The following is a 55,583-nucleotide window of genomic DNA, read 5'->3' as shown; positions in this document are numbered from 1 at the left end:
CGGGGTCTCGCTGCCGGTGTTCTTCACCGGCCTCGTGCTGGTCTATGTCTTCTATTTCCGGCTCGGCTGGTCGCCCGCACCGCTCGGACGCCTCGATGTGTTCTACAGCGCGCCGCCGACGGTGACGGGCTTCTATCTGATCGACACGCTGATCGCGCGCGACCTCGAGGCGTTCCGCTCGGCACTGAGTCAGCTCATTCTGCCGGCGACGACGCTTGCGATCTTCTCGCTGGCGCCGATCGCACGCATGACGCGCGCTTCGATGCTGGCGGTGCTGTCGTCGGAATTCGTCCGCACCGCCCGCGCCAGCGGCCTGTCGCCGGCGACCGTGATCGTCACCTACGCGTTCCGCAACGCGATGCTGCCCGTGATCACCACGCTCAGCATGGTGTTCTCGTTCCTGCTCGGAGCGAATGTGCTGGTCGAAAAAGTGTTCGCCTGGCCCGGCATCGGCTCCTATGCGGTGGAAGCGCTGATTTCGTCGGACTTCGCACCGGTGCAGGGCTTCGTGCTGACCATGGCGGTGATGTACGTGCTGCTCAATCTCGTGATTGACATTTTGTACGGCGTGATCGATCCGCGCGTCCGGTTGGAGGGCTGAACCATGATGATCGCGTCTGGTGCGAGCCGCGTGGACGGTGCGCTCCCTCCCCCGCCTGCGGGGGAGGGTTGGGGAGAGGGTGCTTCCGCAATCGAGAACCCCCAAGAGGAGAGAGCCCTCACCCGCATTGCATCTTTCGATGCAATGCGACCTCTCCCGCAAGCGGGAGAGGTGAAGCAAGCTCCCAGCTCGCCGATTTGCCCCAAGGTCATGAAGCTTCAGGAGTGATCCCATGAGCTCCGTTGCGCCTGCTGTTGAACCCGCCGGTCCCGCACGCACCTCGGGACTGACTGCGATCCTCGAACAGACCCGCTACGTGCTCGGCGAGAACAAGGTCACGGGCTTCGCCTTTGCCCTGCTGATCCTGATCCTCGTCGCCGCGATCTTCGGCCCCTACGTCGTGCCCTACGATCCACTCGCCTCGGATACAGCTGCTGCTCTGAAGCCGCCGTCGGCCGCGCACTGGTTCGGCACCGACCAGCTCGGCCGTGACATTTTCAGTCGCGTCATCGTGGCAACACGGCTCGACGCGTTCATCGCGGTCGCCTCCGTCGTGCTGGTGTTCCTGATGGGCGGCCTCGCCGGCATCGCGGCCGGCTATTTCGGCGGCTGGACCGATCGGATCGTCGGCCGCATCGCCGACACCATCATGGCCTTCCCGCTGTTCGTGCTGGCGATGGGCATCGTCGCCGCCCTCGGCAACACCGTGCAGAACATCATCCTCGCCACCGCCATCGTGAACTTCCCGCTCTATGCCCGCGTCGCGCGCGCCGAGGCCAATGTCCGCCGTAATGCCGGCTTCGTGCAGGCCGCGCGCCTCTCCGGCAACGGCGAATTCCGTATCCTCCTGGTGCACATCCTGCCGAACATCATGCCGATCATGATCGTGCAGATGTCTCTGACGATGGGATACGCCATCCTCAATGCCGCAGGCCTCTCCTTCATCGGCCTCGGCGTCCGCCCGCCGACCGCGGAGTGGGGCATCATGGTCGCCGAAGGCGCGGGCTTCATGGTCTCGGGCGAGTGGTGGATCGCGCTGTTCCCCGGGCTCGCGCTGATGATCGCGGTGTTCTGCTTCAACCTCCTCGGCGACGGCCTGCGCGACATCATCGACCCCCAGCGGAGGACGTGATGGCCAATTTCCGTCCAAAATTCCTCAACGAATTCAATCCCGTTCTACTGTGCATGGGGTTGTTTTCGCACTTTTTGGGTGACGGGAGCCGTTCATGACCGCCCAGCCCTTGCTCGACGTCCAGGACCTCACCGTCGAATTCTCCACCCGCCGCGGCATCGTCAAAGCCGTGCAGCATGTCAGCATCTCCGTCGCCAAGGGCGAGACGCTCGCCATCGTCGGCGAGTCCGGCTCCGGCAAGTCGGTGACGTCCTATGCGGTGATGCGCATCCTCGACCGTGCCGGGCGGATCGCCGAGGGCTCGGTGATGTTCTCCGGCATCGACGTGAAGGCCGCGAGCGAAGACCAGATGCGCGATTTGCGCGGCCGCGAAGTCTCGATGATCTTCCAGAATCCGCGCGCGGCGCTGAACCCGATCCGGAAAGTGGGCGACCAGATCGAGGACGTGCTGCGCACCCATGTGCAGCAGGCTCAGGTCGCCGATCACGGCGAGAAGGCGATCGAGGCGCTGGAACAGGTCAAGATCGCCCGCCCGCGCGAGCGCTATCACGCCTATCCGTTCGAGCTGTCCGGCGGCATGTGCCAGCGCGTCGTCATCGCGCTCGCGCTGGCCTGCAATCCGCAACTGCTGATCGCGGACGAGCCGACCACCGGCCTCGACGTCACCACCCAGAAGGCGGTGATGGATTTGATCGTCGAACTGACAAAACGCAAGGCGATGTCGACCATCCTGATCACACACGATCTCGGCCTCGCCGCCGCCTATTGCGATCGCGTGGTGGTGATGGAGAAGGGCCGCGTGGTCGAGACCGCCAAGGCCGCCGACATCTTTGCGAGCCCGCAGCACCCCTACACCAAGAAGCTGATGCGCGCGACGCCGCGGCTCGGCGTGAGCCTGCGGGATTTGCTGCCGGAAGAGGAGGGCGCAGCCGCTGCTGCCGCGAGCGCGGCGTCCGTGGCCCCGACCGCCGTATCAGGTGCGGAGAGCCAGAAGCCCCTTCTCCTCATTGAAAAGCTCGTGAAGGAATACCCCCGCCAAGGGGCCACCGCCACGCTCGGAAAGCTGTTCGGCCGCAAGCCACCGCTGGAGCCCGATGTGTTCCGCGCGGTGGACGGCATCAGCTTCTCGATCGGTCACGGCGAGAGCGTCGGCCTGGTCGGCGAATCCGGCTGCGGCAAATCGACCACGTCGATGATGGTGATGCGGCTGCTCGACCAGACCTCCGGCCTGATCCAGTTCGACGGCGAGGACATCGGCGCCATCCAGCCTGCGTCGTTCGCCCGGCTGCCGCAGCGCAGCCGCATCCAGATGGTGTTCCAGGACCCGACCGACAGCCTCAATCCGCGCTTCACCGCCGCGCGCGCCATTGCCGACCCCATCATGCAATTGAGCGACATCAGGGGCCGCGACGCGCTCCGCGCCCGCTGCGAGGAGCTGGCCACCATGGTCGGCCTCCCGCACAATCTGCTGGATCGCTTTCCGCACCAGCTCTCCGGCGGGCAGAAGGCCCGCGTCGGCATCGCCCGCGCGATCGCACTGCATCCGAAGCTGGTGATCCTGGACGAGCCGACTGCGGCGCTTGACGTCTCGGTGCAGGCCGTCGTGCTAAACCTGCTGCAGGACCTGAAAGCACGGCTAGGTATGAGCTATCTGTTCGTCTCGCATGATTTGAACGTAGTGCGCTTGTTGTGCGATCGTGTCATTGTGATGCGGACGGGTCGAATCGTCGAGGAAGGCTCTTCCGAGCAGGTCTTGAGCGATCCGCAGGACGACTACACCAAGGAGCTGCTGACGGCGATCCCGCATCCGCCGTTGCAGGTACACTGAGCGTGCACTGAGATCAGCTTGAGAGAGTGATGGCCGAACCGCTGGACGATTATATCGACGCCGTATCGAAAGCGCTGGCGCTGCCGGTCGAGGAGGCCTGGAGGCCCGCGGTGCGTGCCAATCTCGAAGTGTCGCTGCGGCTCGGCCGCCTGGTCGACGAATTTGCGCTGCCGGACGAGACCGAGCCGGCGCCGATCTTCACCGCTTGATGTTGCCATGACCAGCAAGCCAGAGATGACGGCCGCCGAAATCGCCAAGGCGGTTGCGGGTGGCAAGATGTCCGCGCTCGATGCGACCGAAGCCGCTCTCGCGCGCATCAAGCAGCATGACGGCATCCTCAATTCCTTCACCGATGTCACCGCAGATCGCGCCCGCGCCAACGCACGTGCGATCGATGCCGATATCGCCGCCGGCAAGGATGTCGGCCCGCTTGCCGGCGTTCCCTTCGCGGTGAAGAACCTGTTTGACGTCGCCGGGCTTCCCACGCGCGCAGGCTCGAAGATCAACCGTGATCGCGCGCCCGCGTCGCGCGATGCGACGCTGATCGAGCGCATGGAAGCCGCCGGTGCCGTGCTGGTCGGCGCGCTCAACATGGGCGAATACGCCTACGACTTCACCGGCGAGAACGTCCATGATGGCCCCTCGCGCAATCCGCACGACACCACGCGAATGACCGGCGGCTCGTCCGGCGGCTCGGGCAGTGCCGTCGGCGGCGCGCTGGTGCCGATCGCGCTTGGCTCGGACACCAATGGTTCGATCCGCGTGCCGTCCTCGTTCTGCGGCATCTTCGGTCTGAAGCCGACCTATGGCCGGCTGTCACGGGCGCGCTCGTTTCCTTTCGTGGCGAGCCTCGATCATCTCGGCCCGTTCGCGCGCTCCGTCGCCGATCTCGCACTCGCCTATGATGCGATGCAGGGCCCGGACGCGGAGGACAGCGCCTGCACCACGCGCGGGCTGGAGCCGACGCTGCCGCTGATCGCCAATCCGGTCTCGGATCTGCGCATCGCCATCGCCGGCGGATATTTCCAGAAGAACGTGTTTCCGGAAGCGGTCGAGGCCGTCAGCCGTGTCGCCAGGGCGCTCGGCGCGACGAAGGTAGTCGACATTCCCGAGGCTGCGCGCGCTCGCGCGGCGGCTTATGTCATCTCCACCACCGAAGGCGCCTCGCTGCATCTCGATCGCCTGCGCCAGCGCGCGAACGACTTCGATCCGGCCGTGCGCGACCGGCTGATCGCGGGCGCCATGGTGCCGGCAGCGCTGGTCGAACGCGCGCAGAAATTCCGCCGCTGGTATCGCGCCGAGCTCGCCGAGATCTTCAGGTCGGTCGACGTACTGCTCGCGCCGGCGACGCCCTGCACCGCGCCGAAACTCGGCCAGGTGAATTTCAACCTCGACGGCGTCGAGCTGCCGGTGCGTGCCAATATCGGCATCCACACCCAGCCGATCTCCTTCATCGGCCTGCCGGTGGTCGCAGTTCCGGTGCCGCTCGAGCCGCTGCCGATCGGCGTGCAGATCATCGCGGCGCCCTGGCGCGAAGACATCGCGCTCCGCGTCGCGCACGCCTTGGAAAAGATGGGCGTAGCCGCTGCGCCGTCGCCGAGAGGAATCTGACATGGAGATCGATCTCCCCGAGGTGATCGCGGAAGTCAAAGCCGCATTCGACCGCTATGAGCAGGCGCTCATCACCAATGACGTCGCCGTGCTCGGCGAGCTCTTCCGCAACGATCCCCGCACGCTGCGCTACGGCATCGGCGAGAACCTCTACGGCTATGAGGCGATCAACGGCTTCCGCGCCGCGCGCTCGCCGGTCGGCCTCAATCGCCGCACCGCAAAGACCGTCATCTCCAGCTATGGCCGCGACACGGCCGTTGCCTCCACTTTGTTCTATCGCGACACGGCGCCCGGCAAGGTCGGCCGGCAGATGCAGACCTGGATTCGCTTCCCGGAGGGCTGGCGCGTCGTCGCCGCCCATGTCAGCATCATCGACGAGCCGAAAGAGACCTGACCGTATGACGCTTGACGACTTTCCGCCCGGAACATTGCCGGCTGAGCCGGTGGTGCCGCGCGTCGACCGGGCCTCGCCATCGGTGCAGAAGGTCACGCGCGCCGAAGAGTTGCGCCTGCAGCTCGCCGACGAGATCGTGCGCGGCACCCTGGCTCCCGGCTCGCCGCTGGACGAGACCGACATCGCGCGCCGCTTCAGCGTGTCGCGGACGCCGGTGCGCGAGGCGTTGCGCCAGCTGGTGGCGAGCGGCCTCGTCGAGGCGCGTGCCCATCGCGGCGCGGTGGTGGCGCAGCCCTCGGTCGAGCGTCTGACGAGCATGTTCGAGGCGATGGCAGAGCTCGAGGCGATGTGCGCAGGTCTTGCCGCCGAACGCATGTCGGCGGCCGAGCGCCACGGTCTGGAGGCCGTGCACGAGGAGTTGAGGGTGCTGAGCTACGCGGGCAATCCCGAGCGTTTCCACGAAGTCAACGAGCGCTTCCACAACGCGATCTACGCGGGATCTCAGAATGGCTACATCGCCGAGATCACGCTGGCGACGCGGGTGCGCGTGCAGCCGTTCCGCCGCGCCCAGTTTCGTAACCTCGGCCGTCTCGCCAAATCGCAAGCCGAGCACGACCGCGTCGTCGTCGCCATCATGCGCGGCGACAAGCAGGGCGCCGCCGCTGCGATGCGTGCGCATATCGAGCTGGTACGCGGGGAGTACGAGATCTACGCGGTGTCGGTGTGAAGTCGTAGGGTGGGTTAGCCGAAGGCGTAACCCACCACTTCTGTCTCCGCGGAAACTAAAGAGGTGGGTTACGCTGCGCTAACCCACCCTACGAGACCTGCTTTGTTGCAGCTTCGGCCATGAATTTCCGCCAGCCGCCATACGCCGTGATATCCCGCGCCTCGCCCAGCACCTCGGGCTCGACGAGAAATCCCTTCACGCTGCGGCCATCGGCGAGGCGCACCGTGCCGATCGCCATCGGCGCGGGGATCGCGTTGACGAACTTGCCGAACGCGGAGGACGACAGCAACCAGACCTCCAGCTCGATCGACGCCCCGTGGCCGGCCGCAACCCGCAGCATGCCCGGCTTCGGCGGCGTGGTCTTGAGCGCGTAGAGCTTGTAGTCGGGCGCGGTCTTCGTCGCCTCGATCAACTTCGCGTTCAACGCCGTCAATTCACCGTTCAACGCCATGCCAGAGAGATGTGCACCGACGACCGCGATCGGGATCTCGTCGCCGCCACTTGCCGGCAAGGGCGGCAGCGGTGCTTGCGCCGTGCCCTTCGCGCCGAGGCTCAACTTTGTATCCGCATGAAAGACGCGGCCGATGCTCGCCAGCAGCGCGTCATGCCGCGCGGGCGCGAGCAGCGTGATGCCGAACGGGACGCCGTCGCCGCGCATCTCTGCCGGCAGAGCGAGGCCGCAGAGGTCGAGCAGGTTGACGAAATTGGTGTAGGTGCCGAGCCGGCTGTTGAGCTCGATCGGATTGGCGAGCACCTGCGCGGTGGTATAGGCGGTCGGCGCCGTCGGCAGCACCAGCGCGTCGATATTGGCAAAGGTGCGCTCGGCAATCTTGCGCAGGCCCTGCAGGCGGTAGAGCGCCGAGAACGTATCCGCTGCGGTGAGCCGCGCTCCCGCGGCGGTGATCTCGCGCGTCACGGGGTGAATCGAATCGGGCGCGGACGCCAGCAGGTCCTTTATCACGAGATAGCGCTCGGCGACCCACGGACCCTCATAGAGCAGCCGCGCCGTCTCATAGAACGGCTCGAGGTCGAATTCGACCAGCGTCGCGCCGAGCGCAGTCCAGCGCTTCAACGCATCGGCGTAGGCGGCCTCCGCCTTCTTGTCGCCGAAGAAGATCAGTTGACCCTTGCGCGGCACGCCGAGACGCAAGCCTGCCGGGAACGGCGTGATCGCGCCCAGCGGCCGGTCGCGTGAGAACGGATCGGCTGCGTCCGGCCCGGCCATCACGGACAGCGCCAGCGCCGCGTCGTCGACCGTCAGGGCGAAGACCGAGATGCAATCGAGCGTGCGGCAGGCCGGCACCAGCCCCGCGTTCGAGATCATGCCGAGGCTCGGCTTCAGCCCGACGATGTTGTTGAGCATCGCCGGCACGCGGCCGGAGCCGGCGGTGTCGGTGCCGAGCGATAGCGGCACGAGGCCGGCGCCGACGGCGACGGCGGAGCCCGAGCTGGAGCCGCCGGGAATGAGATCCTCGCGGATCGAATTTCTGGGGATACCATAGGGCGAGCGCACGCCGACGAGACCGGTCGCGAACTGGTCGAGATTGGTCTTGCCGATGATGATCGCGCCGGCCGCGCGCAACCGCGCCACCGCCGTCGAATCGTGTGTGGGCGTAAAGGAGAAGGCGGGGCAGGCCGCCGTGGTCGGAAAGCCCAGCGCGTCGATATTGTCCTTCACCGCGACAGGCACGCCGTAGAGCGGCAGGCCGGCGGGATCCTTCGCGGCCAGCTTTTCGGCCTCCGCGATCGCATCCTTTTCGTCGCGCAGGCTGATGAAGATGGCGGGATCATCATGGTCGCGGATGCGCTGATAGGTCCGCGCGATCGTCTCTGCCGGCGTCAACGTGCCCGCGCGATGCGCGGCCACGATCGCGGCGATCGTTTCAGGCTGCTCAGCCCCCATTTCAGCCCTCATGGCGACAAAACTCCGGCAATCTGTCTTCGCCCGGAGCGAAGCAAGCGATGTGCCATTGTGTACATTATCCGGGCAGGAATGAAGCTGCGGATATTATCCGTCTGATCAGTGGCTTGGGGGATAATTCGACAGGCGGGCGGGCCGTGATGTCAGCGCCCTGTGACGGGCATCTGCTCAAATCATAGGCAGTCGAGATCAGGTGAAGCCGGCAAGGATTCGCAGCAGCTGCGCCCGGTTTTCCTTGCCGATCTTCGCCTCGACATGCCGTTCGTGCTCGGCCGCGAGGCGCTTGAACTTTGCCAGCGCCGTCTCGCCCTGGATCGTGAGATGCAGCGCATGGGAGCGACGGTCCGCCTTCGACTTGACCCGCTTCACGAGCTTGCGCTGCTCCAGGCTGTCGAGCAGGTGCACCAGCCGGGCGCGCTCGATGCCGAGGCGTTTCGCCACCGCCATCTGCGACAGACCCGGATTGGCGCCGATCACCGTCAGTACCGAATATTGCGTCGGCCGGATGTCGACCGCGCCAAGCGTCCTGATGAAGTCCTGAAAGATCCAGATCTGGAAGCGCCGCACCGCATAGCCGGCGTGCCCCACCAGCGCGTCGAGGCCGATCTCGTCGGCGTCGATCCGCCGCGCGGTGCCGTTGCTCGCTCGTTTGCGTGGGGAGGTCTGGGGCGCGGTGGCTGTCACATCGTGTCTCCTGCCGCGCAAGCTTAGCGCCTCGGGCGCCGTCGCGAAAGATTGTTGTTGACGACAACAATTGTCCTGCCCAACATTATGGCCAAAGCAGCCCGGAACGAGGCTGCCGCCGATCCGGGGATCCGGGCGGAGGAGGAAACCATGACAACCGCCGCACGCGGCGATGCTGCAAGCCTGTTCGCAACACCCAGAACCGTCGCCGAGCATCGCGCCGACGGCAGCATCGTGCTGCGCTCGCCCGAACCGTTGCGCGATGGCGCGCGCTGCGTCGGCGACTGGCTGGAGCAATGGGCGCAGCAAACGCCGGATACGATCTTCCTGGCCGAGCGCGGCCATGTCGAGCTGCCCTGGACCACTGTCACCTATGCGCAGGCGCAGCACCGGGTGCGCGCGGCGGCGTCCTGGATCCTGGCGCAGGGCTTGAGCGCCGAGCGCCCGCTGGCGATCCTCTCCGACAACAGCATCGACCATGCGCTGCTCGCGCTTGCCGCCCAGCATGTCGGCGTGCCCTCGGCGGCGATCTCGCCGGCCTATTCGCTGATGTCGAAAGATTTCGACAAGCTCAAGAGCATGGTCGCGCTGCTCGATCCGGGCGCGATCTATGTCTCCGCGACCAAGTCATTCGCGGCGGCGCTGGCCGCGGTCAAGCCGCTGCACACGGCGCAGATCATCAGCGGCAACGCCGGCGATGGCGACGCGCTCGCCTTCCGCACGATCGCGGCGACGCCGGAGGGTCCCGACGTCGCAACGGCGTTCGCCGCGGTGACGCCGGATACGATCGCAAAACTCCTGTTCACGTCAGGCTCGACCGGCACGCCCAAGGCTGTCATCAACACCCAGCGCATGCTGACCTCGAGCCAGCAGGCGAAGGCGCAGACCTGGACCTTCCTGCAGCAGGGCCGCGGCGATCTCGTCATTCTCGACTGGCTGCCCTGGAGCCACACTTTCGGCGCCAACCACAATTTCAACCTCGTGCTGCGCAACGGCGGCTCGCTCTATATCGACGGCGGCAAGCCCGCGCCCGGGCTGTTCGCGACGTCACTGGCGAACCTCAGAAGCGTGATGCCCACGGTCTATTTCAACGTGCCGCGCGGCTTCGACATGCTGATCGCGGCGCTGCGCGGCGACGAGGAGCTGTGCCGCCGTTTCTTCGGCGAGGTAAAGTTTGCCTTCTATGCCGGCGCGGCGCTGCCGCAGAATCTCTGGGACGCGCTTGAAGAGCTCTCGCTCAAAACGGTCGGCCACGCGCTGCCGATGGTCTCGGCGTGGGGCTCGACCGAGACGTCGCCGCTCGCAACCGACTGCCATTTCCTCGCCGAACGTTCCGGCAATATCGGCGTGCCCATTCCCGGCACCGAACTGAAGCTCGTGACGTCCGGCGACAAGCTGGAGGTGCGGGTGCGCGGTCCCAACGTCACGCCGGGCTACTGGAAGGCGCCGGAGCTGACCAGGCAGGCTTTTGATGAAGAGGGCTTCTATCTGATCGGCGATGCCGTGAAGCTTGCCGACAGCGCGCGGCCGGAGCGTGGCCTGTTCTTCGACGGCCGCGTCGCCGAAGATTTCAAGCTCAATTCCGGCACCTGGGTCAATGTCGGCACGCTGCGCGTTGCCGGGATCGCCGCGCTGGCGCCGCTGGCGCAGGACATCGTCGTGTCAGGGCACGGCGGTGACGAGGTGCGTTTCCTCGTGATCCCGAACATCGCGGCCTGCCGCATCCACGCCGGTCTGCCCGAGACGGCCGATGTGAACGAGGTGCTCGCACATGACAAGGTCAGGAGCGCGATCGCGCAGGGCCTGGCGAAACTGAGGCAGCAGGGCCCCAACTCCTCCGGCCACGCCACGCGCGCGCTGCTGCTCGCCGAGCCGCCCTCAGTCGACGGCGGCGAGATCACCGACAAGGGCTACATCAACCAGCGTGCCGTGCTGACACGGCGCGCCGATGCGGTCGCGCGATTGAATGATGATGCGTCGGCGGAGTGGATTGGGTGCGTCGGATAGGCCGTTCCGTCCACGGCTAGCGGCTCTCATGCCCCGGCTCTGCGCAGCAGCGTTTCCACGCTGCAGCGCGTCCGGGACACGAGAGCTGGGCGTGCCCAATAGGCCAGCAAGCCTGCAGCAATATCCTGCCGATTATTTTGTTGCTTAAGCAACTAATTTATGCGAACCGTTCCAGGCAGAGATGACGGCGGGAAAAACCGCCGCGTCTGATCCTGGAGGAAACGATGCTCGGCCCGAATCGTGCCGTCGGCAAGCGCCGGCGTATGCCTGGACGTGACGGTAGCTGGTGCCCCGCCTGCGACCTGTCAGGTCTCGGTGCCGCCAGTGACCGCGCCGAGATTCTCGTGCAGCCGGCGCAGCAGATTGATCAGCACCTCGCGCTCGTCCTTGTTCAGGCACGACAACAGCCGCCGTTCGCGTTCGAGCGCGGCGACGATCACCTTGTCGTGGGTCGTGCGGCCCTTCGCCGTCAGCGCGATCGAATGGGTGCGGCCGTCATGGGGATCGGTGCGGATCGAGACCAGCCCGCGCTTCTCGAGGCCCGCAAGCGTCCGGCTCACCGGTCCCTTGTCGAAGCCGATGACGTGGCAGATGCGCGAAGCCGGAATGCCGGGCTCGATCGCCAGCAGCGACATGATCCGCCATTCCGTGACGTTGACGCCGAACTCCCGCTGATAGAACGCGGTCGCGCTGTTCGAGAGCTTGTTGGCGATGAAGGTGACGAACGCCGGGACGTAGCGGTCGAGATCGAGCGTCGGTCCCGCATCGCTAGGCGCGGGCTTCTGGCGGGATCTGGTCGAAGGCGAAGGCATGTCGGGGGTCTGACTCGCGGTGGGCCGACCGACCTAAGGGCAAGCGCCATCCTTTCACAAGATCAAAATGAGGGAGGTCTCCTATGAGCGTATCCGGCTCCCCAATATCGTCCGGCTCCGCGGCCGTTCCGCATCTCGACGTCGATCCCTTCGCGATGAATTTTTTCGCCGACCCCTATCCCGCGCACGAGCGGCTGCGGGAGGCGGGGCCGGTGGTCTATCTCGACAAGTGGAACGTCTACGGCGTGGCGCGCTATGCCGAGGTCCATGCGGTGCTGAACGATCCCGCGACCTTCTGCTCCAGCCGCGGTGTCGGCCTCAGCGATTTCAAGAAGGAGACGCCGTGGCGGCCGCCGAGCCTGATCCTCGAAGCCGACCCGCCCGCGCACACCCGCACCCGTGCCGTGCTGTCGAAGGTGCTGTCACCGACCGTGATGAAGGGGCTCCGCGACCGCTTTGCGGCGGCGGCTGAAGAACGAGTCGATATGCTGCTCGCCAAGCGCAGTTTTGACGCCATCACGGATCTCGCGGAAGCCTATCCGCTCTCGATCTTCCCGGACGCGCTGGGGCTGAAGCCCGAAGGCCGTGAGCATCTCATCCCTTATGCGAGCGTCGTGTTCAACGCGTTCGGCCCGCCCAATGAGTTGCGCCAGGAAGCCATCGCGCGCTCGGCGCCACATCAAGCCTATGTCACCGCGCAATGCCAGCGTGACAATCTCACGCCCGGCGGCATCGGGGCCTGCATCCACGCCCATGTCGATGAGGGCGCGATCACTGCGACTGAAGCGCCGCTACTGGTGCGCTCGCTGTTGTCGGCCGGCCTCGACACCACGGTCAATGGCATCGGTGCCGCCGTCTATTGTCTGGCGCGTTTCCCCGAGCAATGGCAACGCTTGCGCGATGACCTCACGCTGGCGCGCAACGCCTTCGAGGAGGCCGTGCGGTTCGAAAGCCCGGTGCAGACCTTCTTCCGCACCACGACGCGTGACGTCGAACTGTCCGGCGCGACCATCGGCGAAGGCGAGAAAGTGCTGATGTTCCTCGCCGCGGCCAATCGCGATCCCAGGCGCTGGGACAAGCCCGAAAGCTACGACATTACCCGCCGCACCTCCGGCCATGTTGGGTATGGCTCCGGCATCCACATGTGCGTCGGCCAACTCGTGGCGCGGCTGGAAGGCGAGACGATGCTTTCGGCGCTGGCGCGCCGCATCGCCAGCATCGAGATCGCAGGCGAGCCGAAGCGCCGCTTCAACAACACGCTGCGCGGGCTGGACAGCCTGCCGGTGACGATCATTCCGGCCTGACACGACCGGAACAATAAAGCAGGGGAGGACTCAATGAAAAATCTGAAGTGGACGCTTGCGCTGGCCGCGAGCCTGGTGACCGGCGCGGCGAACGCCGAGATCTCGGACAATGTCGTGCGTGTCGGCGTGCTCAACGACATCTCCGGCATTTTCCAGGACACCAACGGAATGGGCTCGGTGGAAGCCGCGCGCATGGCGGCGGAGGATTTCAACGGCGGCGGCAAGGGCATCAAGGTCGAGATCGTCTATGCCGACCATCAGAACAAGGCCGATGTCGGCAATGCCATCGCGCGCAAATGGCTCGACGTCGAGGGCGTCGATGCCATCGTCGACGTGCCGAACTCGGCGGTCGGCCTCTCCATCAACACGCTGCTGCGCGACAGCCGCATGACGTTCCTGGCGTCCTCGACCGCAAGCTCGGACCTCACCGGCAAGGCCTGCTCGCCCAACACCATCCAATGGGTCAATGACACCTGGGCGACCGGCAATACCACTGCAGCCGCGATGATGTCGCGCGGCGGCAAGGACTGGTATTTTCTCACGGTCGACTACGCGCTCGGCAAGGGCATCGAGGCCGAGGCGCAAAAGTATATCGAAGGCCACGGCGGCAAGGTGCTCGGCTCTTCCAAGCATCCGCTCGGCACCTCCGACTTCGCCTCCTTCCTGTTGCAAGCGCAGGGCTCGAAGGCCCAGGTGATCGGTCTTGCGAATGCCGGCGGCGACACCATCAACGCGGTGAAGCAGGCCGCCGAATTCGGCATCCAGCAGAACGGCCAGAAGCTCGTCGCCTTTCTGCTCTTCATCAACGACGTCCACGGCATGGGCATCAAGGTCGCGCAGGGCCTCCAGCTGATGGAAGCCTTCTACTGGGACATGAACGATGATACCCGCGCCTTCGCGAAGCGGTTCGCCGCGCGGCCCGGCATGAACGGCAAGATGCCGAGCGGCAACCAGGCCGGCGTTTATGCCTCGACGCTCGCTTACCTCAACGCCGTCGCGGCGACCGGCAGCGACAACGCCAAGGACGCGGTGCCCGAGATGAAGAAGTTCAAGGGCAAGGACAAACTGTTCGGCGACACCACGATCCGCCAGGACGGCCGCGTCGTGCATCCGATGTATCTGTTCGAGGTGAAGAAGCCGGAGGAGTCGAAATATCCCTACGACTATTACAAGCTGGTCTCGACCATCTCCGCGGAGCAGGCGTTTCGGCCGTTGGCGGAGGGCGGATGCGAGCTGGTGAAGTAGGTCTCATGCCCCGGACGCAGTGCGGCGCGTAGCGCTGCGCTGCAGAGCCGGGCCCACAATTCGGGGTCCCGGCTCTGCGTCGCGTCATTTTCATGCCGCGTCGCGTCCGGGACACGAGAGAAGCCTTCCTACACCACCTTGCTGCTCCCCTGCGTGATCAACCTCGCCGCGCGTTGATCGCGCGCGTAGATCCACAACCAGCTCAGCGCGACGCTGAGACGGTGGCGGAGGCCGATCAGGAAGTAGATGTGGGCGATGCCCCAGATCCACCACGCAATGGTGCCGCGCAGCTTGAAGCGACCGAAGTCGATCACAGCGAGCCGCTTGCCGATCTGGGCGAGGCTGCCGGCGTGCTTGTAGCGGAACGGGCCGGTGGCAGCGCCGCGCAGGCGTGCCTTGATGGTCTCGGCGACATGCTTCCCCTGCTGCTTGGCGGCCGGCGCGATGCCCGGCACCGGCTTGCCGTCCCAGGCGTTGATGCTGACGGTATCGCCGATCGCGAAGATCTCGGGATGGCCGGGGATGGTCAGGTCCGCCTCGACCTGCACGCGTCCGGCGCGGTCGGCTGGTGCGCCCAGCCATTCGGCGGCGGGCGAAGCGCGCACGCCGGCGGCCCAGATCCTGGTCTTGGCCTCGAGCAGCTTGCCGCCGAACACCACGCCCTCGCGATTGATTTCGGTGACGGCCTGTCCCAGCACGACCTCGACGCCGATCTTCTCCAGCGAGGCCTGCGCATAGGCCGAGAGGTCGTCGGCAAAGCCTGCGAGCACGCGTGGCCCCGCCTCGACCAGCACCACGCGTGCTTTCGTCGTGTCGATGTTGCGGAAGTCGGCTGGCAGCGTGTGATGCGCCATCTCGGCGATGGTGCCGGCGAGCTCGACGCCGGTGGGGCCGGCGCCGACGATGACGAAGGTCAGCCGCGCCGCGCGTTTGGCCGGATCGGTCTCGCGCTCGGCGCGCTCGAACGCCACCAGGATGTGACGGCGCAACGTGGTCGCGTCTTCCAGCGTCTTCAGGCCCGGCGCGAACTGCTCCCATTCGTCGTGGCCGAAATAGGCGTGACGCGCGCCGGTCGCGAGCACCAGCGTGTCGTAGGGCACCTCGCTGCCGTCGTCGATCAGCACGCTGCGCCTTGCCGCGTCGACGCCGCTGACGGTCGCGAACAGCGTCGTCACCTCGGGCCGGTCGCGCATCAGGTGCCGGATCGGCCACGCGATCTCGCTGGTGGCGAGCGAGGCGGTCGCGACCTGGTACAGCAGCGGCTGGAACAGATGATGGTTACGGCGGTCGATCAGCGTGATCTCGACCGGCGCGCCCGCAAGCCGGTAGGTCGCCTCCAGCCCGCCGAAGCCGGCCCCGACGATGACGACGCGATGCGGTGTCGTGGTCATGACGTACCCTCGAATCTCGCTGCTCCACACCCCCATTTAAGTGCGGTTCGGGCGCTGCAGTCCAATAGCCGTCATCAATCGCCGCATAGGCCGGATGTATCGATCAGGCGCGAGAAAGCGCCGCAGGGTTGGCCGAAGTATGTAGAATTATATTTCTTGCCTTCGCCGATTAGGGCGAAATATGGTGCAGGGCAGGCGCTGAGCCATTGGCGGCTCGATGAATTTTGCGTTCAATAGAGACGACCCGGGGCGGCGATCACCGCGTTTCCGGGCTCAATAATGTGGAGGGGATTGGTTATGAGGACGGCATTCTGGCTGGCGGGCGCAGCGGCGCTGGTGCTGGCGAGCCCGGCATTCGCCGGCGACACCATCAAGATCGGTTTCGTTTCGACCTTCAGCGGCCCGACCGCCGTGATCGGCAACGACATGCGCAACTCCTTCGAGCTGGCGCTCGACCACATCGGCCGCAAGATGGACGGCAAGCCGGTCGAAGTCATCTACGAGGATGACGGCCAGAAGCCCGACGTCGGCAAGCAGAAGACCGAGAAGCTGGTGCAGTCCGACAAGGTCGATTTCATCGTCGGCTATATCTGGTCGAACGTGCTCTTGGCCTCGCTGAAGACGGCGGTGGACTCGCAGACTTTCCTGATCTCGGCCAATGCCGGCCCCTCGCAGCTCGCCGGCGAGCTGTGCAGCCCGTACGTGTTCTCGACCTCCTGGCAGAACGACCAGACGCCGGCCGCCATGGGCCTCTACATGAACCAGAAGGGCGTCAAGAGCGTGTTCCTGATCGGGCCGAACTATGCGGCCGGCAAGGACATGCTGGCCGGCGTGAAGAGCACCTTCAAGGGCGAGGTCAAGGGCGAGGAATACACGGTCTGGCCGAGCCAGCTCGATTTCTCCGCCGAGCTCTCCAAGGCGCGCGCCTCCGGCGCCGAGTCGATCTTCGTGTTCTATCCCGGTGCGGCCGGCGTGCAGTTCCTCAACCAATACGCCCAGGCCGGCCTGAAGAGCACGATGCCGCTCTACACGGCGTTCACCGTCGACGAGCTGTCGCTGCCGCTGCAGAAGGAGAACGCGCTCGGGGTGCCCGGCGCGCAGGAATGGGTCAACGACCTCCCCAACGAGCAGAACAAGCGCTTCGTCGCCGACTATCGCAAGAAGTACACCGGCCTGCGTCCGACCTATTACGGTGCGCAAGCCTATGACGCCGCGCAGCTGATCAACAGCGCGGTGGTCGCGGTGAAGGGCGACACCAGCAAGAAGGACGCGATGAAGGCCGAGATGGAGAAGGCCAACTTCAAGTCGCTGCGCGGCCCCTTCAAATACGGCAACAACCACATCCCGGTGCAGAACTTCTATCTGCAGGACGTGGTGAAGGACGGCGAAGGCCAGCTCTCACTGAAGACGGTCGCGACCATCGTCGAGAACGACCAGGATCGCTTCCACGACAAGTGCAAGATGAAGTGAGCTGGCGCTTCTCCCTCTCCCCGCTTGTGGGGAGAGGGAGAAGGCCTGCGCCCGCGGCATGCTCGCGGGCCGCACTTCGCGCGATTGCGCCGCGAGCCTGATCCCGGCATTGGCTGCGCCAAATCCCTGATAATCCCTGCGCTCGACGATCTCGAAGAAGAAGCGCTCGTCGAAGATGTGTGTAGACCTGGAAGAACTCGCCGTCGCCCTCGCGGTCGTTGAGGATGTGATTGGCGCGCAGCTGCGCCATCAGCTCGGGCGCGAGATCGTATTTGGCCTCGACGGTGGCGCCGCCGCCCGAGAGCTCGGCGACGTCGGCGAGCTTGATAGCCTGGCCGTGGACGCCGGTTGCGGTTGCGAAGGCAAGCAGGGCGCCTGCCAGGATGTTACGCTGGGTGATAGGCCGAGCTTCGTGCCGCCATCACCTCGTCGAATGCCTCTCCCATGATCTCGGTCGACGGGGCAAGGCCCGTGAACAGTTCGAACGCGTCGGCGGCCTGATAGATCGCGAGCTCCCGCCCGGTCATGATCCGCGCGCCCCTGGCTCGTGCCGCCGCCAGCAGCGGCGTGATCAGCGGCGAGTAGACGGCATCCGCGACCCACAATCCTTCATGCAGCAGCGTGGCTGCAACCGGCATGCCCCGGTCCGGCAGCATACCGACCGGCGTGCCGTTGACGAGACCGGTTGCGCCGTGCAGCGCATCCTCGACGCTTGCGGCGATCCTTGCGCCGCCCCGTGGCGCCAGCAGGGAGACGAGCATCGCCGCGCGCGCCGGCTCGCTGTCGAAGATGCGGATGTCGGACACCTCCAGGCTCGCCAGTGCAAACGCGATCGCCTTGCCGACGCCGCCGGCGCCGATCACCGCAACGGCATTCCCCGCGGGCGCCAGCAACGGCGCCACCGCGCGGGCAAAGCCCGTGGTGTCGGTGTTGTGGCCGGTCAGGCGGCCGTCCTTGACGACGACGGTGTTGACCGCGCCCATGCTGGCCGCGCCCGGCGCCAGCTCGTCGAGCAGCGGGACCACCGCTTCCTTGTAGGGGTAGGTGACATTGACGCCGGCGAAGCCGAGCCGCCGCACGCCCTCGAGCATCATCCGAAGCCCCGCCGCATCGGCACCGGCAACCTCGATGAGCTGGTAGTGGCCGCGAAGGCCCAGCGCCTCCGCGGCGCGCTCATGCATGGCAGGGGACGCGGAATGCGCGATCGGCGCGCCGATAAGGCCGGTGAGGAGCTTCTTGCTGGCGGCGTATCCGCGCTTGGACATGGTTCGCTATCGTCTCAAACGGAGCGTTCGGTCCCGGCCATTAGCGGGGAAATTCCCGCAAGTCCGAGGGCAGTTCCTGGCGCGACGATAGCCTTTCCCCCGCCTAGCACAATTGCCCTTTTATCGCTCGCCGCGGCCGAGCATAAGATAGTCGATGGCCTCCTCGAGCTTGAGGATGTTGATGTCGATGCTCAAATCAGGATAGCGGCGGCGGACGCGCTCGATCGCGCGCGGCACCATCGCCTGCGAGATGCTCGGCACCGAGCCGATCCGCAGTTCGGACAGGCCGCCGCGGCCGATCTTGGAGATGCGGAGAGATCGTCGACCTTCTTGTAGACGCCGCTGGTCTTCCGGGATCATCTCATGGAAGGCGCGCGGCCATCCAGCGACAATATTCTAGGAATGGAAGTGGCCGTATTTCGGAATCAGGATCTGGCAGACCACGCCGGTCGGCCGGTATTCGAGCTTCGTGCCGCCGTTGGGACCGCTGCCGAGGCTGCGCGAGATCAAGGTCTGGCCGAAGCCCGTGACCGTCGGCGGAGTCACCAGGGGCCCGTCGCGCTCTTCCCATTCGATCTGCAGGGCGCCGTCATCGAGCAGGCCGATCCGCCGCACCGACAGCTTGCCGGCGCGGGTCGAAAGCGCGCCGTACTTCACTGCGTTGGTCGTCAGTTCGTGGAACACGAGCCCGAGAGAGACGGCCGTCTTGGAGTCGACGGAGATATCCAGCCCTTCCATCGAGATGCGTCCGCTGGAGAGCGTCGCATAGGGCGCCAGCTCGACGCTGAGCACGTCCTTGATCTGGAGGTTCTCCCAGGACGCGTTGGACAGCAACGTATGGGTGGCCGCCAGGGCCTGGATGCGGCCGGAAAAGGACTTCTGGAAGTCCTCGATCGTGCGCTCGTGGGACGCGGTTCGCGCCGAGATCGCCAGCACCATGGCCAGCGTGTTCTTGACGCGGTGATCGAGCTCGCCCATCAGGAGAGCCTGGCGACGCTCGGCAGCCTTGCGCTGCGACAGGTTGATCAGCGTGACCACGCAGCCCTGAGTCCGGTCGCCGGATACGACGAGCGGTGCCGCGCTGATCATGACGTCTGTGACGTCGACGGCGGATGTCTTCACTGCGGCTTCCAAGCCCTGCACCGGCGTGCCCCCGACGGCCATCGCGACGATATCGGCACCCGACATCAGCTCGGCCGCATCGGCGAAGGTCAGCGCGATCGCCTCTTCAAACCGCTTCCCGATCGGAGCCTCGGCGCAGATCCGTTCGGCGGCCGTATTGATGTGAGTGACCATGCCGGAGCGGTCGCAGACGATGACGGCCTCGTTGGCGGAGGCGAGAACGGACCGCGCCAGCCGCTCGGACTCCTTGGCGGCCGCTGTCTGCTCGCGCTCGCTGATGTCGGTGAAAGTGATGGCGACGCCGCTCACGATGCCGAAATCGATCGGAGCGCCGGTCAGAAGGAAGCTGCGCTCGCTGTCGTTCACTCGAACGTGGATTTCAGCGGATTGACGTTCCTTCAGCGCCTGCGCCAGGAGGCGACGGAACGTGGTCTGATTGACGGCATCGAGGATATCGAGCAACGCCGGTCCGGATAGTCCGTCGGCCGGCCGGTCCAGCAACGTACACAGCGCCTGGTTGGCATAGAGCAATTGCCCATCGGCATCGAACGCGGCAGCACCGATGTCCATCGCTTCCATGAAGGTGCGGTAGGAGTGGCCGTCGCCTTCGAGCGTGAAGACTTGTTCGGTGGTTCCGCCCTTGATGACGACGGCATCGATCTCGCCTTCGCGGATGGCCCGGAGCGTCTCCTCGGCCTCGTAAAGTCGAGCCTCGAGTTCGTCCCTGGTCAACGCGGACGCGAGCGATACCACCGTCATCATTCCTCAACCGACAGATGAACTAGAACCTTCTGGGTGTCGGAAAGGTCCCCGATGATCTTGCGGATCGGCACCGGAAGCTCTTTCACCAGGGTTGGAATGGCGACGATGCCATGCTCCCGGGCGAGCTGCGGCTGCTTCTTGAGGTCGACGACCTCGACCTTGTACTTGCCGGCCAGGTGCTCGGAGCAGATCTTTTCGAGATTGCGGATCGCGGCGAGCGATTTCGGCGTCTCGCCGGCGACGTAGAGGACGAGCTTGACGGGCTCTTTGTCGACTTCGGGCATGAATTATTCCTGCTTCTTCTTGCCGGTAGACAGGTCGAATCCCCGTCCGCGCGCCAGTGCTGCGGCACTTTCCCGGCTCAGTTGTTGATAGGTTTCCTCGGCCGTCACCAGCCGCCTGAGTTCGGCCTCGTCGGCCTCGATATCCGCGTTGAGAGTTTCGATCTGGGCAAGTGCGCGGCGCCGCCGTTGCGTGACCTGGTCCTGCACGCGCGTGACCTCGGCCTGCCGCTCGGTCTCGGCGCGTCGCGCCCGCGCCTCTGCGTTGCGTCGGGCCGAACCCGTCAATGCACCGTCCTCGCCGAGATAGGGCTCCAGCAGGTGAATGCCACTGTTCGACATGACGAACTCGCGGACCTGGTTGGAATGGGAGATACCGCGCGCTTTCAGCAGATAGAGCTCTCGGTTGAACTCGCCATTGGCCTCGCGGTTGAGCAAAAGGACCCAGCCATCCATGATCGACGACAGGCCGGCGTCGGTTTGCGCCTGCTCGACACTCGCCAGATGGGTGAAAACGGCGGTGATGCCGTTGGACTTGAGGTAGTCGACGATGCGCAGCAGCATCGCCTGCACCTCGGCGATGTCAGCAGAGTCGGTGAAGGCGGAGATCGGATCGAGCACGACGAGCTGCGGCTTGAACCTGTTGACCTCGCGCAGGATGATCGCGAGGTGCATTTCGAGCGAGTAGAAGGTCGGGCGCGCGGCGATGTAGCGCAGTTGGCCCCGCTTCAGCCACTTGTCCAGGTCGGTGCCGATCGACTTCATGTTGCGCACGGTCTGCGCCTCGGATTCCTCGAACGAGAGGTAAAGGGCCCGTTCGCCGCGCTGGCAGGCGGCGTCGGCCATCATGCAGGCGAGCGAGCTCTTGCCGGAGCCGGCGACGCCGGTAAGCAGGATGCTGCTACCACGGTAAAAACCGCCGCCGGTCAGCATGGCGTCGAGGTCGGGCACGCCGGTCGAGATCCGGTCTTCGAACACCTTGTGCCCGAGCCCGAGCGAGGACACCGGCAGCACGGAAAAGCCGTCCTCGTCGATCAGGAACGGATATTCGTTGGTGCCGTGCGCGGTGCCGCGATATTTGACGATGCGCAGGCGCCGCGTCGAGATCTGGTTGTCGACGCGGTGATCGAGCAGGATGACGCAGTCCGAGACATATTCCTCGAGGCCTTGCCGGGTCAGGGTGCCGTCGCCGCGTTCGCCGGTAATGACGGCGGTCAGGCCCTTCTGCTTGAGCCAGTCGAACAGGCGACGGATCTCGGCGCGCAGGATCGCGGGATTGGAGAACGCCGAGAACAGGCTTTCGATCGTATCGAGCACGATACGCTTGGCGCCGATCTGGTCCACCGCGAATTCGAGCCGCAGGAACAACGCCTCCAGATCGTAATCGCCGATCTCCGCCACTTCCGAAGGGTCGATGGCGATGTGCTCGATGTGAATCTTCGACTGGTCGATCAGCGTCTGCAGGTCGAAGCCAAGCGAATCCACGTTGGCGATGATGTCGACGGGACGCTCCTCGAACGTGACGAAGACGCCGGGCTCGTCGTAGATCTTCGCGCCGTTGAAGAGGAAGGTCGAAGCAAACAACGTTTTGCCGCAGCCGGCCGACCCGCACACCAGGCTCGGTCGCCCGGTGGGAAGGCCGCCAAGCGTCAGGTCGTCAAAGCCGTCGATGCCGGTTGGAGATTTCGTGATGCCGTCAGTCATGCCCTGCCCTGGTTCCAGACGATTTTTCTAGGCAAATATTGGCGAGCCGCATAGAGGGAAGCAGCTGCAATTTTGTCGCTTGGCCCAGGAACAGAATTGGTTGATTGGAGTTTGTTTGCTCTGCCGACTCCCATCTGATCGGCTGGCATGATGTGGGCTCAGTGGCCGCGCACAGACAGCACTCCCCCGACACGATGCCGCTTCAATCACCAGAGTTTTGCGTTCACTTGTGAACATACGAGTTTACCGCGCCGGCGCATAAGGGGCCAGCTGGGCGCGGGGGCGCATTGGTGAGACCATGAACGAGTTGGAAGGCCGCATTCAAGCCATTTTGGATGCGGCGCTTGATGCTGCCTTCAGTCACGTCAGGCATGGCGGTGATCACGAGAGCCGCAAGCTCGTTGCGGCACGTCTGCTCGACGCGGCTCAGTCCGGCATGACGACTTTGGACGAATTGACGTCGGTCGGACGTCGCGCGCTTGTTGATCTCAAGACCAGGTCGCGGGCTTGAGCCACCGGCTGTCGCCAGCGCGAGCCATGCTGCAATTACGTTTTAGCTCGCCGGCCCTTCCGGCAATACGCTTTCGGCCAGGTCCTCGCGCTCGCCTTGCAGCACCTCGCGCGCGAACTCGATGATCTTCTGCTTGTTTGCCGTTTCGCGGACCGCGAAAAACACGCGGTTCAATTCCAGGCCGAGCACGCTGTTGAGGGCGATGTCCTCGTCTTCCATCGTGGTTTTCCCGCTTCGGTCGCCTCAGGTGTATCGTGACGTCAATTCTGCCACAAGTAGTTTAAATCTTCGGGACGGATGAGCACGGAAAACTACGGCAGCAGCGAATTGAGGCAGTCCTCGAATACGTGCTATACGAGGCCCTGTGGGTCAGGAAACGCACCGATGTCTGCCGTAGATTATGGCCGGGAGGCGCTCGACTTCATTGAGGGGCTAGGGACCTATCGCAAGGTGCCCGAGGCCATGGATGCGCTCGAAACGGCGTTCGGTCGATTCGGCTTCGAAACCATCATCGTGACGGGCTTGCCCAATCCCGACCAACGGTTTGCGCAGATGGTGCTCGCCAAGCGTTGGCCGGCCGGCTGGTTCAGCCTCTACACCCAGAATAATTACGACCGCTTCGATCCCGTGGTGCGGCTGTGCCGGCAATCGGTCAATCCGTTCGAATGGTCGGAAGCGCCCTATGACGCCGAGCTCGAGCCCGATGCGGCCGAGGTGATGAACCGCGCCAGCGAGTTTGGCATGTCGCGGGGCTTCATCGTGCCGATCCACGGGCTCACCGGCTATGAAGCCGCGGTGTCGCTTGGCGGCGTTCATCTCGACCTCAATCCGCGAAGCAAGCCGGCGCTGCACCTGATGGCGATGTATGGCTTCGACCACATTCGGCGTCTGCTTGAGCCGACGCCTTATCCCCCGGCGCGCCTCACCCCGCGCGAGCGCGAGGTGATCTCCTGGGCCTCACAGGGCAAGTCGGCCTGGGAGATCGGCGAGATTCTGCACATCACGCAGCGCACTGCGGAAGAGCATCTTGCGACTGCCGGGCGCAAGCTCGGTGCCGTCAACCGCACGCATGCGGTGGCGCTGGCGATTCGGAACAAGATCATCAATCCGTAAGTGCCGTACTGGGAAATTTCCCAGTATCGAACCCGGCCCTTTTCGCCGACTCTGCCTCCATTGAGGATGAATGGGGGATTTCATGATTCATGCTATTTCTGCGGTCAATCGCCACCTTTATGAAGACGTGATCGAGCAGCATTTCCGGTTGCGCCACGACGTCTTCGTCGAAGAGCGGCACTGGGAGGCGCTGCGCAGGCCGGATTGCCGCGAGATCGATTCCTACGACGACGAGGATACCGTCTATCTGCTTGCGCTCGAGGGGCGGCGGATCATTGGTGGTCACCGGCTCTACCCGACGACCAAACCCTCGATGATGAGCGAGGTGTTCCCGCATTTGGCGTCGGTGCGCGGTTGCCCCGCGGATCCGCTGGTCTGGGAATGGTCGCGCTACTTCGTCGTGCGTGATCGCCGCGACGGCGCGCTCAACCTGCAACTGATGGCGGCGGTGCAGGAGTTCTGCCTCAATCAGGGGATCGCGCAGGTCAGCGCGATCATGGAGACCTGGTGGCTGCCACGCTTCCACGAGGCCGGCTTCGTGGTGACCCCGCTTGGCCTGCCGGCTCTGGTGGAGAACGCGTGGACCATGGCGGCAACCATCGACATTCGTCGCGAGACCCTCGATGCCCTGCACGATCGTATCGGCATGAATTCGGTCGTGCGCCAGGACGGCCCGCATCTCGACGCCGTCGCCCGTGCCAACCTCTGCGGCCTTGCCGCGCAACGAAAGAGCGCCTGAGATGTCGAACATGATGCGGGACAGCCAGATCATGGCGCAGATCAGGGACGAGAATCTCGGCTACATGTCGGACATGGCGCTCGAGCTGGCACAGATGGCGGAGGACACCGGATTGGCGACGCTCGCCTATCTGTTCCGGATGGCGGCGCTGGAGGCTTCGACGGCCAACAGCGTGCTCGCCGAACTGGATGATCTTTCCCGGCAGGTGACGTCGCACTAGACGCATCTCATCGATCCCAAGAATTCCACACCCTCTTCCCGGCGGCGGGGGGAGGGCGATCGTTTGGGTGCGGCAGGTTGCCCCAGCCGGCGCGGCAGCCTTCTTGCAAGGGCGTTTTGCGAGGCCATTTCGATCACATGCACCGGCATGCAACAAAGTGCATGTTCGGTGTCGAATCGCTCTTGCCTCGGAACGATACTGCCATTACCCATTTTTCCGCCTTGATGAGGCAAGGGGGAGCTCTTTCACTGATGGCGACAATGTTCGAACATCGGCGCGACACCGCGTGCGCCTGAAAGAGTCTTGATGCTGCTCGTCGTCGAACAGTTCCTGAACGGATTGCAGTTCGGCCTGCTGCTGTTCCTGCTCGCCGCCGGCCTGACGCTGGTGTTCGGGATCATGGATCTCGTCAACCTCGCGCACGGCTCGCTCTATATGATGGGCGCCTATTTCGCAGCGACCTTCGCGGCCTGGACCGGCAGCTTCCTGCTCGGCGCGCTGCTGGCGCTTGGCGCCACGCTGATCCTCGGCATCGTGCTCGAAATGTCGGCGCTGCGGCATCTCTATGGGCGAGATCATCTCGACCACGTGCTCGCAACCTTCGGGCTGATCCTGTTCTTCAACGAAGCCGTGCGGTTGATCTGGGGGCCGGCCGGCCTTGCGCTGCCGCTGCCGGCCTGGCTCACGGTGCCGGTGCCGATCCTGCCCGGCATTCACTATCCGGCCTATCGGCTTGCCATCATCGTGGTGGCGCTGCTGGTGGCGCTGCTGCTCTATCTCGGGGTGATGCGCACGCGCATCGGCATGCTGATCCGCGCCGGCGCCTCCAACCGCGATATGATCGGCGCGCTCGGCATCAACATCAAGCTGCTCTACACGCTGGTGTTCGGCCTCGGCGCCGCGCTCGCCGGCCTCGCCGGGCTGATGCAGGCGCCGATCCTCACCGTGCAGATCGGCATGGGCGAGAACATCCTGATCCTCGCCTTCGTCATCATCGTGATCGGAGGCATCGGCTCGATCCGCGGCGCGTTCCTCGCCGCGATCTTCGTCGGCATGATCGACACGCTCGGCCGCGCCTTTCTGCCCAATCTGCTGCGGCAGGTGCTGAGCGGCGCCGCCGCCTCCACCGCCGCACCCGCATTGTCCTCCATGCTGATCTATCTGCTGATGGCGGTCGTGCTGGTGGTGCGGCCGGAGGGGCTGTTTCCGGCCAACCGTCGATGAAGAGTTTGACTGTGAGCAAGGCCGTCACGGCCCTGATGCTGGCCGGCCTCGTGCTGCTGCCGCTCTATTCGCAACTCTCCGGCAACATCTTCATCCTGACGCTGTTCACCCGCATCATCATCCTGGCGCTGGCGGCCGCGAGTCTCAATCTCATCATGGGTTTCGGCGGCATGATGAGTTTCGGCCACGCCGCCTATCTCGGCATCGGCGGCTACGCGGTCGGCATGCTGGCGCAGGAAGGTGTCGGCTCAGGCTTCATCCAGTTTCCGGTCGCGCTCGCGGCTTCCGCAATCTACGGCCTCGTGATCGGCGCACTCAGCTTGCGCACCCGCGGCGTCTATTTCATCATGATCACGCTCGCCTTCGCGCAGATGGCCTATTACGTCGCCTCCGGCCTTGCCCGCTACGGCGGCGATGACGGCCTGACCGTCTACAAGCGCAGCGACTTCTCCGGGCTGATCGACCTCTCCAACCGCACGCAGTTCTATTATCTCTGCCTCGCCTGCCTGCTCGGTGTCATCTTCCTGATCTGGCGCATCGTCAATTCGCGCTTCGGCCTCGTCGTGCAGGGCTTGCGCTCCAACGAGCAGCGCATGCAGGCGATCGGCTTTCCCGCCAAGCGCTATAAGCTCGTCTGCTTCGTCATTTCAGGGACGATGTGCGGCCTCGCCGGCGCGCTGCTCGCCAACAACACCGATTTCGTCAGCCCGGCCGTGATGTACTGGACGCGCTCCGGCGACCTCATGGTGATGGTGATCCTGGGCGGCATGGGCACGCTGTTCGGCCCGGTCGTGGGCGCGGTGGTGTATCTGTTGCTGGAAGAGTTTCTGTCGCAGCTCACCGAATACTGGGCGCTGATCATGGGTCCGCTGCTGCTGTTGATCGTGCTGTTCGGACGCGGCGGCATCATGGGCTTGCTGGGGAGGATCGGCCGTGGCTGAACCCCTGCTCCGCGTCGAAAAGCTGGTGCGCCGATTCGGCGGCATCATCGCGACGGATAATGTCTCGCTCGACGTCGCGGCCGGAGAGCTGCACGCCATCATCGGCCCGAACGGCGCCGGCAAGACCACGCTGATCAGCCAGCTCACCGGGCATCTCGAGCCGCATTCCGGTAGCGTCTCGTTGGGCGGTCGCGACATCACCTATCTGCCGGCCCATCGCCGCTGCGCGCTCGGTCTTGCGCGTTCGTTCCAGATCACCTCGCTGCTGCTGGACTTCACCGCTGCCGACAACGTCGCGCTGGCGGCGCAGGCTCATGCCGGCACCTCGTTCCGCTTCTTTGCCAATGCGCGCAAGGAGCGATCCCTGCGCGATACCGCGCACGCCGCGCTCGATCGCGTCGGCCTGCTGCATCGTGCCGATGTCGTGGTGAACAGGCTCAGCCATGGCGAGCGCCGCGAGCTCGAGCTTGCGGTGGCGCTGGCGAGCAAGCCGAAGCTGCTGTTGCTCGACGAGCCGATGGCCGGGCTGGGGGTCACCGAATCCCAGCGCATGGTGAAGCTGCTCCAGGAGCTGCGCAAGGAAGTCTCGATCGTGCTGGTCGAGCACGACATGCCGGCGGTGTTCGCGCTGGCCGATCGCATCACGGTGCTGGTCTATGGCCGCGTCATCGCCTCGGGCGATCCGGCCGCGATCCGTGCCAACGAGGACGTCAAGCGCGCCTATCTCGGCGACCAGCACGTGGTGACGCACCATGTCTGAAAAGGTGATGGCTGACACGCTGCTCGAAGTCGACGGCATCGAGACCTGCTACGGCCTCTCCCAGGTGCTGTTCGGCCTGTCGCTGTCGATCAAGCCGGGCGAGATGGTCTCGCTGATGGGCCGCAACGGCATGGGCAAGACCACGACCATCCGCTCCATCATGGGCCTGACGCCGGCCCGCGCCGGCAGCATTCGTTTCGCGGGCGCCGAGGTCAGGCAGCTTCCGTCCTACAGGATCGCAAAGCTCGGCGTCGGTCTGGTCCCTGAAGGACGCCAGATCTTTCCGAACCTCACCGTGCGCGAAAACCTGGTCGCGGCCGCCGCCGACCGCTTCGGCAGCCCCAATCCCTGGACGCTGGCCGCGATCTACGTGATGTTTCCGCGCCTCGCCGAACGCGCCGCCAACATGGGCAACCAGCTCTCCGGCGGCGAGCAGCAGATGCTGGCGATCGGCCGCGCGCTGATGACCAACCCGAAATTGCTGATCCTGGACGAGGCGACCGAAGGCCTCGCGCCGCTGATCCGCGAAGAGATCTGGCACTGCCTGTCGCTGCTCAAGAGCCGGGGCCAGTCGATCCTGGTCGTCGACAAGAACGTCGACCACCTCGCCCGCATCTGCGATCGCCACACCATCATCGAGCGCGGCAGGACGGTATGGAGCGGCACGTCGGACGAACTGATGGCCGAGCCGGATCTGCAGCATAAATATCTGGGGATCTGAGCCCCGCTCTCTCCCCGTCATTGCGAGGAGCGAAGCGACGAAGCAATCCAGAATCCCTCCACCGGCACACTTCTTGATTGCTGCTACACTCGCAATGGCGGAGGCGAGAGCCGTGTCCTCTCACCAATAAATCCCATGCCGATGCAATTCGCGAATCACGCGTGCTTCGGTGGACGGTCGACGGTGCTTCGGCTTGGTTTTTTCCGTGGTGCGGGTAGTCGGCGCGGCGGCTGTTGCGGCCGGCGCTGCCGCCACAGTTGAAGCAGGTGCGGTGGTCGCCGCCTGGACATTCGCCGGCGGCTGGGTCGCCTGCGGCGCGACCGCGGCGGTCGTCGCCGGCTGCTCGGGCATCTGTTGGGTTGCATTGGTCGCCGCGAGGCTAAGGCTCCGCGAGCCGCCGGCATAAGCTTGCGTCGTGAGCACCGACAGCGCGGCGATCAGAATCAGCTTGCGCATGAAACTCTCCGTGGTCCGGTCAATCCGTCTTACACAATCCGCAATGATGGACGACTAGCGCACCATGCGAACCATCTCGATCTCGATCAGAGTGGTTCTGCAGGACAGGCGATAAATCAGGCCGAGCAATTGACTCCACATGACCGACTCCTTTGTTGATCATCAGAGGCAACAATGGACCCGGTGTCTTTCCTGCGTTTTTCATGCGGTGAGGAAAATGGCTTCGTTCGGGACGCAATGATGTCGCCGGAACAGGCGGGACGAAGTGGCCTCACGAGGGTGTGAGGTTCAACACCATGCCCCGGGGCGCAAAGGCCGCGGCCACGCACAAGCTCTGTCAGTTGACGCAACGCAATAATCGGGATATCCCTGTATCAGGTCCCGGGATATCCCGATATCTGGAGGCTGCCCTGACTAAGCGTGCGTTGCCGGTCATCGAGCCAAATCGCTGTAATTGCGGGGCTTTGCGCAAGGCGTCGCGCCGGATGTCGCAGTTCTACGACGCCGCGTTGGAGGCCTCGGGCCTCCGTTCGACGCAGTTTGCGATTCTGGCCGAGATCAACCGCCGGGGGGATGCCGCGCCCTCGATCGGCCAGCTCGCCGATGCGCTCGTCATGGACCAGTCGACCGTCGGGCAGAACCTGCGCCCGTTGCAACGTGATGGCCTGGTCGTGCTGGAGCAGGATGAGGCCGATCGCCGGAGCCGGCGGGTGAAGCTGACGCCGACGGGCTCCGCGCGCCTCGATGCTGCGCGGCCGCTCTGGCGTGAGGCGCAAGAGAAATTCGAGACCGAGTTCGGCGCAGCTGCGGCGGCCGAACTGCGGAGCGTCCTGGCCGGCATTGCCCGGAATACGTCGCTGGTCGTCGAAGAAAAGGCTTGAGCAATGAACAGTGTCGAACGCGGCACCTTCGCACGTGCGGCGGCGCCTGATCTTTCGGTATCGCCCGCGCCTCGCCGCCCGTCGGCTTCCCCAAACACGGTGCTCGCGATCGTGTGCGTAGGCATTTGCCTCGCCAATCTCGATCTCTTCATCGTCAACGTCGCGCTCCCCAGCATCGGGCGAGACTTCAAGGGCGCTTCGCTCGACGACATGTCGTGGGTCTTGAACGGCTACGCGATCGCATACGCGGCGTTGCTGGTGTTCTTCGGCCGGCTGGCCGAACGCCACCGCAGGAACCTCAGCTTTCTGCTCGGCGTCGGCCTCTTTACCGTCGCCTCCGCAGCCTGTGCCGCCGCTAACAGTGTCGCAATGCTCACCGCGTTTCGCATCGTCCAGGCGGCGGGTGCCGCGCTGATGACGCCGACCTCGCTCGGATTGCTGCTGGCAGTGTTTGCGCCGGAGAAGCGCGGCAGCGCGGTGCGCACCTGGACGGCGATTGGTGGTCTGGCCGCGGCCCTCGGGCCCGTCGTCGGCGGCATGCTCGTGACCGTCAACTGGCGCTGGATCTTTTTCGTCAACGTCCCGATCGGTCTTGCCGCCATGGCGATCGGCTGGTGGAGGCTTCCAGAGATTGAGGGCCATGACGCGCCACGCCCCAAATTCCTTGATGCAGTGCTGGTGACGGGCGGCATCGGTGCGCTCGTCTTCGCCATCGTCAAAGTCAGCGACTGGGGTATGCGCGCGCCGGCCATCGCCTACAGCTTTGCAGTCGCCGCGATCCTGCTGACCGTATTTGTCTGGCGCTGCTTCCGCACCGAAAATCCATTCGTCGATCCGGCGCTGTTTCGTATTCGCCAGTTCACCGGGGCCGCCCTGGTGATGGCGCCTTACTCGGCCGCGTTTGGCGCGATGCTGCTGTCGGTGGCCCTGTGGGAACAGACCGCGTGGGGATGGTCGGCGTTGCAGACGGGACTCGCGATCGCACCGGGGCCGCTGATGGTGCCTATCACGTCGCTGCTGTTCGCGAACCGGCTGATCGCGCGTTTCGGCGCCGCGCCCGTTGTCACAGCCGGCATCGTCGTCTTCGCCGCCGGTCTGGTCGCTTGGGCAACCCTGATCGGTCCCGAGCCGAGCATGGCGTTCGTGATCATGGGCATGATTCCGACCGGCATCGGTGTCGGATTGACCTTCCCGACCTTGATGGGCGTCAGCGCCGCCGGACTGCCCCCGTCATCCTTCGCGACGGGCTCCGGCGTGATCAACATGATCCGCCAGGCCTCGCTTGCGGTGGGCGTCGCGATCTTCGTCGCCATCATCGGTACGCCCACATCGTTGCCGGAGCGCCTCGTCGCATTTCAGCGCGGATGGTGGGTAATGGTCGCGATCGTCGCGCTGGGCCTTCTGCCGACCTACTTCTACCTCAGGCAGAAGCCGAAGGCGGCATAACCGAGCTCGATCAAAACACCTCGAAATACTCGCGGTGCTCCCAGTCGGTCACCTCGGACAGGAAGCGGTCGATCTCGGCGTTCTTGATGTGGGTGTAATAATCCACGAACTCAGGCCCGAACTTTTCGCGGAAGAACGGATCGTCCGTCAGTGCGCTGACTGCATCGCGCAGTGATTTCGGCAGCAGCGGCGCCTTGGTCTCGTAGGGCGTGTCAGCGGACGGGCCCGGATCGAGCTTGCGGTCGACGCCGTCGAGGCCCGAGAGGATCTGCGAGGCCATGTAGAGATAGGGATTAGCGGCGGGCTCGCCGATGCGGTTTTCGAGGCGCGTGGCGGCATCATTGGCGCCGCCGAGCACGCGGATCATCACGCCGCGATTGTCGCGGCCCCAGATCGCGCGGTCCGGCGCCAGCGAATAGGAACGGTAGCGTTTGTAGCCGTTGATGGTCGGGGTCGTGAACAATGTCGAGGCGCGGGCGTGGTCGAGCAGGCCCGCGAGCCAGGCACGGCCGAACGCGCTGAGCGGTTCGCCGCCGTCTTTAGCCATGAACTGGTTTTCGCCGCTCGCGCGGGAGACGATCGACTGATGCAGGTGCCAGCCGCTGGCGAACACGTTCGGCAGCTTCGGCCGGCACATGAAGGTGGCGTGGTAGCCGTGCCGGCGCGCGATCTGCTTCACGGCAGAACGAAACAGCACCATGTTGTCGGCAGGTTCGATTCCCTTTCGCGGCGCGAAGGTGAACTCGCACTGGCTCGGCCCGAACTCGACCTCGACCGAGCGCAAGGGCAGTCCGAGCGCGATGATGTCGCGCCGTAGAATCTCCAGCACCGGCTCCATCTGATCGAAGCGCTGCTCGGTGAGATATTGATAGCCGTGGCTGAGCAGGCTCACCGAGGGCGGCGTGCCCGGCTGTCCCGCATCTTCGGGCCGCATATGCGGATCGTCGAGCTTGAAGATGTGGAATTCGACTTCGAGCCCCGCGACGAAATCGTATCCGCGGCTGGTGAGCTCGTCGAGCGCCTTGCGATGGAGCGAGCGCGTCGCGAACGGCACCGGGCGGCCGTCGGCAAAATAAAGGTCGCACAGCACCCAGCCCGTGGTCGGTGCCCACGGCAAGACGCGAAACGTGGTGGGGTCAGCGACCATCAGCACGTCGGCCGCGCCCTCCATCTCCTTCATGCCGAAGCCGCCGCCCGCGGTGAACACCGGAAATACCGTGCGGTGCGAGGTGTCCTTGGCCAGCATGGTGGTGGTGATGGAGCAGCCGCTCTCCAGCGAAGCGATCGCCTCCGAGGCGATGATGGTCTTGCCGCGCAGGATGCCGTGCTGGTCGGGGAAGGCGAGGCGGAACACCTCGAGATTCTTGTCCTCGACGAGACGGCGCATGCGCGACGCGGCATCCCTCTGCTCATCCGACCACAGCGCGTGACGCGCGACGAAACTCACTTCACCACTCCTTCAACTGCCGTAGGGTGGGCAAAGCGAAGCGTGCCCACCGCGTCTATCATCCGAACGAAAGCATGGTGGGCACGGCGCTTTGCGCCTTTGCCCACCCTACGGGCTCCGAGCAAGAACGTCACTCCGCCGCCGTCAGCCGGTGCACGTTGTCCGCGATCTCCTTCGGTACCGGTGCGGCCCAAGGAGCGCCACGGCGGCGCTTGACGTCGACCTCCATCCAGTAGAGCTCCCAGCCCTGGGTCGGCCCGATGCCGTCCATGGTCGCCGGTCCCTGGATGCTGCGTGCCCTGCTCTCGTCGAGGAACAGCATCGGCTTCTCGCCGCCGCCGACCTTTTCGATCTCCTGCCGCAGCAGGCGGCGATATTGCACGATCGCCTTGTCGCTCGAACCGAGATGCTCCTGGGTGCGATCCTGGATCGCGCCCATCGATTCTACCGCCCATTGGTCGTGGACGTTGATGTCGTTGCCCATGCCGGTATAGGTCGCGGTCTGCTGCTCGTGCGGATCGAACCCGTAATCGTTGCTTCGGTTCTTGCGCGATTTGTAATCCGGCAGCTCGTAGAGTTCGAGCCGCTGGTCGCGCATCTTCTGCTTGTCGACGGGGTTCGAATAGCTGGTGAAGATCGCGTACCAGTAGCAATTCTCGTCGTCGATCGGGACGTGCCACTGCGTGATCGTCATCTCCGTGCTCATGGGAATGACGAACGCATGCGGAAACAGCTGGTTGGTCACGCGCACATGGGTGCGCTCCTCGTCGATCTCGCGCAGCGCGATCAGGCGCATGCCGTATTCGGTGTGCTCGACATTGATGATCGGGCGGTCGTATTCGCGCAGGATCTTCGTCATCGGCAGGTCGGAGCCGGCGGAGGCGCCGCGGAATTGCTTGCCGTAGGCGGTGGAGGTGTCCTCATCCTCGAAGAAGCGGTGCAGGTAGGAGGCGTGCGCGGGATCGATGCCGACTTCAAGGGCCTGCAGCCAGTTGCAGGCCATGTGGCCCTTGAACGCAAAGGTGTGCGTGCTAGGGGCGACGAAACAATCGATCTCCGGGAATGAAGGCGGCGCGCCCTCGCCGAGATAGGCCCAGAGGATGCCGCTCTTTTCGACCACGGGATAGGAGCGCTGCCTGATGTTCTGGCAGAGCTTTGAGTCCTTCGGCTCGGCCGGCGTCTCGATGCATTGGCCGGTGGCGTCGAACAGCCAGCCATGGAAGGCGCAGCGCAGGCCGCCATGCTCGAGCCGTCCGAAGGCGAGATCGGCGCCGCGATGCGCGCAATGGCGATCCATCAGGCCGTAGCGTCCGGTCTCGTCGCGGAACAGCACCAGGTTCTCGCCGAGCAGCTTGACGGGACGGATCGGTCGCTCGCCTTGCAGCTCATCCACCAGCGCCGCCGGCTGCCAGTAGCTCCGCATCAGCTTGCCGCAGGGATCCCTGGGACCGGTGCGGGTGATCAGGTCGTTCTGCTCCTGGCTCATCATGGCGGGTGCATCCTTGTGCGGAGTAGCGCTTGTTCGGCTATTGAACGAATGTGCGAATTATGACATGCCTTGAACCGGCAGCAAGCACTATTTTGCAGGATTGTCCCCGACATGCCCAAGCTGAAGCGGAGCGAGAACGACGAGCGTGCGACGGATTTCGTCGAGAGCCTCGATCGCGGCCTGCGCCTGCTGCAATGCTTCGGCACCAATGCAGGTCCGATGACGCTGAGCGATCTCGCGCGCGCGGCGGATCTGCCGCGCGCGACGGCCCGGCGCATGCTGTTCACGCTGCAGCGCGGCGGCTACGTCTCCGGCGACGGCAAACTTTTCTCGCTGACGCCGCATGTGCTGACGCTGGCGGCGTCCTATTTGCGTTCCAACCAGCTCGTCGCCGTGCTTCAGCCCGTGCTCGATCGCGTCGCCACCGCGGCGAACGAAATCTCCTCGCTCGCGGTGCTCGACGGCGACGAGGTCGTGTTCGTCGCCCGCAGCAGCCCGGCGCGCATGTTCTCGGGTGGACTCGAAATCGGCTACCGGCTGCCGGCCCACTGCACCTCGGTCGGCCGCGCCATGCTCGGCCAGCTCGACAATGCCGATCTCGCGGCGCGCCTGAAGAAGATGACGCGCGAGGCGTTGACGCCGAAAACCGAGACCAATCCCAAGACGCTGCTCGCGCGCATCGTCGCCGACCGCGCCCAGGGCTATTCGCTGGTCGATCGCGAGGCCGAGCCGCATTTCCGCTCGATCTCGGTTCCGGTGCGTCGTTACGACAATGTGATCGTGGCCGCGATCAACATGGGCGCCCATGTCGACCGCGTGCCGGCAAAGGAATTGATCGAGCGTTTCCTGCCGCTGCTGCGGGACGCCGCGGCATCCGTGAGCTCGCAATTGTTGTGAGTTGCGACCCGCGCGCACAGGTCGCGGTGCGCCAGCGTGCTCGCTGTGTCACAAGGCAAAAATGCCGCATGAAACACCTCTCATCGCCACCATCGTCGTCGGACTCGGACTGGCCTTCGTATTCGGAACCATTGCTCAGCGGTTCCGCATCCCCCCGCTGGTCGGATATCTCATCGCCGGAGTTGCGGTCGGTCCGTTCACGCCCGGCTTCGTTGCCGACCAGGCACTTGCCACCGAGCTCGCCGAGCTCGGCATCATCCTGCTGATGTTCGGCGTCGGCCTGCATTTCTCGCTGCAGGATTTGCTTTCGGTGCGGAAGATCGCCGTGCCCGGCGCCGTCGTGCAGATCGCGGCTGCGACATTGATGGGACTGGGCCTTGCATGGCTGATGGGCTGGAGCATCCCGGCGGGGCTCGTGTTCGGCCTTGCGCTATCGGTGGCGAGCACCGTCGTCCTGCTTCGCGCGCTGCAGGAGCGCCGCCTGATGGAGACCGACCGTGGACGCATCGCCGTCGGCTGGCTGATCGTCGAGGACCTCGCGATGGTGCTCGTGCTGGTGCTGTTCCCCGCGATCGCGAGCCTTCAGGGCGGCGCCGAGGGCATACCCGCGTTCGAACCGCTCGCGGCGCAGGCCGGCTTCGGGCTCGCCGGCATCGTGGTGCTGACCCTCGTCAAGATCGTCGTGTTCATCGGCCTGATGCTCGTCGTGGGCCGCCGGGTGATCCCGTGGATCCTGCACTACATCGCCCATACCGGCTCGCGCGAATTGTTCCGTCTCGCCGTGCTCGCGATCGCGCTGTGCGTCGCATTCGGCGCGACCAAGCTGTTCGACGTCTCGCTGGCGCTCGGCGCGTTCTTCGCCGGCATGATGCTGCGGGAATCGCCGCTCAGCGCGCGCGCCGCGCAGGAATCGTTGCCGCTGCGCGATGCCTTTGCCGTGCTGTTCTTCGTCTCGGTCGGCATGATGTTCGATCCGATGAGCGTGGTCCGCGAGCCCTGGCCGCTGCTTGCCACCCTCGCGATCATCATGCTGGGCAAATCGCTCGCGGCCTATTTGATCGTGGTCGTGTTCCGCCACCCTGTCGCCACGGCGCTGACGATCTCGGCGAGCCTGTCGCAGATCGGCGAGTTCTCCTTCATCCTGGCCGAGCTCGGCGTCGCCTCGCAGATCCTGCCCAAGGAGGGCCGCGACCTGATCATGGCGGGCGCGATCCTCTCCATCATGCTCAACCCGCTGATGTTCGCCGCCGCCACCTGGCTTGCGCCGCGTCTCGACCCGCGGCGCGAAGAGCCTGCGGTGACAGCCGCGGTCACCGAGGTGATCCGAACCACGGAATTGACGGATCATACCATCGTGATCGGCTATGGCCGCGTCGGTGCGCTCGTCGGTGATGCGCTGAAGCAGCGGCAGCTGCCGTTCCTCGTGGCCGAGGTCGGAGAGAGCCTGCTGGCGAAGCTGAAGCAGAGCGGCATCGAGACCGTCACGGGCAACGCTGCCCAGCCCGAAGTTTTCGGCGCCACCAATCCGTCACGGGCACGGCATCTCGTGATCGCGATCCCCGAAGCGTTCGAGGCGGGACAGATCGTGCAGCAAGCGCGCGCTGCAAATCCGGATATCCGCATCATCGCGCGGGCGCACGCGGATGCCGAGGTCGACCATCTCAAGGGGCTTGGGGCTGATGTCGTCATCATGGGCGAGCGGGAAATCGCGCGCGGCATGATCGAGGAGCTGGAGAGGAGGGTTCCGGATGCTGCCCCGCAGGATCGCCGTCCGCTCGCGGTCGGTTCGGTCGTCTGACCGCGGGGCACCTCGCCCTATCGCCCTTCCGCCTCGCGCTCCATGTCGCGTCCCGACAGATCCTCGCCCTGCATGTTGGCGTAATCCCGCGCCATCTCGCGCATCAGGAATTTCGCCGGCACGTCGTGATAGCTGCCGCGGTCGTTGACGTATTGCATGTAGGCGCGGCCTTCGCCGTCGAAGGGATGCAGCAGCGCATCGGTGTGGCCGTCGAAATCGAGCGGCGCCACGCCGACCTTGGCGCAGAGCGTGTCGTTGAAGGTCGGCGTCGCCTTGCGCCAGGCGCCGTCGACATGGACTTCCGTGAAACCGTGCCAGGTGAAGATGTCGGTGCCCATGCTCTGCCGCAGCTTCTCTGTGGTGAGATGGTTCTTCACGTCGGCGAAGCCGACGCGCGCCGGAATGCCGTGGACGCGGCAGGCGGCGGCATAGAGCGACGCCTTGCCGACGCAATAGCCTTGCCCGGCGGCAAGCACGCTCGAGGCGCGAAAGGTCTCGGCGACGCGCATGCTGACGTACGGATTGTAGCGGATGCCGTCGCGCACCGCCTTGTAGAGCCGGCTGGCCTTCTCGCGCGCGCTCGCATCCGCGCGCACGGCGTCAGCCGCGAATTGCTCCACGGCGGGGTGATCGCTGTCGATGTACTCGCCGGGATCGGTGTAGAGGCGGCGGATGGTGTCGGGGAGGGTGTCGGTCATGTCCGGAGCTTAGAGCCTTTTCCTTTCGAACGACACTGAAACCCGAAGGTCGATTTGATTCAGAGCTTTCGCAGATCGGTCATCCACCGGATCGATACCGCGCCCGCTCAATCCGGCAGTGGCGTGCCTCCAACCTTGGGCCAGTAGGTCCCAAAGCTCCAAAGGCCGCCCTCGGGGTCGCGCGCGGAGAAATCGCGGCTGCCATAGTCGGTGTTGTAAGGCTCCAGTTCGATGCGGGCGCCGGCTGTCTTGACCTTCTCATAAAGCGCGTCGGGATCGTCAACGGCAAGATAGACGGCGTCCGTCCGGCGGCCGTCGACCTCTCCCACGCGCTTGGCGTAAGCATCGTCTCGTTGCGCACCCAGCATCAGGATCGAGGATCCCAACGCCAACTCGGCGTGGGCGACGATGCCGTCGCGCCGGTAGACAACGCGCTCACTGAATCCCAGAACGTCTTTCAGCCAGGCGATCATTGCCTCGGCGTCGTTGCAACGCATCGTATGGAACAGGCGTGGCGCTTCTCTGTCGACTTGCAAACTCATGAAACTCTCCGGATTGCGAACGACCGAACCTTAGCCGGACGCTTCTGCGGGGGCTTGAACAATTGGGACCTTGTCTATCCCGCGGCGGCGCGGGCCAGGCGCGAGTCGGTGCCCTGTATCCGCGCCGCCCACGCGGTCGGCGTCTCGCCGCTGAAGATCCGGAAGTCGCGGGCCAGATGGGCTTGGTCGGCATAGCCTGCATCGATGGCGATGGATGCCCACCCCGTGCCGGTCCGGCTGCGCGCAAGGCCGCAGGCCATGTGAAAGCGCAGCATCTGGGCCAAGGTCTTGGGCGCGACGCCGATCTCCTGCTGAAAGCGGCGTGCGAGATGCTTGCGGCTCCAGCCGACCTCGGTGGCCAGTGCGCCGATCCTCGATGTTCCCCCGCTGCGGCACAGTGCATCGAGAGCCGCAGCGATCGCCGGGGACGGTTCGTGCACGGCGCGTCGGTGAACGAAATCCTCGACGATCGCGAAGCGTTGTGGCCATTCCCGGGCATCAGCCACCATCTCGGCGAGCCTGCGGCCCTCGCGACCTAGGACATCGCCGAGATCGATCATTTGGGCCGTCAGGTCGGCCACTGCTCCGCCATGGAAGCGAAATGCGCCGAGCGGCGTGAAATCGATCTGAACGCAGGCGGCGCGGCCGTCGGATTCGATCTGCACCGGTCCTGGAAAAAGACCGGCTACAAAGCTCGGCTGGGCATCCCCACTGTTGGGCTCGCGGCCGAGCGCAATCCGGAATGGCGTTCCCAGGCTGATGAGGAGCGGCAGTGCGACCGGCGCTGCGTGCCGAAACGAGGCCAGACCCAGACCATTCTCGCGGTAGAACGAGATGCCGGAGACGATATGAGCAAGGTGTGGAGAAGCCGGCCTGTTGACGACATCGGGAACCGACAAAGCGTCCATCGGATATCTCACTGCTTGCGGCACAGCATAGCGCCGCTGCGGCGTCCGACCAACAGTGAGTTTAGTCGGCGATTAGCGGTTGCGCATCCAGTCGGCGAGGCCCGAGATCGCGCGATCGAGGTCCTGCCGCGCGGCGGCATCAGTCACCGTCTCCTCCATCGCGCCGCGCATGCAGAGCATCCACGCGTCGCGTTCGGCATCGCCGATGGCGAAGCCGAGGTGTCGCTGCCGCAATCGCGGATGGCCTTTCTCCGGGGAATAGAGTTTGGGCCCGCCGGTCCATTCGGTGAGATAGCGCTTCAAGACGTCCCTGATCAGGCCGAGATCGTCCGCATGCATCGCACGGATGATCTTGGCCTCCGGCAGCGTGTCCATCCGATCGTAGAAGCGGTCGACCAGGGCGTCGATCGTGGCGCTGCCGCCGATTCGCTCGAACATCGTGATGGTGACGTCGGTGTCGGACATCTCTACAGCGCCACGCTGCGCAGCCCGAAGCTGCGGGCTTCGTTCTGCAGCACCGGGCGCACCGCATCGATCAGCCGCGCTGCTGCGGCGTCGACGGAAAGACCCGCCGTATCCACCACCGCCGTCGCCCGCGCGTACAACGGCTCGCGGCTCAGCAAAATGTTGCGCAGTTCGGCCATCGCGGAGCGATCGTCGGCCATCGGGCGCAAATCGCCCTGGCGACGGACGCGGGCCATGTGCTCTTCTGGCTCGGCCTTCAGCCAGATCGTGTAGAACGAGCTCAGGATCTGGTCGAAGGTCAAGGGCTCGGAGACGATGCCGCCGCCGGTCGCCAGCACCATCAGTTCGTTGCGCGCGAGCAACTGCTGCAGCGCCGCCTGCTCCATGCGGCGAAAGCCTTCCTGGCCGTAGAGCGCGATGATCTCGGCGACCGAGAGCCCGTTCTGCTGCTCGACCTCCTTGTTGAGCTCGACGAAGCTCCAGCCGACCTTCTTCGCCAAAATCTTGCCGAGTGTGGATTTGCCGGCGCCGCGCAGGCCGATCAGCGCGATGCCGCAGAACGGCGCGCGCCGCGGCGCGGTGGCGCTGCCGCCGGCGAGCAGATCTTTCGCCTGCGCGATCTGGGCAGGCGTGGCCTTGCGCAGGAGATCGCGAAACATCTGCCAGTCCGGCGTCGGATCGGCGCTTGGCAACAGATCCTCGAGATGCGCGCCCATCGCGTCGGAGACGCGGCGCAACAGCACGATGGAGACATTGCCCTTGCCGCTTTCGAGCTGCGCGATGTAGCGCTCCGAAATGCCCGATACCTTGGCGAGCACCTTGCGCGACATGCCGCGCAGTGCGCGCATGGTGCGCACCCGCTGGCCGAGCTGTTCGAGGAAATGGGATTCGGCGTCGGGACTGTCGGTCATGATCCTTCTTTGCGGATGTCCTCTTGAAGGAAGTCCTTCGGCGCGCTTTAATGAAACATAGTGCCTGCTGGCATTGACAGCAAGCCGCCGCGGTGTCTTTCTATGAATTATAATTCTAAATTCGGGGGAGAAGTCCGTGAGCGAGGGATCCTACAACGCGGTGACCTGGCTGCTCGACCGTAACGTCAGGGAAGGCCGGGGCAACAAGCTGGCCTTCGACGACACCGTCTCGCGGCTCACCTATGGCGAGCTCCAGCAACAGAGCTGCCGCGCCGCCAACATGCTGCGCCGGCTCGGCGTCCGCCGCGAGGAGCGCGTGGCGATGATCATGCTCGATACGGTCGATTTCCCGGTGGTGTTTCTGGGCGCGATCCGCGCCGGCATCGTGCCGGTGCCGCTCAACACGCTGCTGACCGCGGACCAATACGCCTACATCCTCGCCGACTGCCGCGCCCGCGTGCTGTTCGTCTCCGAGGCGCTCTATCCCGTCATCAAGGACGTCGTCGGCCGCATGCCCGATCTCGAGCATGTCGTGGTCTCCGGTGCCAAGCAGAACGGTCACAAGCAGCTCGCCGAAGAGCTCGCCGGCGAGAGCGATCAGTTCGCCACCGCCGCGACGCATCCGGACGAGCCGGCATTCTGGCTCTATTCGTCCGGCTCGACCGGCATGCCCAAGGGCGTGCGTCATATCCATTCCAATTTGCAGGCGACCGCCGACACCTACGCCAAGCAGGTGCTCGGCATCCGCGAGAGCGACGTGTGTCTCTCCGCGGCCAAGCTGTTCTTCGCCTACGGGCTCGGCAACGCACTGACCTTCCCGATGTCGGTCGGCGCCAGCGTGATCCTCAACAGCGAACGGCCGACGCCGGCGCGCATGTTCGACCTGATGAACCGCTACAAGCCGTCGATCTTCTACGGCGTGCCGACCCTGTTCGCGGCGATGCTCAACGACGAGGCCATGAAGGCCGAGCGCGGCGGCGGCGCCTTGCGCATCTGCACCTCGGCCGGCGAGGCGCTGCCGGAATCCGTCGGCAACAGCTGGAAGTCGCGCTTCGGCGTCGACATTCTCGACGGCGTCGGCTCGACCGAGCTGCTGCACATCTTCCTGTCGAACGCGCCGGGCGACATCAAATACGGCTGCTCCGGCAAGCCCGTGCCGGGCTATGCGGTGCGGCTGGTCAACGAGGCCGGCCAGGACGTCGCCGACGGCGAGGTCGGTGAGCTCCTGGTCGATGCGCCCTCGGCCGGCGAGGGCTACTGGAATCAGCGCCACAAGAGCCGCCGCACCTTCGAGGGTCCGTGGACCCGCACCGGCGACAAATATGTGCGCGACGCGGAAGGCCGCTACACCTTCTGCGGCCGCGCCGACGACATGTTCAAGGTTTCCGGCATCTGGGTTTCGCCCTTCGAGGTCGAGAGCGCGCTGATCACCCATCCGGCCGTGCTGGAAGCCGCCGTCGTGCCCGAGGCCGATCCCGAAGGACTGTTGAAGCCGAAGGCCTTCGTCGTGCTGCGCCCGGGCGCGACCACTGTGGATCTGCAGGAGATGCTGAAGGAGCACGTCAAGCAGAAGATCGGCCCGTGGAAATATCCGCGCTGGATCGACGTGGTGGAGTCCTTGCCGAAGACGGCGACCGGAAAGATCCAGCGGTTCAAGCTGCGGGAAGGGGCGAATTAGCCGAAGCCGCCATGGCCGGGCATAGGCGAGCGGAAGCGACGCCGTCCTTCAGACGGCTATGCCCGGCCATGGCGACGGAGAGAGAAGAGCGCAGAAATGACCAACCTCACGCCCACAGGCTTCCTCGACGTCGGTGCCGCCAGCCTCGAATACAAATGGCTTGCGCCCGCATCCGCTGACGCGCCGACCATCGTCATGCTGCACGAAGGTCTCGGCTGCGTCGGCCTCTGGGGCGATTTCCCGGAGAAGCTGCAACAAGCGACCGGCGCCGGCATCTTCGCCTATTCGCGCGCGGGTTATGGACAGTCCAGCCCGGTTACGTTGCCGCGGCCGCTCGACTACATGCAGCGCGAGGCACTGGACGTGCTGCCGAAGCTGCTCGACGCGATCGGCTTCAGGCGTGGCCTGCTGCTCGGCCATTCCGACGGCGCCTCGATCGCGACGATCTATGCCGGCGCGCATCAGGATCATCGCCTGCAGGGCCTCGTGCTCCTCGCCCCGCATTTCATCGTCGAGGACATCTCCGTGACATCCATCGCCGCCATCAAGACGACATTCGAGACCACCGACCTGAAGGCAAAACTCGCGCGCTGGCACAAGGACGTCGACAACGCCTTCTACGGCTGGAACGGCGCCTGGCTCGACCCGAAATTCCGCGATTGGGACATCTCGGAATATCTCGCCTATATCCGCGTTCCCATCATGGTCCTGCAGGGTGCAGGCGACCAATATGGGACACTGCGTCAGGTCGAAATTGCGCAGGAAGAGTGCTACTGTCCGGTCGATATTAAAGTCATTTCAGACGCGGGCCATTCCCCGCATCGTGAAGCGCCGGGGGCGACGCTTGACGCGATCGAGCAATTTGCAGATGCGGCCCTGCGCGACGATCAGGGACTTCAGGTACGCGCCGCATGACCATGTGAAGGCACATCCATGAATGTGCCTTCACATGCGACCGGCCAATTGCCGTGGCCGCGATGGGCCTATGTGCCGGGCGAGACCGGCGGCATCGAGGCCGATGACGAGACGCTTGGTTTGGCCAAGGCGCTGGTGCCATCGGCCTTTCGCGGCTACGTGCCGGCCCGCCACCCGGCGCTGCGTTACGGGCTCGCGCTCAACGACCGCGGCTATTTCTGGGAAGCACAGGAGGTGCTGGAGACGGTCTGGGCCGCGGCCCCGCAGAGCGGCCGCGAACGCATCCTGCTGCGCGCCTGCATCCATATCGCCAATGCGAACTTGCGGCTGCGGATGCAGAAGGCGCATTCGGCCGCGCGCCTGTTCGGCGACGCGCTTGCGGAGTTGATGTCGCTCACCTCGCGCAAGGCGGCGCCGGCCGGCGATGGCTTCGTCGAGAGCTTTCCGATTCCGGCGTTGACGGCGTTGCTCCAAGCCAAGCTCGGCCGTCCCCAGCTCTCCAAGGCCGACTGGATCGCGATCAGCGCCATCGTGCGGTCCTGAGCGAATATGAAACAAAGTGCACGTGAGATTTTGGCAATATGATCGCATCACTAGTAGCAGTTCTATCAATCAATCAATCAAGCAAGCCGATGGCCAAGCCTTCCAAAAGTCCGATCGTCCTCGACGAAGCCGTAGAATGCGGGGGCTTGTGGCGACCGCGTACGTTGCAAGTCAAAATGGATGACCTGTTTGTGCGACAGTTGACAAAATCACGACAAATTCGATAAGCGCAAAGCCTAGAATGCCCAAAAGGCCGGCCATTAGCGAAAGCCTCATAAAGGCGTGGGCCTCGTTGAGGCACTTTACGTTTGTCCGAATGCCTTGAGCGTAGATCGCTGCCTGTCCCGCTAATGAATCACGCAGGCAGCGCTTTTCTTTAACGTCCGGCTCCCAATGTGCAGGGTTGTTGCCAGCATAGCTGAATGGAGTGGGCCGGGCAGCGCGTACTGCGTGGACTAATGCAAAGGCCAGAAAGAAAACAATCCATCCAACGCCCAACAGATGCAATCCGAGCGGCTTACCAACAGAAACCAATGTTGCCGTCCCGCCCACAATGGCAGCTAAGATGGCCGCAAGATATACTGCCGTATTTATTGCACGCTGGTCAGCAGCAAGCCCCGCCGTCAATTGCGCCGTCAAGAACGACTCGGCTTCACGAACGATTTCCTTTAGAACCTCAAGATCTGCCACTTTAAGTGTCTCGGCGAGTTTTTTTGCGATCATCATCAGTCATGGGCCAACCAAATGTTTCCAGATGAACCAGAGCGCGGCCATAAAGGGCCACCGCAAACGGATATCCAACAGCAGATAATTCGAGAGCAGCGCGAGCAGGAGGAGCGCAGGCGACGACAGGAAGAAGCAGAGCGGCAGCGCGAACGGCAAAAACGAAAAGAGGACTAGCCTTCTTTGCTGATTTTCTTACGGGCGTGAATTCTACGGCCTTTTGGTTCGATGTTTGGAGGGTTTTCGCAGCTGACGCCTCCGCGCAGTCAAGGCGTTCCATCGCGTCGCTAACCACAAAGACGTTCATGCATAAAGCGCTGCGCTTTCTGCGCTGGCGTTGCGCCGGCTTCCTCTTAACTTTCGGTTTTTCCTATGCCCGGTGCTGCGGCGGGCTTGCACCGTCGCGCCAGCGGCGCGTCCGAAGAATGAATTTCAATTTCCTGAGCGTTAGAGGGCTTTTTCATGGTGCTGCCGTCTCGCCGCAAGCAGTTCACGTTTGTCATGACGCCCACAGACAACGAACTTTGGGCAATAGGAGCCATAGCTGTCCAGTGGTCTCAACTCGAAACCTTTATAACCGCGTTCGTTCACGCACTAACAGACGACAAAGCTGCGCGCGATATATTTGACGCCACGCGCGCCGTAGACCAGCGCCTTAACCAATGGCAGGCCGCTGTTGAGCGCGAAATCCTACCTGAACACCAACCTAAAATTATCGCTCTCATCCGCAGGATCAAAGATGCCAAATTCTTACGCGACCGAGTCATGCATGGCACCTGGACCGGCGATCACGTGGAAAGTTCCGACGGGATTACCAACTCTGCCGTGTTCAATTGGGGGCCACGGAAGCCTTACGAATGGGACTTGGATTTTGGGAAGCTGATGAAGCTTGCCCTACTGATCGACAGATGCATTACCGAACTCGCATTCGACATCGGACGAATGGGCGCGGGGCCCGACGAGTTCATTCAGCTTGGCGACTCGTTGCAGCATATACGGCGCAAACCACGTCGGCCGGAGAAATAGGCCCGCCAGCATCTCGGCGGGCTTGCCATTCTTCCAATGCGCAGATGCCTGCAAAGGTTATAGCCAAGCTATTCTCACGCCAATTTCCGGCTCGTTGAGAGGGAATCGTTTCGGAATCACCATTCCCCTGCGGGGCGGCTTCAGAACCAAACGTCGCGTGCTGCTTTGTCAAGGCGATAATGTGCAACAAAGTGCATGCGGACGCAGTTAAGGGCTGGACGCATCCCAAAAGATGCACTATTGTGCATCTAACGGTACAACCAAGACAGCATAGGGATGGCCCATGGCCGGGGAAGATCGGCGCCTCGCAGGCGGCGCGACATTCATCGATTTCCAGACCGAACCCTCCCGCTACAAGCACTGGAAGCTCGCGGTCGAGGGTGACGTCGCGACGCTGACCATGGACGTCGACGAGAACGGCGGCCTGTTCGAGGGCTATCTGCTCAAGCTCAATTCCTACGATCTCGGCGTCGACATCGAGCTTGCGGATGCTGTGCAGCGCCTGCGCTTCGAGCATCCGGAAGTGAAGGTCGTGCTGCTGCGCTCGGCCAAGAACCGCGTGTTCTGCGCCGGCGCCAACATCCGCATGCTTGCGGGCTCGACGCACGCTCACAAGGTGAACTTCTGCAAGTTCACCAACGAGACCCGCAACGGCATGGAGGACTCCTCGGAGAATTCTGGCCAGCGCTTCATCACCGTGGTGAACGGCTCCGCGGCCGGCGGCGGCTATGAGCTGGCGCTCGCGACCGACCACATCATTCTGGCCGACGACGGCGCGTCCGCCGTCGCGCTGCCCGAAGTGCCGCTGCTCGCGGTGCTGCCGGGCACCGGCGGTCTCACCCGCGTCGTCGACAAGCGCAAGGTGCGCCGCGACCACGCCGATTTCTTCTGCACCATCGAGGAAGGCGTGAAGGGCAAGCGCGCCGTGCAATGGCGCCTCGTCGACGAGATCGTGCCGAACAGCAAGCTCGAAGGCAAGATCGCCGAGCGCGCCAAGGAGTTCGCGGCCGCCTCGAAGCGCAAGGGTAGCGGCAAGGGCATTACGCTCTCCCCACTCAAGCGTGTCATCGACGAGACAAGCATCCGCTACGGCTTCGTCACCGTCGACATCGACCGCATGGCCCGCATCGCGACCATCTCGATCAAGGCGCCCGAAGCAGCCGCCCCCGCCGACATCGACGGCATGATGGCGCAGGGCGCATCGTTCTGGCCGCTCCAGGTCGCGCGCGAGCTCGACGACGCCATCCTGCATCTGCGCATCAACGAGCTCGAGATCGCCATGCTGGTGTTCAAGAGCCATGGCGAGCGCGCCCATGTGCTCGCGCACGATGCCTTCCTCGAAGCCAACAAGGCGCATTGGCTCGTCAACGAGATCCGCCACTACTGGAAGCGCGTCTTGAAGCGCATCGACGTCACTTCGCGCACGCTGGTGACGCTGGTCGAGCCCGGCTCCTGCTTTGCTGGCACGCTCGCCGAGCTCGTCTTCGCCGCCGACCGCTCCTACATGCTGGTCGGGACGCGCCAGGGCGACAACCGCCCGCCGCCGTCGATCGAGCTCTCCGCGATGAATTTCGGCCCCTATCCGATGAGCCATGGCCTGACGCGGCTGCAATCGCGCTTCCAGGCCGATCCCTCCGATGTGGAGCGCGCGGAAGCGACGCTTGGCACCGCGCTCGACGCCGAGCAGGCCGAGGAGCTCGGCCTCGTCACCTTCGCGCTCGACGACATCGACTGGGACGACGAGGTCCGCGTGTTCCTGGAGGAACGCGCCAGCTTCTCGCCCGACAGCCTTACCGGCATGGAAGCGAGCCTTCGCTTCGTCGGCCCCGAGACGATGGAATCGAAAATCTTCTCGCGCCTGACCGCGTGGCAGAACTGGATCTTCCAGCGCCCCAACGCAGTCGGCGAAGAAGGCGCGCTGCGCCGCTACGGCAGCGGCCAGAAGCCGAAATTCGATATGACGCGGGTTTAGCGAGTAGGGAGTGGCGAATAGCGAATAGGGAATTCCATTCGCTACTCGCCATTCGCAGGCGACGATCAACGACAGCGATCACGTAAGCCAGTCCCCCACGGGAGGTCCCCCATGAACATCATGAACGTCGACTACTCGACCAAGATTCCGAACAACGTCAATCTCGCTGAAGACCGCCAGGTGCTGAAGGCGCTCGAAGGCTGGCATCCCGGCTACATGGATTGGTGGAGCGACATGGGGCCGGAAGGCTTTCAGGAATCGCTGGTGTATCTGCGCACCGCCTATTCGGTCGATCCGCGCGGCTGGGCCAAGTTCGACTATGTCCGCATGCCCGACTATCGCTGGGGCATTCTCCTGGCTCCCCAGGAAGAGAACCGCGTCGTGCCGTTCGGCGAGCATTACGGCGAGCCAGCCTGGCAGGAGGTCCCCGGCGAGCATCGCGCCATGCTGCGCCGCCTGATCGTGATCCAGGGCGACACCGAGCCGGCTTCGGTCGAGCAGCAGCGCCATCTCGGCAAGACCGCGCCCTCGCTCTACGACATGCGCAATCTGTTCCAGGTCAATGTCGAGGAAGGCCGCCATCTCTGGGCGATGGTCTACCTGCTGCAGAAATATTTCGGCCGCGACGGCCGCGAGGAAGCAGACGATTTGCTGCGCCGCCGCTCCGGCGATGCCGACGCGCCGCGCATGCTCGGCGCCTTCAACGAGGCGACGCCGGACTGGCTGTCCTTCTTCATGTTCACTTATTTCACCGACCGCGACGGCAAGATGCAGCTGCACAGCCTCGCGCAATCCGGCTTCGATCCGCTGTCGCGTACCTGCCGCTTCATGCTGACGGAAGAAGCGCACCACATGTTCGTCGGCGAGACCGGCATCACCCGCGTCGTGCAGCGCACCTGCGATGCGATGCGCGAAGCCGGCATCACCGATCCCACCGACATCGCCAAGGTCCGCGCGCTCGGGGTGATCGATCTTCCGACCATCCAGAAGAAGTTGAACCTGCACTACACGCTGTCGCTCGATCTGTTCGGCTCGGAGGTCTCGACCAACGCGGCCAACGCCTTCAACGCCGGCATCAAGGGCCGCTATCACGAGACCCAGATCGAGGACGATCACCAGCTCAAGAACGCCACCTATCCGGTGCTGAAGTTCATCGACGGCGAGATCAAGCTGGTCGACGAGCCGGCGCTGACCGCGCTCAACATGCGCCTGCGCGACGATTACAGCCAGGATTGCGTCAAGGGCCTGCTGCGCTGGAACAAGGTGATCTCGACCGCGGGCTACGACTTCCAGCTCAAGCTGCCGAACGTCGCCTTCCACCGCCACATCGGCGAGTTCAAGAGCATCCACGCGACGCCCGATGGCCTCCTGATCGACGATGCCACCTGGACGAAGCGCAAGGACGATTGGCTGCCCTCGACCGCCGACGGCAACTTCATCACCTCGCTGATGCAGCCCGTCACGGAGAGCGGCAAGTTCGCCTCCTGGATCTCGCCGCCGAAAGTCGGCATCGACAACAAGCCCGGTGATTTCGAGTACGTGAAGATCGAGTCGTAAGGGCGCTGGCGAGTGGTGGTTGGCGAGTAGCGAGTAGGTGAGCCACTCGCCATTCGCTACTCACCATTCGCGCTCCGCCTACCCCGCGATCTCCAGCCCCGCATTGGCGTACACCACGCCGCCGTCCACCGCGATGGTATTGCCGACGACATAATCACCCGCGCGCGAGGCGAGGTAGATCGCTAGCCCCGCCATGTCCTCGTCGGTCCCGATCCGCCGCGCCGGAATGCGCTTGGCGACCTCGTCCGAATGGTCGCGCGCGGCCCGGTTCATGTCGGACTTGAACGCGCCCGGCGCGATCGCGGTGACGTTGATGTTGTCCTTGATCAGTTTCGTCGCCATGCGCCGCGTCAGATGGATCACGGCGGCCTTGCTGGCGGCGTAGGAATAGGTCTCGCCCGGATTGACGAAGATGCCGTCGACCGAGGCGATGTTGATCACCTTCGCCGGCCGTTCGTGTGAGGCCGCCGCGCGCAGCGGCTTGGCCAGCGCCTTGGTCAGGAAGAACAGCGACTTGACGTTGAGGTCCATCACCTTGTCCCAGCCGCTTTCAGGGAATTCGTCGAACTCCGCACCCCAGGCCGCACCCGCATTGTTGACGAGGATGTCGAGCTTCGGCTCCAGCTTGATGATCTCGGAAGCGAGCCTGTCGCAGCCCTCGACGGTGGAGATGTCGATCGGCAGCGCGATGCATTCGCCGTCATATTGCGCGGTGAGCTCCTTGGCCGTGGCCTCGCACGGGCCGGCCTTGCGCGCGGTGATGTAGACCTTTGCGGCGCCGGCGCTGAGAAATCCCGCCGCGATCATCTTGCCGATGCCGCGCGAGCCGCCGGTCACCAGCGCGACGCGGCCTTTGAGCGAGAACAGATCGTTGAACATGGTGCCTCCCTTTGGTTTGGCGATGTTTTGGGCGGGCGGGGGAGGGGAGTCAAGGAAGAGGCTGCCAGCTCCGCCCTCATCCTGAGGAGCGCGTCGGCGCGTCTCGAAGGATGCGGGCGGCGGCCATCCTTCGAGACGCGCTCCTTTGGAGCGCTCCTCAGGATGAGGGCGGAATGTGCGGATGGATCAAGCCGCCGCGATCCGGCGGAAGCCGTTCCACATCGCGGTCGCGGCGCCCGAGGTCAGCACCGGCAGGATCCGCGCGTCCTGATAGTTGCCGTTGAGCGAGACGCGCGGCAGCGCCGTCATGTGGGCGGCATTGTCGGCGAACAGCATGCCGGGCCGCGTCGTCACCGCGGTCTTGAAGCCCGCCGTTGCAGCGAGGCCGAATTCGCGTACGCCTGCGGCCTCGCGGTCGCCATAGGGATAGGCGAGATGCAGCACCGGACGATCCAGCGCCTGCTCGATCCGCGCGCGGCTCGTGGCGATCTCCTGCGTGGCGATGTCTTCGGCCAGCTTGGCGAGGTTGCAATGGCTGACGCTATGCGCGCCGATCGTGACCAGCGGATCGGCGGCAAAGCTCTTCAACTCGGCCCAGGACAGGCAGAGGCTGCGGCACAGCGCTGCCATGTCGACGTGGTGCGTCGCGCAGAGCGCCTCGATCTCCCGCTTGAGATCGTGCTCGCCGGGCAGCGCGCGCAACCAGTCGTGCAGGCGGTCGAACGCTACCTGCTTGGCCACAGCCGTCGTCGCATCGAGCCGCAGCGCGGAATGGCCGATCGTGACGTCGATCTGCTCGGCCTTGGCGATCACGGCCTCCAGCGCCGCCCACCACAGCCGCCCAGTGCCTTCGGCAAAATCGCTCGCGACATAGACCGCCAGAGGCGCGTCAAATTCGCGCATCACGGGCAGCGCGTAGTCGAGATTGTCGCGATAGCCATCGTCGAGGGTGAAGGCAGCGAAGCGGCGGTCGAACCGGCCCTGCACCAGCCGCTCATGCAGTTCGTCCATGCTGACGATGTCGATGTCGCGCGAGCGCAGATGGCACAGCGTCGCGCGCAGGAATTCGGGGGTGACTTCGAGATGCCGGTTCGGCTGGAACGCGGCCTCACGGGCCGGCCGCACATGGTGCAGCATGAAAATGGCGCCGACGCCCGACAAAAGTGGGCGCAGCAGGTGGTGCGCCCCGCTGAAATAGAGTGCTCCCAGCCCGGCGCGGATGACGTTGTTACGCAGTTGTTTCATGACCCGCTGGCAGACTCTGGCATTCCGCCCGCAACTTACGGAAGAACCCTTGAAGAAAAAGTTAGTCGGATTGTCGGGCCGGCGCCCTCGGAAGGGCACCATTTCCGGTTTGACAGCCTGCCAAGGGTTTGTTTTGTCTCCGGTTCCAGAGTTCGGGTCGTCGAATGCAGAAGCTTTTTAGGTGGGCCAGCAAATGGTGGCTGGGGCTGATCCCCCTGGCCGTCATGTGGGGATTTGCGGCCTGGAATAATACCTTACCGGTCGAGGCCGACCTGTCGGCCCGCAGCTCGGCTGCGCTGAAGGATACCGTTCTGGACAAGACCCGGATCACGGTCGATGGCCGCGACGTCAGCCTGGCCGCGGACGCCTTCTCGGAGGAGGGGCGCCGGGACGCCGTGATGGCGGTCGAGACCGTCCCCGGCGTGCGCCTGGTCGACGACCGGACCCGCCTTGTTCCCGAGGCCAAACCCTTCGTCTGGAACGCCGAGCGCGACGTGGTGCGGGTGACGCTGTCGGGCTCCGCGCCCTTGCCGTCGATGAAGGGCCGGCTGACCGAGGTGGCCCGCAAGGAGGTCGGCGGCGCCGAGGTGGCCGATCAGATGGGGCTGGCGCGCGGTGCGCCGCCGCGGTTCGAGGCCGCCGCGACGCTGTTGCTGGACCAGATCGGCAAGCTGAAGGACGGCAAGATCACGATCACGGACACCAAGGTCAATCTCTCGGGCATGGCGCGCGATCTCGGTGGCCGCGAGGCGATCGCGGCGGCGCTGAAGAACCTGCCCGAAGGCTTTTCGATCGCCGCCAACGACGTCAAGGCGCCGCCCTATATCTTCCAGGCCTACAAGGATCCCGTCGCCGCGACCGTGACGCTGACCGGCTACGTGCCCGACAACACCATCCACGCGGCGATCGCCACCAGCGCCGCGCGAAAATTCTTCACCGAGAAGGTCGTCGACAATCTAAAGGCCAGCGTCGGCGCGCCCGGCTCCTTCAACACGGCCGTGATCGCCGCACTCGGCGCGCTGTCGCGGCTGTCGACAGGCACGCTCGTGGTCTCCGACCGCGAGGTGAAGCTGTCGGGCGATGCGCTTTACGAGGCGGCCGCCAACGACATCCGCGCCGGCCTCGGCAAGGACTTCCCGAAGAACTGGCAGTACAAGCCGGAGATCACCGTGAAGCCCGCGGCAGGCCCTGTCGACGGCACCGTGTGCCAGCAATTGTTCACGGACCTTCTGGCCAAGGGCAAGATCCGCTTCGCGGCCAAGCGCGCCGACATCGATCCGGATTCCGCCGCCATCCTCGATCATCTGATCGAGACGGCGCTGCGCTGCCCCACCACCAATGTCGAGGTTGCCGGACATACCGACGCCGACGGCGAGGGCGGCTTCAACCGGGCTCTCTCGGAGAAGCGTGCGCAGGCGGTGATCGACTATCTGGTCAAGGCCGGCCTGCCCGCCAGCCGCTTCACCGCAGTCGGCCATGGCAGCACGCAGCCGGTCGCCGGCAACGACACCGATGACGGCAAGGCGCAGAACCGCCGCATCGAATTTCTGGTGAGGTGACGATGCCCTATCTCGTCTCGTTCCATCTGGGCTGGTTGATCGGCTCGCTGCTGCTGGGCTTTTGCATGGGCTGGATCTCGGTGGTCCAGCGCGGCAACGGCACCTCGAAGGTGACGGCGCGCTGGCTGGCCGCGCTTGCTGCCGGCCTGGTCGCGGCCTCGTTCGCACACGTCGTCCCCGGCCGCTTCGGCTACTGGCTCGATCTCGGCCTGATCATGTTCGCCTGCTACCTCATCGGCTGCACCATCGGTGCCTGGCTTCGCGACCGCGTGGTCTCGCGCAGCCAGCCTGAGGCCGTTCTGTGATTTTGCTGTGCAACGTGGGCACTGAGATCATCGGCAAACCGTGACCAAACGCTCATGTCGCCCCCTCTTTCAACAGGCGCGCGCGGCCCATAGATTGACGTCAGCTTAAGCCATGACGGAACATTGTGCGGCCGAAATCATCAAAACTTCACGGCGCCTGCGCAGGATCGCCATGGAGATTCGCGTCAAGCCTGCCGCCGAAGGCGCCAAACCGTGCACCAGGAGCCCGCAACCCTGCCTAAAATATTGAATGCACGTGTTTTTGTTCGAATTGGCGAATTCCACTCCGCCCCAAAACACGCTAGTGGAGGGGCAGGGGGCATGCGCGATGCCGGAGCCGGCGGCAAGGGATCGTCGAGTGCCGTTCGTTGAGTGCCTGTGCGTCGTCTGCCTGTTCGCCGGCCACCCTGGCCGCTGAAGCGTTGTTCGAGGTCTAGATGCTGGAAGCCATACGCAGAGCGGTGTCGTTTCTGCGCCAGAAGCAAATCCTGCATAAGCTTGGCGTTGTGATCAGCGTCGCGGTCATCGGCATCGCTTGCTATGTGCTCTACCACATGCTGCGAGGCATCGATTTCAACGAAGTCCTCGAAGCGATCAAGAGCACCGAGCCGAGCCAGATTGCGCTGGCGGCGCTGTTCGTCACCGCGGGCTATTTCACCCTGACCTTCTACGACCTGTTCGCCGTGCGCGCGATCGGCCATGCCCATGTGCCCTATCGCATCAACGCGCTCGCGGCCTTCACCAGCTATTCGATCGGCCACAATGTCGGTGCATCCGTCTTCACCGGCGGCGCGGTGCGCTATCGCATCTATTCGGCCTACGGCCTGAACGCGATCGACGTCGCCAAGATCTGCTTCCTCGCCGGCCTGACCTTCTGGCTCGGCAATGCCGCCGTGCTCGGCCTCGGCATCGCCTATCATCCCGAGGCCGCCGCCTCGATCGACCAATTGCCGCCTTGGCTCAACCGGACGCTGGCCCTGATGATCATCGTCGGGCTGGTCGGCTACGTGGTCTGGGTCTGGACCCAGCCGCGCGTTGTCGGCCGCGGGCCCTGGACCGTGCAGCTGCCGGGCGGCCCGCTGACGCTGCTGCAGATCGCGATCGGCATCATTGATCTCGGTTTCTGCGCGCTCGCGATGTACGTGCTGGTTCCGGACGAGCCCAATCTCGGCTTCGTGGTGGTCGCGGTGATCTTCGTCTCGGCCACCCTGCTCGGCTTCGCCAGCCACTCGCCCGGCGGGCTCGGGGTGTTCGACGCCGCCATGCTGGTCGGCCTCTGGCAGATGGACCGCGAGGAGCTGCTCGGCGGCATGCTGCTGTTCCGCGTCCTCTATTATCTCTCGCCCTTCGTCATCTCTGTAATCTTGCTGACGTTTCGCGAAGTTATCATCGGCGCACGATCGAAGCGCCTGCAGCAGGCGGCGCTCAAGCTCGACCCCGGCCCGGCGCCTAAAGCCGCTTACGTGAGAGAGCGCAGCGACAAGTCTTAGGACCGGTCCTCCAGGAGAAGTCCGCCCGATGGCGATTGACGCCCCATCTTCTCCCTCCGCGCAGCCCTGGTCCGACCGGCTGCGGCATTCGACCGTGATCCTGATCGCCGCGGCGCTGGCGCTGTCCGTCGTGGTCTCGCTCGGCGAAATGTCGGCGCTTCATGCCGCGATCGTGTTCCTCTGCATCGCCGCTGCGGCCTTGATCCCGTGGCGGCTGCACGATCCCGCCGCGTCCCGCGACGAGGTCAGGCGCATCAACCCGGTCGAGAGCGCGGCGGTGGCGGCGGTCGTCGCCGGCATGCCGGATCCGGCAGTGCTGCTCGACCGCGCCGGCCGCGTCATCCACCTCAACGCCGCCGCCGCCCAGCTCGCGCCGGCGCTGCGCCGGAGCGAGCTCGCCCAGTTCGCGCTGCGCTCACCGGAGATCATCACGGCGTTGCGCGAAGCGATCGCGACCACCGAGGCGCGGCGCGCGACCTATCTCGACCACGTCCCGGTCGATCGCTGGATGGAGCTCATGATCACGCCGGTGCCGGTGCCGACCAGCTTCGGCGGCGCCGACAAATGCATGCTGATGACCTTCCACGACCAGACGCCGCTGCGCCGGGTCGAGGAGATGCGCGCCGACTTCGTCGCCAATGCCAGCCACGAGCTGCGCACGCCGCTGGCTGCCCTCTCGGGCTTCATCGACACGCTGCAGGGCCAGGCCAAGGACGATCCCAAGGCGCGCGAGCGCTTCCTCGGCATCATGCACAACCAGGCCACCCGCATGGCGCGCCTGATCGACGACCTCCTGTCGCTGTCGCGGGTCGAGTTGTCGGCCCATGTCCGGCCCGACACGCTCGTCGACCTGTTGCCGATCATCCGCCAGGTCGCCGACGGGCTCGAGCCGCTGGCGAGCGAGCGCCAGGTCGAGGTCGAGATCCAGCTGCCGGAGGGGCCGGTGATGATCGCGGGCGACCGCGAGGAGCTGCTCCGCCTGTTCGAGAATCTGATCGAGAACGCGCTCAAATACGGCGCCTCCGGCGGTCGCGTCATCGTGTCGCTGACATCTGGCGCGGCCACTGATGGAACTCAGGAAATCCGGATCATGGTGCGCGATTTCGGCCCCGGCATCGCGCCCGAGCACCTGCCGCGGCTGACCGAGCGGTTCTACCGGGTGGACGTCGGCGACAGCCGCTCGCAGGGCGGCACCGGGCTCGGATTATCGCTGGTGAAACATATTCTTAACCGCCATCGGGGCCGGCTTTTGATCGAGAGCGT

Annotated in this window: 54 protein-coding genes and 2 pseudogenes (2 of these 56 running past the window's edge); 33 read left to right on the top strand and 23 right to left on the bottom strand. The window is 64.7% G+C overall.

Going from position 1 to position 55,583, the window contains the following annotated elements; translation table 11 throughout:
* The 7 genes from CIT39_RS32190 to CIT39_RS32160 form a co-directional block, all read left to right on the top strand.
* Positions 1-601 carry the 3' portion of an ABC transporter permease gene (locus tag CIT39_RS32190; protein WP_094976309.1) on the top strand. Its footprint begins 413 nt before the window's first position, so only the last 601 of its 1,014 coding nucleotides appear in the window; the start codon falls outside the window, past its left edge; it ends in the stop codon at positions 599-601.
* Between the two features lie 232 nt (positions 602-833).
* Positions 834-1,733, top strand: a complete 900-nt coding sequence (locus tag CIT39_RS32185; protein WP_094976310.1) for an ABC transporter permease — start codon at positions 834-836, stop codon at positions 1,731-1,733.
* 94 nt (positions 1,734-1,827) lie between these two features.
* Positions 1,828-3,561 carry a dipeptide ABC transporter ATP-binding protein gene (locus tag CIT39_RS32180; RefSeq protein WP_094976311.1) on the top strand — a complete coding sequence of 578 codons (1,734 nt, stop codon included), beginning with the start codon at positions 1,828-1,830 and terminating at the stop codon, positions 3,559-3,561.
* 29 nt (positions 3,562-3,590) lie between these two features.
* A complete protein-coding gene (locus CIT39_RS32175; protein ID WP_128930863.1) occupies positions 3,591-3,770 on the top strand; it encodes a DUF4089 domain-containing protein in 180 nt (59 codons plus the stop codon).
* Between the two features lie 7 nt (positions 3,771-3,777).
* Positions 3,778-5,172: an AtzE family amidohydrolase gene (locus CIT39_RS32170; protein ID WP_162308799.1), complete on the top strand. Its 1,395-nt coding sequence runs from the start codon at positions 3,778-3,780 to the stop codon at positions 5,170-5,172.
* 1 nt (position 5,173) lies between these two features.
* Positions 5,174-5,566, top strand: coding sequence for an oxalurate catabolism protein HpxZ (gene hpxZ, locus CIT39_RS32165; RefSeq protein WP_094976312.1), 393 nt, complete (start codon positions 5,174-5,176; stop codon positions 5,564-5,566).
* Positions 5,567-5,570: 4 nt separating this feature from the next.
* Positions 5,571-6,293: a GntR family transcriptional regulator gene (locus tag CIT39_RS32160; RefSeq protein ID WP_162308798.1), complete on the top strand. Its 723-nt coding sequence runs from the start codon at positions 5,571-5,573 to the stop codon at positions 6,291-6,293.
* 88 nt (positions 6,294-6,381) lie between these two features.
* Here the strand turns inward: CIT39_RS32160 and atzF are convergent, their stop codons facing one another.
* Both atzF and CIT39_RS32150 read right to left on the bottom strand, forming a co-directional pair.
* The gene (gene atzF / locus CIT39_RS32155; protein ID WP_094976314.1) at positions 6,382-8,196 is read right to left on the bottom strand and encodes an allophanate hydrolase; all 1,815 of its coding nucleotides are present in this window, start codon (positions 8,194-8,196) and stop codon (positions 6,382-6,384) included.
* 207 nt (positions 8,197-8,403) lie between these two features.
* Complete coding sequence (locus CIT39_RS32150; RefSeq protein ID WP_162308796.1) at positions 8,404-8,898, bottom strand: MarR family winged helix-turn-helix transcriptional regulator; 495 nt, start codon at positions 8,896-8,898, stop codon at positions 8,404-8,406.
* Between the two features lie 150 nt (positions 8,899-9,048).
* Here CIT39_RS32150 and CIT39_RS32145 point away from each other — a divergent pair, with 150 nt between their 5' ends.
* Positions 9,049-10,905 (top strand): feruloyl-CoA synthase, encoded by a 1,857-nt coding sequence (locus CIT39_RS32145; RefSeq protein ID WP_094977028.1) that lies wholly within the window; start codon positions 9,049-9,051, stop codon positions 10,903-10,905.
* Between the two features lie 305 nt (positions 10,906-11,210).
* On the opposite strand, the gene CIT39_RS32140 is transcribed toward CIT39_RS32145, so the two are convergent.
* On the bottom strand, positions 11,211-11,717 hold the full coding sequence (locus CIT39_RS32140; RefSeq protein ID WP_094976316.1) for a MarR family winged helix-turn-helix transcriptional regulator: 507 nt from the start codon (positions 11,715-11,717) through the stop codon (positions 11,211-11,213).
* An 83-nt stretch (positions 11,718-11,800) separates the two neighbouring features.
* On the opposite strand from CIT39_RS32140, the gene CIT39_RS32135 reads away from it, so the two are divergent.
* Positions 11,801-13,021 (top strand): cytochrome P450, encoded by a 1,221-nt coding sequence (locus CIT39_RS32135; RefSeq protein WP_094976317.1) that lies wholly within the window; start codon positions 11,801-11,803, stop codon positions 13,019-13,021.
* Between the two features lie 33 nt (positions 13,022-13,054).
* Positions 13,055-14,266: an ABC transporter substrate-binding protein gene (locus CIT39_RS32130; RefSeq protein WP_094976318.1), complete on the top strand. Its 1,212-nt coding sequence runs from the start codon at positions 13,055-13,057 to the stop codon at positions 14,264-14,266.
* A gap of 128 nt (positions 14,267-14,394) precedes the next feature.
* On the opposite strand, the gene CIT39_RS32125 is transcribed toward CIT39_RS32130, so the two are convergent.
* A complete protein-coding gene (locus CIT39_RS32125) occupies positions 14,395-15,657 on the bottom strand; it encodes an NAD(P)/FAD-dependent oxidoreductase (protein WP_162308795.1) in 1,263 nt (420 codons plus the stop codon).
* A 297-nt stretch (positions 15,658-15,954) separates the two neighbouring features.
* On the opposite strand from CIT39_RS32125, the gene CIT39_RS32120 reads away from it, so the two are divergent.
* Positions 15,955-17,127, top strand: coding sequence for an ABC transporter substrate-binding protein (locus CIT39_RS32120; protein ID WP_094976320.1), 1,173 nt, complete (start codon positions 15,955-15,957; stop codon positions 17,125-17,127).
* Between the two features lie 51 nt (positions 17,128-17,178).
* Here the strand turns inward: CIT39_RS32120 and CIT39_RS32115 are convergent.
* The 6 genes and pseudogenes from CIT39_RS32115 to kaiC form a co-directional block, all read right to left on the bottom strand.
* A pseudogene (locus CIT39_RS32115) lies at positions 17,179-17,410 on the bottom strand (3-keto-5-aminohexanoate cleavage protein); the annotation flags it as partial.
* A 103-nt stretch (positions 17,411-17,513) separates the two neighbouring features.
* On the bottom strand, positions 17,514-18,392 hold the full coding sequence (locus CIT39_RS32110; protein ID WP_094976321.1) for a shikimate dehydrogenase: 879 nt from the start codon (positions 18,390-18,392) through the stop codon (positions 17,514-17,516).
* Positions 18,393-18,518: 126 nt separating this feature from the next.
* Positions 18,519-18,736, bottom strand: a pseudogene (locus tag CIT39_RS32105) (LysR substrate-binding domain-containing protein); the annotation flags it as partial.
* Positions 18,737-18,788: 52 nt separating this feature from the next.
* Positions 18,789-20,267 (bottom strand): sensor histidine kinase, encoded by a 1,479-nt coding sequence (locus tag CIT39_RS32100; protein ID WP_094977029.1) that lies wholly within the window; start codon positions 20,265-20,267, stop codon positions 18,789-18,791.
* Positions 20,268-20,272: 5 nt separating this feature from the next.
* Positions 20,273-20,560: a circadian clock KaiB family protein gene (locus tag CIT39_RS32095; protein ID WP_094976322.1), complete on the bottom strand. Its 288-nt coding sequence runs from the start codon at positions 20,558-20,560 to the stop codon at positions 20,273-20,275.
* A 3-nt stretch (positions 20,561-20,563) separates the two neighbouring features.
* Positions 20,564-22,261 carry a circadian clock protein KaiC gene (gene kaiC / locus CIT39_RS32090; RefSeq protein WP_094976323.1) on the bottom strand — a complete coding sequence of 566 codons (1,698 nt, stop codon included), beginning with the start codon at positions 22,259-22,261 and terminating at the stop codon, positions 20,564-20,566.
* 298 nt (positions 22,262-22,559) lie between these two features.
* Here kaiC and CIT39_RS32085 point away from each other — a divergent pair, with 298 nt between their 5' ends.
* Complete coding sequence (locus tag CIT39_RS32085) at positions 22,560-22,772, top strand: hypothetical protein (RefSeq protein WP_094976324.1); 213 nt, start codon at positions 22,560-22,562, stop codon at positions 22,770-22,772.
* A 42-nt stretch (positions 22,773-22,814) separates the two neighbouring features.
* Here CIT39_RS32085 and CIT39_RS32080 read toward each other — a convergent pair whose 3' ends face one another.
* The gene (locus tag CIT39_RS32080; RefSeq protein WP_094976325.1) at positions 22,815-22,991 is read right to left on the bottom strand and encodes a hypothetical protein; all 177 of its coding nucleotides are present in this window, start codon (positions 22,989-22,991) and stop codon (positions 22,815-22,817) included.
* Positions 22,992-23,156: 165 nt separating this feature from the next.
* Here CIT39_RS32080 and CIT39_RS32075 point away from each other — a divergent pair, with 165 nt between their 5' ends.
* The 7 genes from CIT39_RS32075 (at position 23,157) to CIT39_RS32045 (ending at position 28,490) form a co-directional block, all read left to right on the top strand.
* On the top strand, positions 23,157-23,885 hold the full coding sequence (locus CIT39_RS32075) for a LuxR family transcriptional regulator (protein ID WP_094976326.1): 729 nt from the start codon (positions 23,157-23,159) through the stop codon (positions 23,883-23,885).
* Positions 23,886-23,967: 82 nt separating this feature from the next.
* Positions 23,968-24,624, top strand: coding sequence for an acyl-homoserine-lactone synthase (locus tag CIT39_RS32070; protein WP_162308794.1), 657 nt, complete (start codon positions 23,968-23,970; stop codon positions 24,622-24,624).
* A gap of 1 nt (position 24,625) precedes the next feature.
* On the top strand, positions 24,626-24,844 hold the full coding sequence (locus CIT39_RS32065) for a hypothetical protein (protein ID WP_094976328.1): 219 nt from the start codon (positions 24,626-24,628) through the stop codon (positions 24,842-24,844).
* Between the two features lie 306 nt (positions 24,845-25,150).
* Entirely contained in the window at positions 25,151-26,068 is a 918-nt protein-coding gene (locus tag CIT39_RS32060; RefSeq protein ID WP_094976329.1) for a branched-chain amino acid ABC transporter permease, read from the top strand.
* Entirely contained in the window at positions 26,065-27,009 is a 945-nt protein-coding gene (locus CIT39_RS32055) for a branched-chain amino acid ABC transporter permease (protein ID WP_094976330.1), read from the top strand. Before CIT39_RS32060 ends, CIT39_RS32055 begins: the two co-directional genes overlap by 4 nt.
* Positions 27,002-27,769 (top strand): ABC transporter ATP-binding protein, encoded by a 768-nt coding sequence (locus CIT39_RS32050; RefSeq protein WP_094976331.1) that lies wholly within the window; start codon positions 27,002-27,004, stop codon positions 27,767-27,769. The genes CIT39_RS32055 and CIT39_RS32050 overlap by 8 nt, the downstream gene beginning before the upstream one ends.
* Positions 27,762-28,490 carry an ABC transporter ATP-binding protein gene (locus tag CIT39_RS32045; protein ID WP_162308793.1) on the top strand — a complete coding sequence of 243 codons (729 nt, stop codon included), beginning with the start codon at positions 27,762-27,764 and terminating at the stop codon, positions 28,488-28,490. Before CIT39_RS32050 ends, CIT39_RS32045 begins: the two co-directional genes overlap by 8 nt.
* A gap of 120 nt (positions 28,491-28,610) precedes the next feature.
* Here the strand turns inward: CIT39_RS32045 and CIT39_RS32040 are convergent, their stop codons facing one another.
* Positions 28,611-28,946, bottom strand: coding sequence for a hypothetical protein (locus CIT39_RS32040; protein WP_094976332.1), 336 nt, complete (start codon positions 28,944-28,946; stop codon positions 28,611-28,613).
* A 485-nt stretch (positions 28,947-29,431) separates the two neighbouring features.
* Here CIT39_RS32040 and CIT39_RS32035 point away from each other — a divergent pair, with 485 nt between their 5' ends.
* Together CIT39_RS32035 and CIT39_RS32030 are read left to right on the top strand one after the other, a co-directional pair.
* Positions 29,432-29,827, top strand: a complete 396-nt coding sequence (locus tag CIT39_RS32035; RefSeq protein ID WP_094976333.1) for a MarR family winged helix-turn-helix transcriptional regulator — start codon at positions 29,432-29,434, stop codon at positions 29,825-29,827.
* Between the two features lie 3 nt (positions 29,828-29,830).
* Positions 29,831-31,273 carry an MFS transporter gene (locus CIT39_RS32030; RefSeq protein WP_094976334.1) on the top strand — a complete coding sequence of 481 codons (1,443 nt, stop codon included), beginning with the start codon at positions 29,831-29,833 and terminating at the stop codon, positions 31,271-31,273.
* 10 nt (positions 31,274-31,283) lie between these two features.
* On the opposite strand, the gene CIT39_RS32025 is transcribed toward CIT39_RS32030, so the two are convergent.
* Both CIT39_RS32025 and CIT39_RS32020 read right to left on the bottom strand, forming a co-directional pair.
* Positions 31,284-32,720 (bottom strand): glutamine synthetase family protein, encoded by a 1,437-nt coding sequence (locus tag CIT39_RS32025; RefSeq protein WP_094976335.1) that lies wholly within the window; start codon positions 32,718-32,720, stop codon positions 31,284-31,286.
* 130 nt (positions 32,721-32,850) lie between these two features.
* Positions 32,851-34,209 carry an aromatic ring-hydroxylating dioxygenase subunit alpha gene (locus tag CIT39_RS32020; protein ID WP_094976336.1) on the bottom strand — a complete coding sequence of 453 codons (1,359 nt, stop codon included), beginning with the start codon at positions 34,207-34,209 and terminating at the stop codon, positions 32,851-32,853.
* 111 nt (positions 34,210-34,320) lie between these two features.
* On the opposite strand from CIT39_RS32020, the gene CIT39_RS32015 reads away from it, so the two are divergent.
* Positions 34,321-35,106: an IclR family transcriptional regulator domain-containing protein gene (locus CIT39_RS32015; RefSeq protein ID WP_094976337.1), complete on the top strand. Its 786-nt coding sequence runs from the start codon at positions 34,321-34,323 to the stop codon at positions 35,104-35,106.
* A 61-nt stretch (positions 35,107-35,167) separates the two neighbouring features.
* Complete coding sequence (gene ybaL / locus CIT39_RS32010; RefSeq protein WP_094976338.1) at positions 35,168-36,904, top strand: YbaL family putative K(+) efflux transporter; 1,737 nt, start codon at positions 35,168-35,170, stop codon at positions 36,902-36,904.
* Positions 36,905-36,921: 17 nt separating this feature from the next.
* Here ybaL and CIT39_RS32005 read toward each other — a convergent pair whose 3' ends face one another.
* The 5 genes from CIT39_RS32005 to CIT39_RS31985 form a co-directional block, all read right to left on the bottom strand.
* Positions 36,922-37,602 carry a transglutaminase-like domain-containing protein gene (locus CIT39_RS32005; RefSeq protein WP_094976339.1) on the bottom strand — a complete coding sequence of 227 codons (681 nt, stop codon included), beginning with the start codon at positions 37,600-37,602 and terminating at the stop codon, positions 36,922-36,924.
* Positions 37,603-37,709: 107 nt separating this feature from the next.
* Positions 37,710-38,144: a VOC family protein gene (locus CIT39_RS32000; protein ID WP_094976340.1), complete on the bottom strand. Its 435-nt coding sequence runs from the start codon at positions 38,142-38,144 to the stop codon at positions 37,710-37,712.
* Between the two features lie 74 nt (positions 38,145-38,218).
* Positions 38,219-38,809 (bottom strand): AraC family transcriptional regulator, encoded by a 591-nt coding sequence (locus tag CIT39_RS31995; RefSeq protein ID WP_244607487.1) that lies wholly within the window; start codon positions 38,807-38,809, stop codon positions 38,219-38,221.
* Between the two features lie 315 nt (positions 38,810-39,124).
* A complete protein-coding gene (locus CIT39_RS31990; RefSeq protein ID WP_094976342.1) occupies positions 39,125-39,517 on the bottom strand; it encodes a group II truncated hemoglobin in 393 nt (130 codons plus the stop codon).
* A gap of 2 nt (positions 39,518-39,519) precedes the next feature.
* Complete coding sequence (locus CIT39_RS31985; RefSeq protein ID WP_094976343.1) at positions 39,520-40,428, bottom strand: helix-turn-helix transcriptional regulator; 909 nt, start codon at positions 40,426-40,428, stop codon at positions 39,520-39,522.
* Between the two features lie 136 nt (positions 40,429-40,564).
* On the opposite strand from CIT39_RS31985, the gene CIT39_RS31980 reads away from it, so the two are divergent.
* The 3 genes from CIT39_RS31980 to CIT39_RS31970 all read left to right on the top strand — a co-directional run bounded on the left by CIT39_RS31980 (position 40,565) and on the right by CIT39_RS31970 (position 43,564).
* Positions 40,565-42,106: a benzoate-CoA ligase family protein gene (locus CIT39_RS31980; protein WP_094976344.1), complete on the top strand. Its 1,542-nt coding sequence runs from the start codon at positions 40,565-40,567 to the stop codon at positions 42,104-42,106.
* A gap of 96 nt (positions 42,107-42,202) precedes the next feature.
* Entirely contained in the window at positions 42,203-43,021 is an 819-nt protein-coding gene (locus CIT39_RS31975) for an alpha/beta fold hydrolase (RefSeq protein ID WP_094976345.1), read from the top strand.
* Between the two features lie 18 nt (positions 43,022-43,039).
* Complete coding sequence (locus tag CIT39_RS31970) at positions 43,040-43,564, top strand: DUF309 domain-containing protein (RefSeq protein WP_094976346.1); 525 nt, start codon at positions 43,040-43,042, stop codon at positions 43,562-43,564.
* Between the two features lie 171 nt (positions 43,565-43,735).
* Here CIT39_RS31970 and CIT39_RS31965 read toward each other — a convergent pair whose 3' ends face one another.
* Entirely contained in the window at positions 43,736-44,290 is a 555-nt protein-coding gene (locus tag CIT39_RS31965; protein WP_334273051.1) for a hypothetical protein, read from the bottom strand.
* Positions 44,256-44,594, bottom strand: a complete 339-nt coding sequence (locus CIT39_RS31960) for a hypothetical protein (RefSeq protein WP_334273050.1) — start codon at positions 44,592-44,594, stop codon at positions 44,256-44,258. Before CIT39_RS31960 ends, CIT39_RS31965 begins: the two co-directional genes overlap by 35 nt.
* A 155-nt stretch (positions 44,595-44,749) precedes the next feature.
* Here CIT39_RS31960 and CIT39_RS31955 point away from each other — a divergent pair, with 155 nt between their 5' ends.
* The 3 genes from CIT39_RS31955 to boxB all read left to right on the top strand — a co-directional run bounded on the left by CIT39_RS31955 (position 44,750) and on the right by boxB (position 48,842).
* Entirely contained in the window at positions 44,750-45,313 is a 564-nt protein-coding gene (locus tag CIT39_RS31955; RefSeq protein WP_094976348.1) for a hypothetical protein, read from the top strand.
* A gap of 283 nt (positions 45,314-45,596) precedes the next feature.
* The gene (gene boxC / locus CIT39_RS31950; RefSeq protein WP_094976349.1) at positions 45,597-47,285 is read left to right on the top strand and encodes a 2,3-epoxybenzoyl-CoA dihydrolase; all 1,689 of its coding nucleotides are present in this window, start codon (positions 45,597-45,599) and stop codon (positions 47,283-47,285) included.
* 120 nt (positions 47,286-47,405) lie between these two features.
* Positions 47,406-48,842, top strand: a complete 1,437-nt coding sequence (boxB, locus tag CIT39_RS31945; protein ID WP_094977031.1) for a benzoyl-CoA 2,3-epoxidase subunit BoxB — start codon at positions 47,406-47,408, stop codon at positions 48,840-48,842.
* A gap of 78 nt (positions 48,843-48,920) precedes the next feature.
* Here boxB and CIT39_RS31940 read toward each other — a convergent pair whose 3' ends face one another.
* Both CIT39_RS31940 and CIT39_RS31935 read right to left on the bottom strand, forming a co-directional pair.
* Complete coding sequence (locus CIT39_RS31940; RefSeq protein ID WP_094976350.1) at positions 48,921-49,721, bottom strand: SDR family oxidoreductase; 801 nt, start codon at positions 49,719-49,721, stop codon at positions 48,921-48,923.
* Between the two features lie 186 nt (positions 49,722-49,907).
* Positions 49,908-50,966 (bottom strand): polysaccharide deacetylase family protein, encoded by a 1,059-nt coding sequence (locus tag CIT39_RS31935; RefSeq protein WP_094976351.1) that lies wholly within the window; start codon positions 50,964-50,966, stop codon positions 49,908-49,910.
* Between the two features lie 164 nt (positions 50,967-51,130).
* On the opposite strand from CIT39_RS31935, the gene CIT39_RS31930 reads away from it, so the two are divergent.
* The 4 genes from CIT39_RS31930 to CIT39_RS31915 all read left to right on the top strand — a co-directional run.
* The gene (locus CIT39_RS31930; protein ID WP_094976352.1) at positions 51,131-52,525 is read left to right on the top strand and encodes an OmpA family protein; all 1,395 of its coding nucleotides are present in this window, start codon (positions 51,131-51,133) and stop codon (positions 52,523-52,525) included.
* Positions 52,526-52,527: 2 nt separating this feature from the next.
* Positions 52,528-52,830: a hypothetical protein gene (locus tag CIT39_RS31925; protein WP_162308791.1), complete on the top strand. Its 303-nt coding sequence runs from the start codon at positions 52,528-52,530 to the stop codon at positions 52,828-52,830.
* Between the two features lie 437 nt (positions 52,831-53,267).
* Positions 53,268-54,320, top strand: a complete 1,053-nt coding sequence (locus CIT39_RS31920; RefSeq protein WP_094976354.1) for a lysylphosphatidylglycerol synthase domain-containing protein — start codon at positions 53,268-53,270, stop codon at positions 54,318-54,320.
* 28 nt (positions 54,321-54,348) lie between these two features.
* Positions 54,349-55,583: the 5' portion of an ATP-binding protein gene (locus CIT39_RS31915; protein ID WP_094976355.1), read on the top strand. 64 nt of this gene lie beyond the right edge of the window; 1,235 of the gene's 1,299 nt are visible here — the first part of the coding sequence; the start codon lies at positions 54,349-54,351; the stop codon falls past the right edge of the window.

The organism is Bradyrhizobium symbiodeficiens, assembly GCF_002266465.3.
Taxonomy (GTDB): Bacteria; Pseudomonadota; Alphaproteobacteria; order Rhizobiales; family Xanthobacteraceae; genus Bradyrhizobium; species Bradyrhizobium symbiodeficiens.
The sequence above is the reverse complement of the archived record's forward strand: the minus strand, read 5'-3'. Positions and strand labels throughout refer to the sequence as shown.

What these genes read in the sequence shown, in the direction of transcription:
- CIT39_RS32035 (WP_094976333.1), top strand. Translation starts at nt 29,432, where the DNA reads ATGTCGCAGTTCTACGACGCCGCGTTGGAGGCCTCGGGCCTCCGTTCG.
- CIT39_RS31930 (WP_094976352.1), top strand. Translation starts at nt 51,131, where the DNA reads ATGCAGAAGCTTTTTAGGTGGGCCAGCAAATGGTGGCTGGGGCTGATC.
- CIT39_RS32060 (WP_094976329.1), top strand. Translation starts at nt 25,151, where the DNA reads ATGCTGCTCGTCGTCGAACAGTTCCTGAACGGATTGCAGTTCGGCCTG.
- CIT39_RS32125 (WP_162308795.1), bottom strand. Translation starts at nt 15,657, where the DNA reads ATGACCACGACACCGCATCGCGTCGTCATCGTCGGGGCCGGCTTCGGC.
- CIT39_RS31985 (WP_094976343.1), bottom strand. Translation starts at nt 40,428, where the DNA reads ATGACCGACAGTCCCGACGCCGAATCCCATTTCCTCGAACAGCTCGGC.
- CIT39_RS31990 (WP_094976342.1), bottom strand. Translation starts at nt 39,517, where the DNA reads ATGTCCGACACCGACGTCACCATCACGATGTTCGAGCGAATCGGCGGC.
- CIT39_RS32095 (WP_094976322.1), bottom strand. Translation starts at nt 20,560, where the DNA reads ATGCCCGAAGTCGACAAAGAGCCCGTCAAGCTCGTCCTCTACGTCGCC.
- CIT39_RS32015 (WP_094976337.1), top strand. Translation starts at nt 34,321, where the DNA reads ATGCCCAAGCTGAAGCGGAGCGAGAACGACGAGCGTGCGACGGATTTC.
- CIT39_RS32020 (WP_094976336.1), bottom strand. Translation starts at nt 34,209, where the DNA reads ATGATGAGCCAGGAGCAGAACGACCTGATCACCCGCACCGGTCCCAGG.
- CIT39_RS32000 (WP_094976340.1), bottom strand. Translation starts at nt 38,144, where the DNA reads ATGAGTTTGCAAGTCGACAGAGAAGCGCCACGCCTGTTCCATACGATG.
- CIT39_RS32170 (WP_162308799.1), top strand. Translation starts at nt 3,778, where the DNA reads ATGACCAGCAAGCCAGAGATGACGGCCGCCGAAATCGCCAAGGCGGTT.
- CIT39_RS32175 (WP_128930863.1), top strand. Translation starts at nt 3,591, where the DNA reads ATGGCCGAACCGCTGGACGATTATATCGACGCCGTATCGAAAGCGCTG.
- CIT39_RS32085 (WP_094976324.1), top strand. Translation starts at nt 22,560, where the DNA reads ATGAACGAGTTGGAAGGCCGCATTCAAGCCATTTTGGATGCGGCGCTT.
- CIT39_RS32160 (WP_162308798.1), top strand. Translation starts at nt 5,571, where the DNA reads ATGACGCTTGACGACTTTCCGCCCGGAACATTGCCGGCTGAGCCGGTG.
- CIT39_RS32120 (WP_094976320.1), top strand. Translation starts at nt 15,955, where the DNA reads ATGAGGACGGCATTCTGGCTGGCGGGCGCAGCGGCGCTGGTGCTGGCG.
- boxB (WP_094977031.1), top strand. Translation starts at nt 47,406, where the DNA reads ATGAACGTCGACTACTCGACCAAGATTCCGAACAACGTCAATCTCGCT.
- CIT39_RS32045 (WP_162308793.1), top strand. Translation starts at nt 27,762, where the DNA reads ATGTCTGAAAAGGTGATGGCTGACACGCTGCTCGAAGTCGACGGCATC.
- CIT39_RS32005 (WP_094976339.1), bottom strand. Translation starts at nt 37,602, where the DNA reads ATGACCGACACCCTCCCCGACACCATCCGCCGCCTCTACACCGATCCC.
- boxC (WP_094976349.1), top strand. Translation starts at nt 45,597, where the DNA reads ATGGCCGGGGAAGATCGGCGCCTCGCAGGCGGCGCGACATTCATCGAT.
- CIT39_RS31955 (WP_094976348.1), top strand. Translation starts at nt 44,750, where the DNA reads ATGGTGCTGCCGTCTCGCCGCAAGCAGTTCACGTTTGTCATGACGCCC.
- CIT39_RS32130 (WP_094976318.1), top strand. Translation starts at nt 13,055, where the DNA reads ATGAAAAATCTGAAGTGGACGCTTGCGCTGGCCGCGAGCCTGGTGACC.
- CIT39_RS31920 (WP_094976354.1), top strand. Translation starts at nt 53,268, where the DNA reads ATGCTGGAAGCCATACGCAGAGCGGTGTCGTTTCTGCGCCAGAAGCAA.
- CIT39_RS32145 (WP_094977028.1), top strand. Translation starts at nt 9,049, where the DNA reads ATGACAACCGCCGCACGCGGCGATGCTGCAAGCCTGTTCGCAACACCC.
- hpxZ (WP_094976312.1), top strand. Translation starts at nt 5,174, where the DNA reads ATGGAGATCGATCTCCCCGAGGTGATCGCGGAAGTCAAAGCCGCATTC.
- CIT39_RS31965 (WP_334273051.1), bottom strand. Translation starts at nt 44,290, where the DNA reads ATGATGATCGCAAAAAAACTCGCCGAGACACTTAAAGTGGCAGATCTT.
- CIT39_RS32070 (WP_162308794.1), top strand. Translation starts at nt 23,968, where the DNA reads ATGATTCATGCTATTTCTGCGGTCAATCGCCACCTTTATGAAGACGTG.
- CIT39_RS32030 (WP_094976334.1), top strand. Translation starts at nt 29,831, where the DNA reads ATGAACAGTGTCGAACGCGGCACCTTCGCACGTGCGGCGGCGCCTGAT.
- atzF (WP_094976314.1), bottom strand. Translation starts at nt 8,196, where the DNA reads ATGGGGGCTGAGCAGCCTGAAACGATCGCCGCGATCGTGGCCGCGCAT.
- CIT39_RS32135 (WP_094976317.1), top strand. Translation starts at nt 11,801, where the DNA reads ATGAGCGTATCCGGCTCCCCAATATCGTCCGGCTCCGCGGCCGTTCCG.
- CIT39_RS31940 (WP_094976350.1), bottom strand. Translation starts at nt 49,721, where the DNA reads ATGTTCAACGATCTGTTCTCGCTCAAAGGCCGCGTCGCGCTGGTGACC.
- kaiC (WP_094976323.1), bottom strand. Translation starts at nt 22,261, where the DNA reads ATGACTGACGGCATCACGAAATCTCCAACCGGCATCGACGGCTTTGAC.
- CIT39_RS32180 (WP_094976311.1), top strand. Translation starts at nt 1,828, where the DNA reads ATGACCGCCCAGCCCTTGCTCGACGTCCAGGACCTCACCGTCGAATTC.
- CIT39_RS31970 (WP_094976346.1), top strand. Translation starts at nt 43,040, where the DNA reads ATGAATGTGCCTTCACATGCGACCGGCCAATTGCCGTGGCCGCGATGG.
- CIT39_RS32040 (WP_094976332.1), bottom strand. Translation starts at nt 28,946, where the DNA reads ATGCGCAAGCTGATTCTGATCGCCGCGCTGTCGGTGCTCACGACGCAA.
- CIT39_RS32080 (WP_094976325.1), bottom strand. Translation starts at nt 22,991, where the DNA reads ATGGAAGACGAGGACATCGCCCTCAACAGCGTGCTCGGCCTGGAATTG.
- CIT39_RS31975 (WP_094976345.1), top strand. Translation starts at nt 42,203, where the DNA reads ATGACCAACCTCACGCCCACAGGCTTCCTCGACGTCGGTGCCGCCAGC.
- CIT39_RS32110 (WP_094976321.1), bottom strand. Translation starts at nt 18,392, where the DNA reads ATGTCCAAGCGCGGATACGCCGCCAGCAAGAAGCTCCTCACCGGCCTT.
- CIT39_RS32140 (WP_094976316.1), bottom strand. Translation starts at nt 11,717, where the DNA reads ATGCCTTCGCCTTCGACCAGATCCCGCCAGAAGCCCGCGCCTAGCGAT.
- CIT39_RS32055 (WP_094976330.1), top strand. Translation starts at nt 26,065, where the DNA reads ATGAAGAGTTTGACTGTGAGCAAGGCCGTCACGGCCCTGATGCTGGCC.
- CIT39_RS31960 (WP_334273050.1), bottom strand. Translation starts at nt 44,594, where the DNA reads ATGAACGTCTTTGTGGTTAGCGACGCGATGGAACGCCTTGACTGCGCG.
- CIT39_RS32075 (WP_094976326.1), top strand. Translation starts at nt 23,157, where the DNA reads ATGTCTGCCGTAGATTATGGCCGGGAGGCGCTCGACTTCATTGAGGGG.
- CIT39_RS32185 (WP_094976310.1), top strand. Translation starts at nt 834, where the DNA reads ATGAGCTCCGTTGCGCCTGCTGTTGAACCCGCCGGTCCCGCACGCACC.
- CIT39_RS32065 (WP_094976328.1), top strand. Translation starts at nt 24,626, where the DNA reads ATGTCGAACATGATGCGGGACAGCCAGATCATGGCGCAGATCAGGGAC.
- CIT39_RS31935 (WP_094976351.1), bottom strand. Translation starts at nt 50,966, where the DNA reads ATGAAACAACTGCGTAACAACGTCATCCGCGCCGGGCTGGGAGCACTC.
- CIT39_RS31925 (WP_162308791.1), top strand. Translation starts at nt 52,528, where the DNA reads ATGCCCTATCTCGTCTCGTTCCATCTGGGCTGGTTGATCGGCTCGCTG.
- ybaL (WP_094976338.1), top strand. Translation starts at nt 35,168, where the DNA reads ATGCCGCATGAAACACCTCTCATCGCCACCATCGTCGTCGGACTCGGA.